General features: G+C 54.1%; 68 protein-coding genes and 1 riboswitch. Of the genes, 20 read left to right on the top strand and 48 right to left on the bottom strand.

Annotation, left to right across the window (positions count from 1 at the left end; genetic code table 11):
* Nucleotides 1-74 precede the first annotated feature (74 nt).
* From ACJ8IM_RS05165 to ACJ8IM_RS05150, 4 genes are all read left to right on the top strand, one after another.
* Nucleotides 75-1,142, top strand: a complete 1,068-nt coding sequence (locus tag ACJ8IM_RS05165) for a diguanylate cyclase (protein WP_033653211.1) — start codon at nucleotides 75-77, stop codon at nucleotides 1,140-1,142.
* A gap of 255 nt (nucleotides 1,143-1,397) precedes the next feature.
* Nucleotides 1,398-1,460, top strand: a riboswitch (Fluoride riboswitch).
* 79 nt (nucleotides 1,461-1,539) lie between these two features.
* Nucleotides 1,540-1,923 (top strand): fluoride efflux transporter CrcB, encoded by a 384-nt coding sequence (gene crcB / locus ACJ8IM_RS05160; protein ID WP_004940022.1) that lies wholly within the window; start codon nucleotides 1,540-1,542, stop codon nucleotides 1,921-1,923.
* A 288-nt stretch (nucleotides 1,924-2,211) separates the two neighbouring features.
* Nucleotides 2,212-2,808: a TetR/AcrR family transcriptional regulator gene (locus ACJ8IM_RS05155; RefSeq protein ID WP_033653212.1), complete on the top strand. Its 597-nt coding sequence runs from the start codon at nucleotides 2,212-2,214 to the stop codon at nucleotides 2,806-2,808.
* 6 nt (nucleotides 2,809-2,814) lie between these two features.
* Nucleotides 2,815-4,005, top strand: coding sequence for a multidrug effflux MFS transporter (locus tag ACJ8IM_RS05150; RefSeq protein WP_033653213.1), 1,191 nt, complete (start codon nucleotides 2,815-2,817; stop codon nucleotides 4,003-4,005).
* A gap of 57 nt (nucleotides 4,006-4,062) precedes the next feature.
* Here the strand turns inward: ACJ8IM_RS05150 and cspE are convergent, their stop codons facing one another.
* Complete coding sequence (cspE, locus tag ACJ8IM_RS05145) at nucleotides 4,063-4,272, bottom strand: transcription antiterminator/RNA stability regulator CspE (RefSeq protein ID WP_004940030.1); 210 nt, start codon at nucleotides 4,270-4,272, stop codon at nucleotides 4,063-4,065.
* Between the two features lie 346 nt (nucleotides 4,273-4,618).
* On the opposite strand from cspE, the gene ACJ8IM_RS05140 reads away from it, so the two are divergent.
* The 5 genes from ACJ8IM_RS05140 (at nucleotide 4,619) to ACJ8IM_RS05120 (ending at nucleotide 9,823) form a co-directional block, all read left to right on the top strand.
* Nucleotides 4,619-5,782, top strand: coding sequence for a M20 peptidase aminoacylase family protein (locus tag ACJ8IM_RS05140; RefSeq protein WP_033637419.1), 1,164 nt, complete (start codon nucleotides 4,619-4,621; stop codon nucleotides 5,780-5,782).
* Nucleotides 5,783-5,970: 188 nt separating this feature from the next.
* Entirely contained in the window at nucleotides 5,971-7,296 is a 1,326-nt protein-coding gene (locus ACJ8IM_RS05135) for an LLM class flavin-dependent oxidoreductase (protein ID WP_033653214.1), read from the top strand.
* Nucleotides 7,297-7,540: 244 nt separating this feature from the next.
* Nucleotides 7,541-8,068, top strand: a complete 528-nt coding sequence (locus ACJ8IM_RS05130) for a GNAT family N-acetyltransferase (RefSeq protein ID WP_033653215.1) — start codon at nucleotides 7,541-7,543, stop codon at nucleotides 8,066-8,068.
* Nucleotides 8,069-8,098: 30 nt separating this feature from the next.
* A complete protein-coding gene (locus tag ACJ8IM_RS05125) occupies nucleotides 8,099-8,986 on the top strand; it encodes an amino acid ABC transporter permease (RefSeq protein WP_033647216.1) in 888 nt (295 codons plus the stop codon).
* A 9-nt stretch (nucleotides 8,987-8,995) separates the two neighbouring features.
* Nucleotides 8,996-9,823, top strand: coding sequence for an amino acid ABC transporter ATP-binding protein (locus tag ACJ8IM_RS05120; RefSeq protein ID WP_033653216.1), 828 nt, complete (start codon nucleotides 8,996-8,998; stop codon nucleotides 9,821-9,823).
* 36 nt (nucleotides 9,824-9,859) lie between these two features.
* On the opposite strand, the gene ACJ8IM_RS05115 is transcribed toward ACJ8IM_RS05120, so the two are convergent.
* Nucleotides 9,860-10,369 (bottom strand): VOC family protein, encoded by a 510-nt coding sequence (locus ACJ8IM_RS05115; RefSeq protein ID WP_033637415.1) that lies wholly within the window; start codon nucleotides 10,367-10,369, stop codon nucleotides 9,860-9,862.
* A gap of 165 nt (nucleotides 10,370-10,534) precedes the next feature.
* Between ACJ8IM_RS05115 and ACJ8IM_RS05110 the strand changes: the two genes are divergently transcribed.
* On the top strand, nucleotides 10,535-11,014 hold the full coding sequence (locus ACJ8IM_RS05110; protein WP_033647218.1) for a cold-shock protein: 480 nt from the start codon (nucleotides 10,535-10,537) through the stop codon (nucleotides 11,012-11,014).
* A 24-nt stretch (nucleotides 11,015-11,038) separates the two neighbouring features.
* On the opposite strand, the gene ACJ8IM_RS05105 is transcribed toward ACJ8IM_RS05110, so the two are convergent.
* The 4 genes from ACJ8IM_RS05105 to ACJ8IM_RS05090 form a co-directional block, all read right to left on the bottom strand.
* The gene (locus tag ACJ8IM_RS05105; protein ID WP_033653356.1) at nucleotides 11,039-12,487 is read right to left on the bottom strand and encodes a GGDEF domain-containing protein; all 1,449 of its coding nucleotides are present in this window, start codon (nucleotides 12,485-12,487) and stop codon (nucleotides 11,039-11,041) included.
* Nucleotides 12,488-13,116: 629 nt separating this feature from the next.
* A complete protein-coding gene (locus ACJ8IM_RS05100) occupies nucleotides 13,117-13,668 on the bottom strand; it encodes a flavodoxin family protein (RefSeq protein ID WP_033653217.1) in 552 nt (183 codons plus the stop codon).
* A gap of 448 nt (nucleotides 13,669-14,116) precedes the next feature.
* Nucleotides 14,117-14,260, bottom strand: a complete 144-nt coding sequence (locus tag ACJ8IM_RS05095) for a hypothetical protein (RefSeq protein ID WP_162882640.1) — start codon at nucleotides 14,258-14,260, stop codon at nucleotides 14,117-14,119.
* A 109-nt stretch (nucleotides 14,261-14,369) separates the two neighbouring features.
* A complete protein-coding gene (locus ACJ8IM_RS05090; RefSeq protein ID WP_033647222.1) occupies nucleotides 14,370-14,696 on the bottom strand; it encodes a gamma-glutamylcyclotransferase family protein in 327 nt (108 codons plus the stop codon).
* Between the two features lie 367 nt (nucleotides 14,697-15,063).
* On the opposite strand from ACJ8IM_RS05090, the gene ACJ8IM_RS05085 reads away from it, so the two are divergent.
* The gene (locus ACJ8IM_RS05085; protein WP_308317417.1) at nucleotides 15,064-15,303 is read left to right on the top strand and encodes a hypothetical protein; all 240 of its coding nucleotides are present in this window, start codon (nucleotides 15,064-15,066) and stop codon (nucleotides 15,301-15,303) included.
* 21 nt (nucleotides 15,304-15,324) lie between these two features.
* Here ACJ8IM_RS05085 and ACJ8IM_RS05080 read toward each other — a convergent pair whose 3' ends face one another.
* The 42 genes from ACJ8IM_RS05080 to ACJ8IM_RS04875 all read right to left on the bottom strand — a co-directional run bounded on the left by ACJ8IM_RS05080 (nucleotide 15,325) and on the right by ACJ8IM_RS04875 (nucleotide 47,635).
* Complete coding sequence (locus ACJ8IM_RS05080; protein ID WP_442516233.1) at nucleotides 15,325-17,856, bottom strand: GDSL-type esterase/lipase family protein; 2,532 nt, start codon at nucleotides 17,854-17,856, stop codon at nucleotides 15,325-15,327.
* Nucleotides 17,857-20,349 carry a host specificity factor TipJ family phage tail protein gene (locus ACJ8IM_RS05075; protein ID WP_442516232.1) on the bottom strand — a complete coding sequence of 831 codons (2,493 nt, stop codon included), beginning with the start codon at nucleotides 20,347-20,349 and terminating at the stop codon, nucleotides 17,857-17,859.
* A complete protein-coding gene (locus ACJ8IM_RS05070) occupies nucleotides 20,297-20,728 on the bottom strand; it encodes an NlpC/P60 family protein (RefSeq protein WP_308317414.1) in 432 nt (143 codons plus the stop codon). Before ACJ8IM_RS05070 ends, ACJ8IM_RS05075 begins: the two co-directional genes overlap by 53 nt.
* Nucleotides 20,721-21,191 (bottom strand): DUF1833 family protein, encoded by a 471-nt coding sequence (locus ACJ8IM_RS05065; protein WP_060452314.1) that lies wholly within the window; start codon nucleotides 21,189-21,191, stop codon nucleotides 20,721-20,723. The genes ACJ8IM_RS05070 and ACJ8IM_RS05065 overlap by 8 nt, the downstream gene beginning before the upstream one ends.
* Nucleotides 21,192-21,659, bottom strand: a complete 468-nt coding sequence (locus tag ACJ8IM_RS05060; RefSeq protein WP_043147366.1) for a hypothetical protein — start codon at nucleotides 21,657-21,659, stop codon at nucleotides 21,192-21,194.
* Nucleotides 21,660-21,714: 55 nt separating this feature from the next.
* Nucleotides 21,715-24,435, bottom strand: coding sequence for a tape measure protein (locus tag ACJ8IM_RS05055; protein ID WP_308317413.1), 2,721 nt, complete (start codon nucleotides 24,433-24,435; stop codon nucleotides 21,715-21,717).
* A 64-nt stretch (nucleotides 24,436-24,499) separates the two neighbouring features.
* Nucleotides 24,500-24,832 carry a hypothetical protein gene (locus tag ACJ8IM_RS05050; protein WP_060447769.1) on the bottom strand — a complete coding sequence of 111 codons (333 nt, stop codon included), beginning with the start codon at nucleotides 24,830-24,832 and terminating at the stop codon, nucleotides 24,500-24,502.
* A gap of 12 nt (nucleotides 24,833-24,844) precedes the next feature.
* Entirely contained in the window at nucleotides 24,845-25,231 is a 387-nt protein-coding gene (locus ACJ8IM_RS05045) for a hypothetical protein (RefSeq protein ID WP_442516231.1), read from the bottom strand.
* 122 nt (nucleotides 25,232-25,353) lie between these two features.
* The gene (locus tag ACJ8IM_RS05040; RefSeq protein WP_072270860.1) at nucleotides 25,354-25,764 is read right to left on the bottom strand and encodes a hypothetical protein; all 411 of its coding nucleotides are present in this window, start codon (nucleotides 25,762-25,764) and stop codon (nucleotides 25,354-25,356) included.
* Nucleotides 25,755-26,498 (bottom strand): hypothetical protein, encoded by a 744-nt coding sequence (locus ACJ8IM_RS05035; RefSeq protein ID WP_308317411.1) that lies wholly within the window; start codon nucleotides 26,496-26,498, stop codon nucleotides 25,755-25,757. The genes ACJ8IM_RS05040 and ACJ8IM_RS05035 overlap by 10 nt, the downstream gene beginning before the upstream one ends.
* A 246-nt stretch (nucleotides 26,499-26,744) precedes the next feature.
* Nucleotides 26,745-27,425 carry a DUF6246 family protein gene (locus ACJ8IM_RS05030; protein WP_060452309.1) on the bottom strand — a complete coding sequence of 227 codons (681 nt, stop codon included), beginning with the start codon at nucleotides 27,423-27,425 and terminating at the stop codon, nucleotides 26,745-26,747.
* A gap of 38 nt (nucleotides 27,426-27,463) precedes the next feature.
* The gene (locus ACJ8IM_RS05025; protein ID WP_060452308.1) at nucleotides 27,464-27,973 is read right to left on the bottom strand and encodes a KilA-N domain-containing protein; all 510 of its coding nucleotides are present in this window, start codon (nucleotides 27,971-27,973) and stop codon (nucleotides 27,464-27,466) included.
* Between the two features lie 207 nt (nucleotides 27,974-28,180).
* Nucleotides 28,181-28,930 carry an Ig-like domain-containing protein gene (locus ACJ8IM_RS05020; protein WP_038876128.1) on the bottom strand — a complete coding sequence of 250 codons (750 nt, stop codon included), beginning with the start codon at nucleotides 28,928-28,930 and terminating at the stop codon, nucleotides 28,181-28,183.
* A 60-nt stretch (nucleotides 28,931-28,990) separates the two neighbouring features.
* A complete protein-coding gene (locus ACJ8IM_RS05015; protein WP_308317410.1) occupies nucleotides 28,991-29,374 on the bottom strand; it encodes a phage tail termination protein in 384 nt (127 codons plus the stop codon).
* Entirely contained in the window at nucleotides 29,371-29,769 is a 399-nt protein-coding gene (locus tag ACJ8IM_RS05010; protein WP_060660826.1) for an HK97 gp10 family phage protein, read from the bottom strand. The genes ACJ8IM_RS05015 and ACJ8IM_RS05010 overlap by 4 nt, the downstream gene beginning before the upstream one ends.
* Before the next feature lie 2 nt (nucleotides 29,770-29,771).
* The gene (locus ACJ8IM_RS05005; protein WP_147823658.1) at nucleotides 29,772-30,119 is read right to left on the bottom strand and encodes a hypothetical protein; all 348 of its coding nucleotides are present in this window, start codon (nucleotides 30,117-30,119) and stop codon (nucleotides 29,772-29,774) included.
* A 171-nt stretch (nucleotides 30,120-30,290) separates the two neighbouring features.
* Entirely contained in the window at nucleotides 30,291-30,689 is a 399-nt protein-coding gene (locus tag ACJ8IM_RS05000) for a DUF7370 family protein (protein WP_442516230.1), read from the bottom strand.
* Nucleotides 30,690-30,755: 66 nt separating this feature from the next.
* Nucleotides 30,756-31,049, bottom strand: a complete 294-nt coding sequence (locus ACJ8IM_RS04995) for a hypothetical protein (protein WP_060429454.1) — start codon at nucleotides 31,047-31,049, stop codon at nucleotides 30,756-30,758.
* A 9-nt stretch (nucleotides 31,050-31,058) separates the two neighbouring features.
* Nucleotides 31,059-32,135: a major capsid protein gene (locus ACJ8IM_RS04990; RefSeq protein WP_442516229.1), complete on the bottom strand. Its 1,077-nt coding sequence runs from the start codon at nucleotides 32,133-32,135 to the stop codon at nucleotides 31,059-31,061.
* 17 nt (nucleotides 32,136-32,152) lie between these two features.
* Complete coding sequence (locus tag ACJ8IM_RS04985) at nucleotides 32,153-32,599, bottom strand: gp53 minor capsid family protein (RefSeq protein ID WP_308317407.1); 447 nt, start codon at nucleotides 32,597-32,599, stop codon at nucleotides 32,153-32,155.
* A gap of 12 nt (nucleotides 32,600-32,611) precedes the next feature.
* The gene (locus ACJ8IM_RS04980) at nucleotides 32,612-33,877 is read right to left on the bottom strand and encodes a hypothetical protein (protein ID WP_308317406.1); all 1,266 of its coding nucleotides are present in this window, start codon (nucleotides 33,875-33,877) and stop codon (nucleotides 32,612-32,614) included.
* Between the two features lie 3 nt (nucleotides 33,878-33,880).
* Nucleotides 33,881-34,807 (bottom strand): phage minor head protein, encoded by a 927-nt coding sequence (locus ACJ8IM_RS04975; protein WP_308317405.1) that lies wholly within the window; start codon nucleotides 34,805-34,807, stop codon nucleotides 33,881-33,883.
* On the bottom strand, nucleotides 34,791-36,119 hold the full coding sequence (locus ACJ8IM_RS04970) for an anti-CBASS protein Acb1 family protein (protein ID WP_308317404.1): 1,329 nt from the start codon (nucleotides 36,117-36,119) through the stop codon (nucleotides 34,791-34,793). The genes ACJ8IM_RS04975 and ACJ8IM_RS04970 overlap by 17 nt, the downstream gene beginning before the upstream one ends.
* Nucleotides 36,120-36,140: 21 nt before the next feature.
* Nucleotides 36,141-37,619 carry a phage terminase large subunit family protein gene (locus ACJ8IM_RS04965; RefSeq protein WP_049188540.1) on the bottom strand — a complete coding sequence of 493 codons (1,479 nt, stop codon included), beginning with the start codon at nucleotides 37,617-37,619 and terminating at the stop codon, nucleotides 36,141-36,143.
* Nucleotides 37,606-38,085 carry a DUF2280 domain-containing protein gene (locus ACJ8IM_RS04960; RefSeq protein ID WP_060387661.1) on the bottom strand — a complete coding sequence of 160 codons (480 nt, stop codon included), beginning with the start codon at nucleotides 38,083-38,085 and terminating at the stop codon, nucleotides 37,606-37,608. Before ACJ8IM_RS04960 ends, ACJ8IM_RS04965 begins: the two co-directional genes overlap by 14 nt.
* Nucleotides 38,086-38,116: 31 nt before the next feature.
* Nucleotides 38,117-38,767: a putative metallopeptidase gene (locus ACJ8IM_RS04955; RefSeq protein ID WP_442516228.1), complete on the bottom strand. Its 651-nt coding sequence runs from the start codon at nucleotides 38,765-38,767 to the stop codon at nucleotides 38,117-38,119.
* Between the two features lie 53 nt (nucleotides 38,768-38,820).
* A complete protein-coding gene (locus tag ACJ8IM_RS04950) occupies nucleotides 38,821-39,180 on the bottom strand; it encodes a hypothetical protein (RefSeq protein ID WP_413712974.1) in 360 nt (119 codons plus the stop codon).
* A 97-nt stretch (nucleotides 39,181-39,277) separates the two neighbouring features.
* On the bottom strand, nucleotides 39,278-39,472 hold the full coding sequence (locus tag ACJ8IM_RS04945) for a hypothetical protein (protein WP_342144204.1): 195 nt from the start codon (nucleotides 39,470-39,472) through the stop codon (nucleotides 39,278-39,280).
* A complete protein-coding gene (locus tag ACJ8IM_RS04940) occupies nucleotides 39,469-40,005 on the bottom strand; it encodes a hypothetical protein (RefSeq protein ID WP_442516227.1) in 537 nt (178 codons plus the stop codon). The genes ACJ8IM_RS04945 and ACJ8IM_RS04940 overlap by 4 nt, the downstream gene beginning before the upstream one ends.
* Entirely contained in the window at nucleotides 40,002-40,442 is a 441-nt protein-coding gene (locus ACJ8IM_RS04935) for a lysozyme (protein WP_442516226.1), read from the bottom strand. The genes ACJ8IM_RS04940 and ACJ8IM_RS04935 overlap by 4 nt, the downstream gene beginning before the upstream one ends.
* Entirely contained in the window at nucleotides 40,429-40,776 is a 348-nt protein-coding gene (locus ACJ8IM_RS04930; protein WP_046898600.1) for a phage holin, lambda family, read from the bottom strand. Before ACJ8IM_RS04930 ends, ACJ8IM_RS04935 begins: the two co-directional genes overlap by 14 nt.
* Nucleotides 40,777-40,866: 90 nt before the next feature.
* Nucleotides 40,867-41,439 (bottom strand): hypothetical protein, encoded by a 573-nt coding sequence (locus ACJ8IM_RS04925; RefSeq protein ID WP_442516225.1) that lies wholly within the window; start codon nucleotides 41,437-41,439, stop codon nucleotides 40,867-40,869.
* A gap of 13 nt (nucleotides 41,440-41,452) precedes the next feature.
* Nucleotides 41,453-42,373, bottom strand: coding sequence for a hypothetical protein (locus ACJ8IM_RS04920; RefSeq protein WP_442516224.1), 921 nt, complete (start codon nucleotides 42,371-42,373; stop codon nucleotides 41,453-41,455).
* Between the two features lie 317 nt (nucleotides 42,374-42,690).
* Nucleotides 42,691-43,503, bottom strand: coding sequence for an antitermination protein Q (locus ACJ8IM_RS04915; RefSeq protein ID WP_442516223.1), 813 nt, complete (start codon nucleotides 43,501-43,503; stop codon nucleotides 42,691-42,693).
* The gene (locus ACJ8IM_RS04910; RefSeq protein WP_308317398.1) at nucleotides 43,500-43,856 is read right to left on the bottom strand and encodes a RusA family crossover junction endodeoxyribonuclease; all 357 of its coding nucleotides are present in this window, start codon (nucleotides 43,854-43,856) and stop codon (nucleotides 43,500-43,502) included. Before ACJ8IM_RS04910 ends, ACJ8IM_RS04915 begins: the two co-directional genes overlap by 4 nt.
* A complete protein-coding gene (locus tag ACJ8IM_RS04905) occupies nucleotides 43,853-44,827 on the bottom strand; it encodes a DUF968 domain-containing protein (protein WP_442516222.1) in 975 nt (324 codons plus the stop codon). Before ACJ8IM_RS04905 ends, ACJ8IM_RS04910 begins: the two co-directional genes overlap by 4 nt.
* Nucleotides 44,827-45,909, bottom strand: a complete 1,083-nt coding sequence (locus tag ACJ8IM_RS04900) for a hypothetical protein (RefSeq protein WP_442516221.1) — start codon at nucleotides 45,907-45,909, stop codon at nucleotides 44,827-44,829. Before ACJ8IM_RS04900 ends, ACJ8IM_RS04905 begins: the two co-directional genes overlap by 1 nt.
* A complete protein-coding gene (locus tag ACJ8IM_RS04895) occupies nucleotides 45,906-46,082 on the bottom strand; it encodes a DUF4222 domain-containing protein (protein ID WP_442516220.1) in 177 nt (58 codons plus the stop codon). Before ACJ8IM_RS04895 ends, ACJ8IM_RS04900 begins: the two co-directional genes overlap by 4 nt.
* A gap of 2 nt (nucleotides 46,083-46,084) precedes the next feature.
* Nucleotides 46,085-46,765, bottom strand: coding sequence for a phage antirepressor KilAC domain-containing protein (locus ACJ8IM_RS04890; RefSeq protein ID WP_433991169.1), 681 nt, complete (start codon nucleotides 46,763-46,765; stop codon nucleotides 46,085-46,087).
* Nucleotides 46,766-46,791: 26 nt separating this feature from the next.
* Entirely contained in the window at nucleotides 46,792-47,058 is a 267-nt protein-coding gene (locus tag ACJ8IM_RS04885) for a hypothetical protein (RefSeq protein WP_043147341.1), read from the bottom strand.
* Nucleotides 47,059-47,382: a CII family transcriptional regulator gene (locus tag ACJ8IM_RS04880; RefSeq protein WP_060421877.1), complete on the bottom strand. Its 324-nt coding sequence runs from the start codon at nucleotides 47,380-47,382 to the stop codon at nucleotides 47,059-47,061. It abuts the gene before it with no gap.
* A 22-nt stretch (nucleotides 47,383-47,404) separates the two neighbouring features.
* Nucleotides 47,405-47,635, bottom strand: coding sequence for a hypothetical protein (locus tag ACJ8IM_RS04875; protein ID WP_072269640.1), 231 nt, complete (start codon nucleotides 47,633-47,635; stop codon nucleotides 47,405-47,407).
* A gap of 85 nt (nucleotides 47,636-47,720) precedes the next feature.
* Here ACJ8IM_RS04875 and ACJ8IM_RS04870 point away from each other — a divergent pair, with 85 nt between their 5' ends.
* From ACJ8IM_RS04870 to ACJ8IM_RS04830, 9 genes are all read left to right on the top strand, one after another.
* A complete protein-coding gene (locus ACJ8IM_RS04870; protein WP_442516219.1) occupies nucleotides 47,721-48,467 on the top strand; it encodes a S24 family peptidase in 747 nt (248 codons plus the stop codon).
* 460 nt (nucleotides 48,468-48,927) lie between these two features.
* Nucleotides 48,928-49,551 (top strand): Nmad5 family putative nucleotide modification protein, encoded by a 624-nt coding sequence (locus ACJ8IM_RS04865; protein WP_442516218.1) that lies wholly within the window; start codon nucleotides 48,928-48,930, stop codon nucleotides 49,549-49,551.
* 35 nt (nucleotides 49,552-49,586) lie between these two features.
* Nucleotides 49,587-49,769 (top strand): hypothetical protein, encoded by a 183-nt coding sequence (locus tag ACJ8IM_RS04860; RefSeq protein ID WP_442516217.1) that lies wholly within the window; start codon nucleotides 49,587-49,589, stop codon nucleotides 49,767-49,769.
* Between the two features lie 377 nt (nucleotides 49,770-50,146).
* Nucleotides 50,147-50,359, top strand: a complete 213-nt coding sequence (locus ACJ8IM_RS04855) for a hypothetical protein (protein ID WP_089186342.1) — start codon at nucleotides 50,147-50,149, stop codon at nucleotides 50,357-50,359.
* Nucleotides 50,353-50,496 (top strand): hypothetical protein, encoded by a 144-nt coding sequence (locus ACJ8IM_RS04850; protein WP_154582428.1) that lies wholly within the window; start codon nucleotides 50,353-50,355, stop codon nucleotides 50,494-50,496. Before ACJ8IM_RS04855 ends, ACJ8IM_RS04850 begins: the two co-directional genes overlap by 7 nt.
* A gap of 3 nt (nucleotides 50,497-50,499) precedes the next feature.
* Nucleotides 50,500-51,339: a ParB/RepB/Spo0J family partition protein gene (locus ACJ8IM_RS04845; RefSeq protein ID WP_442516216.1), complete on the top strand. Its 840-nt coding sequence runs from the start codon at nucleotides 50,500-50,502 to the stop codon at nucleotides 51,337-51,339.
* The gene (locus ACJ8IM_RS04840; RefSeq protein WP_442516215.1) at nucleotides 51,323-51,763 is read left to right on the top strand and encodes a hypothetical protein; all 441 of its coding nucleotides are present in this window, start codon (nucleotides 51,323-51,325) and stop codon (nucleotides 51,761-51,763) included. The genes ACJ8IM_RS04845 and ACJ8IM_RS04840 overlap by 17 nt, the downstream gene beginning before the upstream one ends.
* Nucleotides 51,760-52,302 carry a hypothetical protein gene (locus tag ACJ8IM_RS04835; RefSeq protein WP_230116434.1) on the top strand — a complete coding sequence of 181 codons (543 nt, stop codon included), beginning with the start codon at nucleotides 51,760-51,762 and terminating at the stop codon, nucleotides 52,300-52,302. The genes ACJ8IM_RS04840 and ACJ8IM_RS04835 overlap by 4 nt, the downstream gene beginning before the upstream one ends.
* Nucleotides 52,299-53,192 carry a DNA cytosine methyltransferase gene (locus ACJ8IM_RS04830; RefSeq protein ID WP_101455762.1) on the top strand — a complete coding sequence of 298 codons (894 nt, stop codon included), beginning with the start codon at nucleotides 52,299-52,301 and terminating at the stop codon, nucleotides 53,190-53,192. Before ACJ8IM_RS04835 ends, ACJ8IM_RS04830 begins: the two co-directional genes overlap by 4 nt.
* The last annotated feature ends 83 nt before the right edge of the window (nucleotides 53,193-53,275 follow it).

The raw sequence follows: 53,275 nt of genomic DNA, 5'->3' as shown, positions 1-53,275 counted from the left end.
GCACGGATTCCAGACTATTCTTAGTTTATCGCCCGCATGATACGCTGCCGTGATACTTATCAGGGAGATGCCGGATGTATATTGCTCCACCCATTTTCGATGCCCGAAAATCCGGCCTCAGCTTCGCCAAACGCACCTATCTGCCCCGCGTCGCCGGCCTGGGACTCGGCTTTATCTGCGTCTGCGCCACGCTCTACCCCTTGGCTCCGCCCACGGCGGTCTGGCTATTGCTGGCCTTTCACGGCTTTCTCTGGCCGCATCTTGCCTACCACCTGGCCCGCCGCGCCAAAGATCCGTTCAAAGCCGAGATCCGCAACCTGCTGATCGACTCCGCCTTCGGTGGCTTCTGGGCCGCGATGATGGCGTTCAATGCGCTGCCGGCGATCGTCATCCTGTCGATGATGAGCATGAACAACATCGCTTCCGCCGGCAAAGCGCTGTTTGTCAAAGGGTTGGCGATTCAATTGGCCACGGCGGCGCTGACCGGCGCGCTGCTCGGCTTCCCGTTTCAACCGCACAGCACGCCGCTGCAAATCTATCTGTGCCTGCCGATGATCTACCTGTACCCGACGCTGCTCGGGCTGGTGACCTACCGCACCGCCAAGCGGCTGGCGGAAAAGAAACAGGAGCTGCAACGCATCAGCACCCGCGATGGGCTGACCGGCTTGTACAACCGCCGCCACTGGGAGCACCTGCTGCATCGCCAGTTCGACAGCTGCCGCCGCTACCAGGACAACGCCACGCTGATCCTGATGGATATCGATCGTTTCAAAACCATCAACGATACTTTCGGTCATGCGCTGGGGGATGAGGCCCTGGCGGCGCTGGCGGAAGAGCTGCTGATTGGCTTGCGCAACGTGGATATCGTCGGGCGCTACGGCGGCGACGAGTTTGGCGCGGTGCTGCCGAACACCAGCGCCGAACAGGCGGTAACCGTCCTGCGGCGCATCCAGCAGCGGCTGGACGCCGTCATCTTCAAAGAGGCGCCACAGCTGCGGCTGCAGATCAGCGCCGGCATCGCCAACTACCACCCCGCGCTGGGCGGTTATCTGGACTGGCTGAAAGCGGCCGACGGCGCGCTTTACCGGGCGAAGCAAAATGGCCGCAACCGGCTGGAAACGGCGGCGCCGACGGGCGACTAACTGACTGGTTTAATAACTTGGCAAAATACTTCGGCGCTTCGACAAAGCCTTCACGCCGGTAAAACGCATGCGCCCGCTCGCTTTCCACCGCCACCAGCAGCGCCTCGGTGCCGGGATAATCCAGCGCCGTCATTAATTCGGCGATCGCTCAGGCGCGCCGTTCTGATTTTCATGGGGTGACCTCGCAGATTGTCGATACTACAAAATAGGCGGCGTTAGGTGTAACATCCATCCGGTGCGGCGAAAAAGGCCGTGCGGCACGCTGGAGATGACATTCCTCCCTAACCGCCTTCACAGGCTGATGATGTCTACGTAACCTCTCGGAGAGAGGCGCGTAGCGTTACGCCTGTCCCTTTCCGAACCCCGTGAATTTCTCTGATTGAAAGGGAGTTGCCCCATGTTGAGCTCTTTACTGGCCGTATTTATCGGCGGCGGCGTCGGCAGCGTTTTGCGCTGGGCGGTAAGCATGAAAATGAACCCGCTGAACGCCCACATTCCGCTCGGTACGCTGATGGTCAATCTGATCGGCGGTTTTATCATCGGCCTGGCGATGGCGATTTTCACCCGCATGACGCATCTGGATCCCACCTGGAAATTGCTGATCACCACCGGGTTCTGCGGCGGCCTGACCACCTTCTCCACCTTTTCGCTGGAGGTGGTATACCTGATGCAGGATGGCCGCTTCGGCTGGGCGCTGGCCAACATGCTGCTCAACCTGGCCGGCTCGCTGGCGATGACGCTGCTGGCTTTCATGCTGGTGATGTGGGTCAACGGGCGCTAAGCCCTTAATGTTTCCTTAATCTTGCATGCGCATAATCTCATCCAGTACTCCTGACTGGATGAGAAACCGCTATGTTTAGCCTGCCGAAAACCGCCGCCGAAGCGATTGCCGTTGCGCTGTGCGTGCTGATCGTCGCCGCCTTTATCAAATCCTACCTGTTCGCTTAAGCGCTTTTTCCCGCAGCACGCGTTCATGTTGCGTCTTTCCCGCCGGTTACACTACAATTGAGAATGAACGTTCACACCCAGAAATGTGAACCCGGCTCACGCGTAGCAAAGGATCGGGCAGATGCTCTCCCCCAACGACAGTAAACAGGCCAAGGTGCAGGCCCGCCGCGATCAGATCGTCGAAGCGGCGAAAACCAGCTTCCGCCGCCACGGCTTCCACGCCGCCAGCATGGCGGAGATCGCCCAGGGCTCGCAGCTCAGCGTCGGGCAAATCTATCGCTATTTCGCCAATAAAGACGCGATTATCGAAGAGATCGTCAACCGCATCATCGCCAGCAAGATGCAGCGGCTGGAAAACCTTGGCGATCACATCAACCTGATCGCCGGCACGCTGGCGGCGCGCACGCTGTTTCAGCAGCCGGGCGAGAGCGAAACCGACCACATGCTGATGCTGGAAGTGACCGCCGAGGCCACGCGCAACCCGGTGGTGGCCAAAATGCTCAGCGATGCGGAAGCGCGGCTGTTTCGCCACGTGTGTCACAATCTGCAGCGGCTGTATCCCGATTTCAGCGCGGAAGAGATCGCCGCGCGGGTGGAATTTATCGCCGTCATGAGCGAAGGCACCGGTTACCGTATCCTTACCACGCAAAAAGCCGATGCGTCCCTGCTGCGCGATCTGTATCAGCAGGCCATTTCTCACCTGTTCAGGAAACGCTAATCTCCCATGACCAAACACATAGCCAGACAACGTCTGGTGTACGCCGTCGTGCTTGGCCTGTTGGCCGCGCTGGGGCCGCTGTGCACCGATCTCTATCTACCCGCCCTGCCGGAAATGGCGGGCGAACTGAATACCTCCACCGCCGCCGCACAGCTCAGCCTGACCGCCGGGCTGCTCGGCCTGGGCGTCGGCCAGCTGATTTTCGGCCCTTACAGCGACAAACTGGGCCGCATGCGCCCGCTGTTGCTGTCGCTGATCCTGCTGCTGGGCGCTTCGCTGTGGTGCGCCCTCGCACCCACCATCGACCAGTTGCTGATCGCCCGTCTGCTGCAGGGCATCGCCGGCGCCGGTGGCGCGGTGATTTCCCGCGCCATCGCCCGCGATCTGTACGCCGGCCATGAGCTGACCCGCTTCTTCGCCCTGCTGATGCTGGTCAACGGCCTGGCGCCGATCGTCGCGCCAGTGCTGGGCGGCGTGATGCTGCAGGTGATGAACTGGCGCGGCATCTTCGGCGTGCTGGCGGCCATCGCCGTGCTGCTGTTCAGCCTGTCGGCGGTGAAGCTGCGCGAATCCCTGCCGGTAGAACGCCGTAGCCAGGGCGGTATCCTGGCGATGCTGATGTCGCTGGGCGGGTTGCTGACCCAGCGCTATTTCATGGGCCTGTGCCTGACGCAAGGCTTCGTGATGGCCGGCATGTTCGCCTATATCGGCGCCTCGCCTTTCGTCTTGCAGCAGATCTACGGCCTCAGCCCGCAGATGTTCAGCCTGTGCTTCGCCATTAACGGCGTCGGGCTGATCATTGCGGCGCAGCTGGCCAGCCGCCTCAGTTCACGTTGGGGGGAGCGTCGGGTGTTGAGGGGCGGGCTAACGCTGGCGGCCGTCGCGTCGCTGTTGCTGCTGTTGGCCGCCGCGCTGCATGCGCCGCTGGTGTTGTTGCTGGTGCCGCTGTTCTTTTCGGTGGCGGTGATCGGCATCGTCGGCCCGACCGCCTCTTCGCTGGCCATGCAAAGCCAGGGGGACAAAGCGGGCAGCGCCTCGGCCTTGATCGGCGTGTGCATGTTCGCCCTCGGCGCCTGCGCCGTGCCGCTCACCGGGCTGGGCGGCACTTCAAGCCTGTCGATGGCGCTGACCATCGTCGGCTGTTACGCCATCGCTATCCTGCTGTTCAGCCTGTTAGCCCGCCGCAGCGAGGCATAACGCGCCCAATAAAAAACCCGCTCAATGAGCGGGTTTTAAGAAATTCAGCTACGCAGCTTAGATAGCAGTAACGTTAGCGGCAGATGGGCCTTTGGCACCGTTCGTGATTTCAAACTCTACACGCTGGCCTTCAGCAAGCGTTTTGAAACCGTTGCTAACGATGGCAGAGAAGTGAACGAAAACGTCCTTGCTACCATCTTCCGGAGTAATGAAACCGAAGCCTTTGGATTCATTAAACCACTTAACGCTACCTTTAATCTTAGACATCAAACTTACCTTTAACGTGAATGAAAGACACAAAACCTGTGTCGATTACAGTACAGCAAGCAGGCAGGATTTTGTCCACCACCGCGATCACAGAAATCCGATAAAGAGTGAAAAAATCCGTGTAGCCCGGTGTAAATGGATTGCACCGGTTGCGATAAGCTCCCGTTCCAGGTCAATCCTCTCCACCCACCGGCGAACAATGCGCGAACGGCCAAACCCGCCCGCTTACCCCAGCGTTGACGCCCCCATGCAGACGCAATCGCTATGAAATATAACCAGATGGTCTTTTTGCTTCGGCGGCCGCTGCACTAGGGTTAGGGTTTATTTCCCACTGTGAGCCAAGCCTATGACCAGCCAGTTGGCAGACAAAATCATCGCCTATCGGCGTGAGCTGCACCAAAACCCGGAGCTTTCCAATCACGAATTCGCCACCACCGCCCGGCTGACCCGCTGGCTGCAAGAGGCGGGCATTCGCCTGCTGCCGTTGGCGCTGAAAACCGGCGTCGTGGCGGAGATTGGCAGCGGCAAGGGGCCGATCATCGCGCTGCGCGGTGACATTGACGCCCTGCCGATCGACGAAATCGCCGACGTGCCCTTCAGCTCGCAAAACCGCGGCGTGATGCACGCCTGCGGCCACGACTTTCACACCTCGGTGATGCTCGGCGCCGCACACCTGCTCAAAGCGCGTGAGGCCGACCTGCCCGGCACGGTGCGCATCTTCTTCCAGCCGGCGGAAGAGACCTTCAACGGTGCCCGGCATCTGATCGACGCTGGCGCGCTGGATAACGTTGCGGCGGTATTTGGCCTGCATAACGCGCCGGAGCTGCCCACCGGCACCTTCGCCACCCGCGCCGGGCCGTTCTACGCCAACGTCGATCGCTTCCAGATCCTCATCACCGGCAAAGGCGCGCACGCCGCCAAACCGGAACAGGGCGTCGACACCATCGTCACCGCCAGCCAGATCGTCGGCGCACTGCAGACGCTGCCCAGCCGCAGCTTCAGCTCGCTGGAATCGCTGGTGGTGAGCGTAACGCGCATCGAAGGCGGCAATACCTGGAACGTGCTGCCGCAAACCGTGGAGCTGGAAGGCACGGTGCGCACCCACAGCGACGCGGTGCGCCGCCAGGTGCCGGACAAAATTCGCCAGGTGATCGACGGCGTTGCCGCCGCGCTGGGCGCGCAGGCCGAACTCCGCTGGCAGCCGGGGCCGCCGGCGGTAATCAATGATCCGCATTGGGCGGCGTTCAGCAAAACCGTCGCCGCCGAGGCCGGCTACCGGGTCGAAGAGGCGGAACTGCAGATGGGCGGTGAAGATTTCGCGCTGTATCTGCACCATGTGCCGGGCGTATTCGTCAGCATCGGCTCCGCCAGCGAATTCGGCCTGCATCATCCGCGTTTCAATCCCGATGAACGCGCCCTGTTCCCCGCCGCGCAATATTTCACGCTGCTGGCGGAACGCACGCTGCAACAATTAACCACCGCACCGGAAAAAGCCCTCAGCAACGCCTGAATAACGGTAAAGCGTATTTCCCCGACGCAGAGGATGCGGCGTCGGGGATTATTTTTTCGCTCGCCGTGATATTTGCAATTTTCAACATTTGAATATGCTGTTTTGTTGTTTTACATCCCGCCGCCGCTCATCAATAGTGGGCACATCAGACACCGCGCGCCTCTGCGGCGCATGACAGGATAATCACGATGAGCGACAACGCGACTAATCAACGGCAATTGCGGCTGGGCGCCATTCTGCATGGTGCATCGGGAAATATGTCCGCCTGGCGCCACCCGGACGCCACCGCCGACGCCAGCATCAACCTCGAATTTAATATCGTCACGGCGAAAAAAGCCGAACAGGGGAAATTCGATTTCGTCTTCGTCGCCGATGGGCTATATATCAACGAAAAGTCCATTCCGCATTTTCTTAATCGTTTCGAACCGCTCACCCTGCTGGCCGCGTTGTCCGCCGCCACCGATAAAATCGGCCTGGTGGGCACCCTCTCCACCTCCTACAGCGATCCGTTCACCGTCGCCCGCCAGTTCGCCAGCCTCGATCACCTGAGCAACGGCCGCGCCGGCTGGAACGTGGTGACCTCGCCGCTGGAAGGCTCGGCCAAAAATTTCTCGCGCAAAGAACACCCGGAGCACAGCCTGCGTTATCGCATCGCCGGCGAGTTTCTCGACGTTGCCAAAGGGCTGTGGGACTCCTGGGAAGACGACGCCTTCGTGCGTAATAAGGCCAGCGGCGAATTTTTCCGCGCCGGCAAACTGCACACTCTCAATCACCAGGGGGAATTCTTCTCGGTACAGGGGCCGCTGAACATCGGCCGCACGCCACAGGGGCGCCCGATCCTGTTCCAGGCCGGCGCCTCCGAAGACGGCAAACGGCTGGCGGCCCAACACGCCGATGCGATCTTCACCCATCACGACACGTTGGAGCAGGCGCAGGATTTCTACCAGGACGTGAAGCGGCAGCTGGTGGAACAGGGGCGCGAACCGGACGACCTGCGCATCTTCCAGGGCGTCAGCGTGATCGTCGGCGACGACGACGCGGACGTCGAGCGCCAGTATCAGGAGACCGCCCGCCTGGTCAGCATCGAGAACGCCCTCAACTACCTCGGCCGCTACTTTGAGCATTACGACTTCGCCCGTCATCCGCTGGACGCCCCCTTCCCGGACATCGGCGATCTGGGGCAAAACAGTTTCCGCAGCACCACCGACGCCATCAAGCGCAGCGCCCGCGAGCGCCACCTCACGCTGCGCCAGGTGGCGCTCGAAGCCGCCTCGCCGCGCCCGGTGTTCAGCGGCACGCCGGAAGCGGTGGCGGATGGCCTGCAACGCTGGTTCGACGGCGAGGCCGCCGACGGTTTCATCATCAGCGGCGGTACGCCCAACGCCTTCGGCCACTTCGTCGATCGGGTGGTGCCCATCCTGCAGCAACGTGGCCTGTTCCGCCAGGCGTACCACGGCGACACGCTGCGTGAACATCTAGGCCTGAAGCGCCCGTTGAACAGATTCACCCAATAACAAGATCGCTGCCAGGGATACCCGCTATGCAGAAAACCGTTACCGCCGCCCTCGTGGCGGCCTTGCCGAGCCTGACCGGCGCCGCACAGGCGGGCACCGGCATCGATTTGCAGGCCTATCAACCCCTATTCACGCGCCGAAGAACCCGCAGGCGAACGCCATGGTCAACCGCTGGGGCGAGAGCGCCGAACGCCTTGCGCAGTAGGAAATCAACCCGCCCGGCCAGGGCGATTAGGAGCGCGCGATGACGCAAGACACCTTCATTCAGACGCTGCCGACCGACCCGCTGATCGCCCCGGTGATCGAAGGGCTGTTCGGCGAATATCGTCAGCGCTACGGCGACTATTTTGGTGACCAGGAACCGGAAGCGCTGGATCTGTACGCGCCACCGCAAGGAGCCTTCATCGTGCTGCTGCGCGCCGGTGCGCCGATCGCCATGGGCGCCTTCAAACGCTATGACGCGCTAACCGCCGAGCTGAAGCGCATCTGGACGCGGGGCGACCTGCGCCGCCAAGGCCTGGCGCAGCGGGTGCTGCAGCAGCTGGAAACGCTGGCGCTGGCGCAGGGATATCGCCGGCTCTATCTAACCACCGGCTTTCGCCAGCCCGAAGCGGTGGGCCTGTATCTGAGCAACGGGTATCAGCCGCAGTTCGATCCCACCGTCGACAGCGAGATATACAGTCGCCCACCCTACGATGGCCGCCTGCCGTTCCGCAAAAGCCTGATTGCAGAGGACGCGTGTTGTTGCGCGTCGGAAAGGAAAATCGCCTAAGGCCCCTTAATCTGTATCAGGAGACATGACATGTCCAAACAAGAAGTCTTGAAAGTGGTGCCCGCCCGCTATCCGCTGCGGCTGATCGGCGCGCTGTTTTCGCTGTTTATTCTGGCCGCCATCGTGCAATCGGTGGCGGGCAACGCGCGCTGGGAATGGGGCGTGTTCGCCGAGTGGTTCTTCGCGCCGGCGGTGCTGGCAGGGCTGGGGCAAACCCTGCTGCTGACGCTGCTCGGCACGCTGTTCAGCATCCTGTTCGGCACCCTGCTGGCGCTGGCGCGGCTGTCGCGCTCTTACCTGCTGGCGTCGCTGGCCTGGGGTTATATCTGGCTGTTTCGCTCGCTGCCGCTGATTCTGGTGCTGATCATCCTGTACAACTTTTCCTATCTGTATGACGCCATCTCGCTGGGCATTCCCTTCACCTCCGTGGTGTTCGCCAGCTACCCGACCATCGACATTCTCGGCCAGTTCGCCGTGGCGGTGCTGGGCCTGACGCTGGTGCAGTCCGCCTACACCGCCGAGATCATCCGCGGCGGCATCCTGGGCGTGGATTACGGCCAGCACGAAGCGGCGGCGGCGCTGGGGTTGCCGGGCTATCGCCGCACCTTCCGCATCATTCTGCCGCAGGCGCTGCGCTCCATTATTCCGACCGGCTTCAACGAGATCATCAGCCTGGCGAAAGGCACCTCGATCGTTTACGTGCTGGCGCTGCCGGAGCTGTTTTACACCATTCAGGTTATCTATAACCGCACCCAGCAGGTAATACCGCTGCTGATGGTCGCCACCGTCTGGTATCTGTTCATCACCACCGCGCTGTCGGTGATCCAATACTACATCGAGCGCTATTTCGCCCGGGGCGCGGTGCGCGAACTGCCGCCGACGCCCTGGCAGCAACTGGCCGGCTGGCTAAAACGTTAGGAGACCCGCATGTCTGAAGCCATTGATTATTACGCCTTGCCCGAACAGCCGGCGCGCAATCTCACCCCGGTGCCGGCACGCGGCCTGATCGAAATCAGCAACGTCAGCAAGTTCTTCGGCAAGCACAAGGCGCTGGACGACGTCAGCCTGACGCTGCAGCCGGGCACCGTCACCGTGATCCTCGGCCCTTCCGGCTCCGGTAAATCGACGCTGCTGCGGGCGATCAACCACCTGGAACGCGTGGACCAAGGCTTTATCCGCATCGACGGCGACTACGTCGGCTACCGCCGCAAAGGCAACCGGCTGTATGAGCTGAAGGAAAAGGCCATCCTCCGGCAGCGCATCAACGTCGGCTACGTATTCCAAAATTTCAACCTGTTCCCGCACCTGACGGTGCTGGAAAACATCATCGAAGCGCCGGTAGTGCACAAGATCCACTCCCGCGAACGGGCAAAAGCGGTGGCCTATGCACTACTGGATACCGTCGGGTTGCGCCACAAGGCGGACGCCTACCCGCGCCACCTCTCCGGCGGCCAACAGCAGCGTATCGCCATCGCGCGCGCGCTGGCGCTGAACCCGAAGGTGATCCTGTTCGATGAACCGACCTCCGCGCTCGATCCTGAGCTGGTCGGCGAAGTGCTGGATGTGATAAAGGGGTTGGCGGATCTGGGCGTCACGCTGGTGGTGGTCACGCATGAAATCGGCTTTGCGCGCGAAGCGGCGGATCGGGTGGTGTTTATGGTCGATGGGCAGATCGTCGAGCAGGGCGACGCCAGGCAAGTGCTGGCTCAGCCGCAGCATCCGCGCACCGTCAACTTCCTCAACAAAGTGCTGTGATCGTCGGGGCGCCGCGGCGCCCCGTACCCGAGCTGCTTACCGGCCGGCGAAGCGCCGCTTCTCGGCGGCGAAATCCAGCGGCCGGATCCCCTGCTGGTTTTTGTCCTCTTCGGTCAGCAACGCCGGCGGAATAAACCACGTCACCTCGAACAGCAGCCCGTCCGGATCGTGGCCATAAATGCTTTTGTGCACGCCGTGATCCTCTTCCAGCCCGAGAATGCCGCGTTCGGCCAGCTGGTGACGAATGCGCTCCAGCTCTTCCAGGCTGTCCACTTCCCAGGCCAGATGGTACAGCCCGGCCGCTGGCTCATGCTCCGCCGGCGGCTCGTTGTTGGCGCGAAACACCCCGGCGCGCTGCTGGCCCAGGTTCTTGCTGAACAGCGCCAAATCGTGATCGTTGTCCGAATCGGCGGCCTGGGTAAACACCGCCCGATCGGGGCTGTCGGACGGCTTGAGCTTGAACCCCAACACCTGATGATAGAAGTCGGCGCTCTGCCGCACGTCGCTGACATACAGCACGGCGTGATTGAGACGTTTGATGCCCATCGCTATTCCTTTACGCATTGAATGAAGTCAGCATGAACATAGCATGTGGGGGGAAAGCCGCTAAATGCCGTTATCGCATGACGAAATGCCGCCCGCGCAATCTGTCGCTGCAAGGCATTCCGCGCTATCATAAGCGCTGTATTGAACCCTTTTGTGAGAATAGCGATGAACGGCAAGATAACGACTTTTTTTGAAGACAAAGGCTTCGGCTTTATTACCGACGAGAACGGAGAAAATCGTTATTTTCACGTGATTAAAGTGCAAAACCCGGAGCTGATTAAGAAAAACGCGGCGGTGACCTTCGAACCGACCAACAACACCAAAGGCCCGTCGGCTTATGCGGTCAAAGTGTTGGCGCCCAGCAAATACATCATCATCGCCAATGAAAGAATCAAGATCGCCAGCATCAAGTCTTTCAATACCTTCACCAAGGAAGTGCCGGCCAAAGCCGACGTGGATAAAGAGAACACCGTGCTGTCGGTCGGCCTGCTGATGAACCGCATTCGCCCGCAGTCAGAAGATCAGGCGCAGACCATGCAAACGCTGCGCATGCTGACCATTACCACCTTCCAGAACACCACCCATACCTTCTCCGAGCACGAGATCGATATGGATGAGACCATTAAGGCGCTGAAAAGCCTGTAAGCGCCGGCTGCCCAGCGTCGAGCCCTAGCGGAACAGGATATGCTCGACGCTGTTGCCGCTCACCACGTTGAACGACTCCACCCGATTACGCCCCTGCGATTTGGCGCGATACAGCGCGATATCCGCCATATTCATCAGTTGCTCCAGCGATTTCACCTCATTCATCGCCAGGCTGGCGACGCCGACGCTGATGGTGATTTTCAGCGTCTGTTTGCCTTCCGCCTGCAGTTCCGCCTGCTCCACCAGCCGGCGCAGATGTTCCCCCAGCGCCACGCCCTGCGCCGCCAGCGCGCGCGGCAGCATGATGGCGAACTCTTCTCCGCCCAGGCGGCCGAACAGCTGATCGTGCCGCAGCTCGCGCCGCACGATGTGCGCGAACGACGCCAAAACCTGATCGCCGGCGCTGTGGCCGTGCGTATCGTTGATCTGCTTAAAATGGTCGATGTCGATCAGCAGTAGCGACACCGCCTCTTTCGAGCGGTGCTTGTGTTCCAGCAGCTCGCCCGCTTTGCGCGTCATCGCGCTGCGCGCCAGCACCCCGGTCAGAAAATCGTGGTTGGCGCTGTGCTCCAGACGCCGCATCAGTTTGCGGTTGGCGGCGATAGAGCTGGCGAGGATCAGCGGCCCCATCACCAGCATGGCGATGCCCAAGCGGGCGGACATCAGCGTGTCGAGGAAGGCGTTGTGGTTGTTCGGCGTTTCGTACAGCACCAGGTTGGCGGAAATGCTGCTGATCTCGGTCATGCCGGTCAACAGCGTCAGCAACGTCACGGGGAACAGCGGGTAGCGCACCGCGCACCACAGCAGCGCCGGGATCGGGAAGGCGATAGCGCCCGGCCCGCCGATATAGACGCTGAATATCAGCGACAGCAGCAGCGCCAGCAGCGGCAGGCAGCCCTTCAGGCGCCAACGCACCTGCATGCGCAGCAGCTGCTTCAACCGCGGCGCCGCCATCAGCACCGGCAACAGCAGCAAGGTCGTCGAGAACTGCTCGCTGAACCAGGCCAGCCAGGCGACCACCACCGTGTTGTTGTACAGGCTGTCGTTGCGCAGCACCGACAGCGTCGACGCCACCGCCGCGCCGGCCAGGCTGGCGCTGAACATATAGAGTATCGCCTGGGGTTTGCCCATGCGCCGTTGAGATTGGGGCAGCATCAGCATGATGCCGTAACCGACGGCGATCAGCGACATGTTGCAGGCGTTCAGCCACAGCGCCAGAGACCAGCCTTCGCCGGTGCTGAGATCGGCGGCGACCATGCCCAGATAGGTGGTAAGCCAGCCGAGCGGCGTGGCGTAAACGGGTTTTCGCAGCAGCAGGCCGAGCAGAATCGCATTCACCGGCCAAAATAAGGAAAGCGAGCCAATCGGCCGGCTAAGAATACCCACCAGGGAAAGTAAAAAGGCCAGCATGAAAAGATTGATCAGCTGAACCGTTAGCGGCAGGCCATGCCTGGCGTTTATTCTGGCGTTCATCGCCTCGCCCATATTTTGCTAATAACCAGAATAATAATGTGCATACTCTCTCGCCCGGCCAGTGAGGGATAGTCAATCCGAATTTCAACCAAAAAAGCCAGACAAATCAATAATAAAAAGCATTAACATTTAATTAACAGACTTTTCTTAGCCTGATGCGCCTGCGGCGGACTCCCCCGCATAGCGTCAGCAAATAATGCCCACTCTGCTGTCAGCATAGCGCATAGCGTAATAGGCCGCCGAGGGCGTTAATTACATTAATAAGTTTATGGTTATTGGTCGTTGAATGCTGTTTGAATAACTGCGCGATTATTTTCCTGCAACTGGGCCGCCCGTGCAATAACAACCCCAAAAAAGCCCGCATAGCGCGGGCTTGCCTGAACAACAGCAAATCGACAATTACAACACGGCCATGCCTTGCATGCCCGTGCTGCCGCGCAGTATAGCGGTGCAAGCTTAAGCAGACCTTAGCAACAAAAAACCCGGCCTAGGAACCGGGAATATTTGTACGAAATGCAGTGTTAGCCCAAGCAGGCTAATAACATTTCGCAGCTTACACGCCAATTGTGCAGAGAAAATGAACGCGGCATCCGCTCAACCGCACCGCCGCCCTCTCTGCACGGAAGGGCTTACGCCAGTTTGGCGGCAAAGCCCGCTACGCGCTGGCCATAGAGCTTGGCGGTCGCCAGATCGCCCGACAGCATCTCATCCACGCCGGCATCCGCCGGGGTCTGCACCAGCAGCCCCACCGAACCGCCCAGGTTATTGACGTCGGTGCGCTGCGCCGATTTGGTGTTGGCCGGCATCAGCCCCAGGCTGACCCACAGGCCGCCATGTTGTGAAGCCAGCGTCTGCAGCGCGATCAACGTCACCTGCTTGTCGCCGTTCAGGCTGGCGCTGTTGGTAAAGCCGCCGAACACTTTGTCTTGCCACTTGCGGCCGAACCAGGCCTTGGAGCTGGCGTCGGCGAATTTCTTGAACTGCCACGACGGGCCGCCCATATAGGTCGGCGAACCAAAGATGATGGCGTCCGCCTCATCCAGCGTCTGCCAGGCTTCGTCGCTGATATCGCCGTTCTGATCGATGGCGATCAGTTCGGCCCCGGCTCCTTCCGCCACGACTTTCGCCAAACGCTCGGTATGGCCGTAGCCGGAATGAAACACCACTACTGTCTTCGCCATAGAAATTCTCCACTCATTGCACAAAGACGCCGACGGCGCCCCTTCGCGTTCAATCTAATCAAGCGCGCAGCGGCTGAATACCGAATAAAACTGACGGTGTTATTCAAAAAAATCGCGTTCCTCCGCCAGGCATGCGCAGATAAAAAAAATCCCGCGCAAGGCGGGATAAACTTAACAGGGATGGGGTAATACACTACAGGGAATGGATAACACACAACATCATCGGGTAGAGCTACAGTACCAATCCCAATGTATAGAACTGTCATCCCCGCGTAAGTTTGCTCGGCCAGATGTAACGCCGAATGGGAAATATGACATTTTTCTCAACGCACCACGAACAGGCGCGACTCAAACCGCCGCTCTTGAAGATGCCGGTATTGCCCGCCCCCCGGCGACGAACGGCCGAAGTTCGAAAAATCGGCGCAATCAGCGCACCGCCGCACGGCCCTCAGCGGATTTCAACAGTGATATCCGGGTAAGCTTGCTCACCGTCGCTGAGGTAATGCCCCAACGCCCGGTAAGCCATAACGTACAGCACGGCGGCGGCGCACAGGCACAGCAAGGTCACGAGCAGGAATCTGGATTTGCGCACGATAGGCTCCGTGGAGAAATTTTCGCCTATTGTAGCGCGGCAAAATAAACGAAGGTTCAATTGCCGGCGGGTCAAGCGCCTCACCCTCACTCGGCGAGGCGGCTTCATATCATTTCTTCAGCATGTAGATAAACGAATCGACGGTTTCGCCGCCGGCGGTGGTGACGCTGACCGCCACTCGTTCATAGCCCTCACCTTCAAACGCATCGAGAGTCGGCCAGTGGTTGACGAGGTTAGCTGAACGGAACAGAAACCCGTTCACCCGATTGCCACTGTTATCCAGCACGATGCCCGGGTAGCCCATCTCGGCGCCCCAGCCTTCGTTAAGCAGCGAGCCGCCGACGCTACCCTCTTCCCAGCTGCCGCCGATGGCTTCCATAATGTGCGCGTTGGGCCTGCCCGGCCCCAGGGTGCCGTAAACGAATAAGCTTTGCATTTTTCTCTCTACTACTCACTGAAAGTTAACGCATGAACATAGCATGACGTTCAGCGGCGAGCCAACGGGAGTACGGGTAGCGCAGTCGAGTTTTCAAGGGAACAAGTAGGGGGAAGAAAATCAAGGGAGTAATGGCACGCCCTATAGGATTCGAACCTATGACCTACGGCTTAGAAGAAAGTGACATAAAGTTTAACCTATTGTAATTAAAGGCCGTTCTGCATTCACAGTGACATAAATCGGCAAGTGATGACATATTAGTGACGCCTTAATGGCACCGTAGTGACGTCACCAATATGACACCATCCCTACCCATCAACCCCACCACCAGCTACCATTACTGCACACCCACCAGCGGAGCAGTCAAATGGGCAGTATCACCCTCGCCGGCCGGCAGATCTTCATTCTCAACGAAAACGACAGATACCCAGAACCACAGCAGAACAGCCCTCCGATGTTCGCGATACGCGAAGACGAGGAGAGCCGGCACTGGCTTTATGTTTGGCATAAAGGGCGCTGGCCGCTCGTCTCAGAAACGCCATTCGAAACAGAGGGCAAAGCCGTTGATGCGGCGCTCGCATTCGACTTTGCCACGCTTTACAAATAGCTTTTTTTGTGAACAACCTAATCAATCCAATAAATAAGGTGCGTCAGCCAAAACCTGTGAAAATAACTTTGCCTCTCCTTCGACTGTTAAATGAACCTTATCTTGTTGATAATATACTGGATCATACTCAACTCCTGCATTGTTGAGTGATACAGCTAATGCTAGATCTATGTAGTCATAATCACCAAAAAATCGAGATCTAATATCAGAATTTTGAGCGGTGATTTGTGCCTGCTTAGCTGGTCTTGGCACTTGTGTGCATAGGATTGGTGTGGCTCCTCTTGCTACTATTGCATTTATCACTGACTGAGTATTAACTCGCCATTCGGCCTGATTAGCATCATTAGTTCCAATTTCATAAATTACATACTTTGGAGAAAACTGATTTAAATCCATGTCAAGCCGTGGCAGTAAGTTAGGCGTTTCATCTCCGCCACGTGCAGCAATTAGTGTGTCTCCTTTTCCTCTAGCACTTTCAAGTAAGTAACCCCACATCTTAGACCAATCTGAAGAGTTATTGCTGCCTTCTACAATGCTATCACCGAGGATAATCCACGCTGGATTTTGCTGAACTCCGGATACAAACTCAAATCTAGAAACGGAAATACTTCCAGAAATAAACATAACCCCAGGCTTACCATGTTGCGCGCCGGCATCTACGCCGCCATCACCCTGGGATTGATTAATAGTTGTCGTCGCCCCTGTTACCGTATCTCTAAATGTCGCAATAGTGCTTATCCCTACTTTTCTAACTTCGATTAAATATTCCCTACCAGCCACTATTGATGAGGGCAAAGGTGTTGTTCTCGATAAGGTTAATGCAGTTCCTGTGTATGAATTAAGCTCAAAAACACCAGAACTACCATTTATCAAAACAGCGGTGCCTCTATTAGACTCTTGCGGTAAAAAGCTTATTCCAGCTCTAGACGAAGAGTCTATCATCTTAATTCTTGCACGCGTAATCTTCCTGGCCATTGACGAGTACTTATCAAAACTTGCTACGGTGGTCGCGCCCCCCACTCCAGATGCTAATAGAGCATCACTTATAGACCATACAGCGCCACTCGTTACCCAGTTTGGTGGGATTGATGTCCCTGTAAATTTCTGCACTTCGGTGGTTATTGACTTTCGCAATGCATCTGAAATGGATGTTGGAAGCGAGGTAATCTTATTTTCTACGTCCTTACTTGTCGCATATGCATCAGTAGCGATGTCAACAAGCTGATCATATGAAACCCCAATACTAAAATCAGCCTTTAGTTGCATGTAATTTGTAGTAGAAACAACAGTTACATTGCTTCCTGTTAGATCACCATTGTAAATTAGCGTCACTCCATCAGGTCCAGACCCAGTTGGTGATGCTTCTATTCTTGCTGTACCGCCATAAAACGCAATGCTATCCCCGTTTGTTACAGCTACATTTTCAAAATGCGTTCCGCTAACAAACTCATTAATACCAGAAACACAGGTAACACTGAACTCACTAATTAAGCTAAATATTTTATCGCTAACTTTCTTTACTACTTTAATCTTTGCTGTTCCTGCCGTATGAGCATAAACTGTTATTTTACTCAAATAACCAGCAGAGGTTATAATATCCCCTAGTATTCTGGTTCTAGTTGTTGATTCTACAGTTCCTGTTGCAGACGGAGAGTTAACACCTATCGAGAGTGTTTGACCGTTTATTTTATTGCTAATCTCTACAACTTTCTGAGAAATATCCTCATAGGTTTCTCCAGTCCCAGTAACAACAACCGCCTTTAGCTGCATTTCATTTGTTGTAGTTGTCACGGCCACGTTGTTACCTGTTAGGTTTCCGTTAAAAATATAACTAGAGCCCTCTTGTCCAACACCATTTGCAGATGATGACATTCGACCTACTTTACTATAAACCGCTATTGTTTGAGATGTATTTACTGATATCGGTAAGAAATCAACTCCTGAAGTGAATTTATTCTCACCAACTGAAAGTGTTATCGGGAATTCTGTAACGAGAGAATAAGTGCCGCTGGCAGATCCATTGGTTACAATTTTAACTATTGCAGCACCAGAGACCTCGGCAAAAACAGTGACGGACTCTAGCAAACCGCTTACTGAGAAGTTTGATCCTTCGACTCGAGTTCTCGCCACTGATTCTCCAATTCCGGTTTTTGTTGCAGATTGCAAGAACTGATCTACATTACCCCCTGCCAGCCTGTTGTTAATTTCTGAAACTGCATTACCATTGTACATGCTCTCGCCGGTAGGAACCGCATTACTTCCAACGCGTTGATATTCATAAGCCAGAGATGCATCACCACTAGATCTTACAAAGAAATAGGCCCCATCTTGGATTTCAGAGTCAAATGCATCAATTGCTTGCTGAAGTGAATCATATCGCTTACCTAAAGGAGCAATATTTTTCCTAATGCCTTCAATAGTAAATCTTTTGACGCCAAATCTATCCGTATAATTTTCGTTATTAGAGTTTACAACCTCATCAACTTTTTCTGCGTTAAACCTGAAGTCATTGAGGTCATTACTAGGAATTGGCTTGTTAGTTGGTGTTGTCATTTACTCTGTAACCTCATAATTATACATTTCATCGTTGTATTCAGACATGGTTAACGAGGTAGTCCCGTCGCCATTAGGTTTCTTTTCTGTAATCGTCCATTTCGTCGCATCCATCTCCATTTGCGTAGCAATAACGTAGCGAGACGGCGACTGGACGTTGTAGCCGTCAAATATATTGAGGTTTATTGCTGGTACTGCAGCGGTAAAACCGAATGTCGTATCGCTGCGGGGATATGCCTGAACGCGCGCTGATGGGGTGCCATTCGCATCAGTGATGACGACAAACATATCCCCAGCCCATTCGATGCGTTCGCTTGTGTCGAAGTTGTTGCCGTTGCGCGCGACGATATAACCATCTTGCTGGTTAGCGTCGTAGATATCGGCTACCTGCACCATCTGCCCGACGCTCACCCATTCACCATCGGCCAGCGCACGAATAGACATCGTTTGCCGCGAGTACAGAAGTCGGCGGATTTCTTTCAATGCCCGATCCCGCGCTTGGTACGAATTGCGGATAAACAGCATGTCGAATTTCTTCGCCTTTACCGGCTCCCCCTCTTCAATCGAGTTGCCGACGATCCGGTAGCGGATGAATGCCTGTTTATTCGTGATCGGGTTTCGATACTTGACCTCTACCCCATCAAAACCACCGGGGAGAGTCATGTCGTAGGAAAGGCTGTAATCCTCCGCTTTCATGTTGGCGCGGTTGAACACCGTCGTTGCGCTTGGCTTCCGTTCATCGCGAGTGAAAGACAACACCCCTCCATCCCAGAACGCCGTAACGGTGGCCGCATCGCAGATCGTCTGAATCCGAGAGCCTAGCGAGATATCTTCGTCATCGAAGGTGTAATCGAAATAACCCAGGCGCTGATCTGGTAACGATGCTGCGATAGAGTAAAGCTCGTAGATGTCGATGCTCGATTCTGGTTGGCCGCCCATCTTTAGCCAGGTATGCAATACAGCGTCTGCAAAAGATCGTGAAGGCCTTTCTGTGTAATCGACTGTCTGCGTAGCCAGGTTGTAGCTGATTACATGACGAGTGATTAGAGCGTTATATTTGCGTTCCCTCGCACTGGTTGCGCGCTCCGTCGCAGTGACAGTGACAGTTACGAGTGTGTCATTCGGGTAAGCTACGTTGGTGCGTGTCCTGACGATGTGAACAGCTTCGACCTTCAGGATTGAGTGATCGTTACTGTTATTGGTGCGGATGAACGTTACCGCATAGCGGCCATTGCCAGACACTGGCGTGAATTTGAACGTCCTATACTTTGTATCCGCGTTCTCGTCATCGTTATTCAACCCGACGTTGTAGCTTTCCAGCGTGCCGGGTATCTGGTTGTTATCATCATCAACCTTCCAGAATGTGACGCTGGTTCTGGCGTAGTCACCATGTCCTAACTGCGCCTGCAGATGAACCCAAAGCTGAGTCCCATCAACCGGAGAGAACGATGGGCCGATTACCAGCGGTTCATTGTCGTTAAGCGTGAATATCGACGTGTTGATTACCGCGTCGTCGGGGATCTGGCTGATATCGTTGCCGCCCAGATTTACAAACGTGAACTCGTAGAAATACTGTGGGTTCACTGGGGCGCCATCGTCTGTTGTCGTCGCGCTGAAGAGATCGGCAAATACCGTGATATCGCGAGTTACTGGCCCCGACACCGTGTTGTAGGTGACATTGACTACGAACGATACAGAATGAGGCTTAGGCAGGTCATAGAAGTAATCAAAGTCGCTGTTCTGCTTGATTTTCACCTTTGCCTGTCCGGCGATGAACTCCCCAGACACCATATCGGTAGTTGTCGTCGCCGTTTCTGCTGGAAAATCTCCGCTCTCGTTCGGCCCCGGCAGCTCCTGGCCGTCGATGTCGTCAAAAGCGAACCCCTCGTTGATCAGCGGGATGTTATCGCCTGGCTGGTAGATGCGGTATGAGGCGCCAGCCAGCGCGCCGAGGTTCGATTCTGAGTACCTTACTGACGTGACGTCATACCGGCCCAGCCCGAAGTTCATCCACTCTGTGACTTTCTTGATGTTGTTGTCGTACTCGAACAGCGACTCCTGAATCAGGTCAGGGTACGCGCGCACCTGGCCGTAGTTGTCAGGCTTTGCCTCACCGTTTCGCGCAATGTTGGTTTGCCCTTTCAGGCTGTTATTCGGGGAGGTCTTTGCGTTGCTGCTTGTCGCCACGCCCGCGCTTGGCTGTCCGAGCAATGACGTCAGGATTTTTTGGACAAACTTGATCGGAGCGAAAATAGGACTTAGCACTTTGCCAATGGTGCCGCTTTTCGGCTGGTCGAACACGCTGATCACGTCGCCATCGTTGAGCGGGAAATTCAACTCATCATCGGGCTGCAGCTTTACGCCGTTACGCAGAATTTCAACATCACAGTGAAGGTTGGCCGATTTAAGCCAGGGATAGAACATGCTGCCGGCGGGAAGATTATGCCGTTCTTTCGGCAACCCCGGCACGCGCTGTACTTCGATCAACGGCATAGTCGTAAAACTCCAATTTGGTGAAAACTCGCTCCAGCGTCCGCAGCTTGTCAAAGCGCACATGCCCCGCTTCGCCGCGGCTGTGAAATGCTTGCCCATCGATGACCAAACCGACGTGAGCTGGCTGACCGCCGTAATACGCGATAAAAATGCTACCGTCGGCCGCTTTCTCGGCCTGATGCCAGAACACAACATCACCGGAAAAACACGTCAGGAAGTCGCTGCCGGCTTCGTAGTCCGGCGTTTGGTGTATCTCTATGCCGAGCACATGCCGGTAATACAGCACCACCAACCCCCAGCAATCAGCCGTGTCGAACGAGCACGCCCGATCGCGCCACGGCTTACCCTCCATGGCGTGAATGAAGTCAGATTTATGCATTGGCGAGTCCTGGGAATTCCGTGGTGTTGTAGAGAAAGCCGATGTTGTTGTTTAGCGGGTTCTGCAGCGTGAGCGAGCACGTTACGTCAGCCTCATCGAGAGAGGCATCTTTCACATATAGCGTCCACGACTTCAGCGGCGTGTTCATGTCCGCCGCATCGAAACGCTGATATGTGGCAGAGATCGGCGTTATGCGTGAGTGCGCGCGCCACAACTTCAACTGCTGCTTGAAGTCCTGCGCAAGGCGGCCGAATTTGACTGTTGAGTTGATCACCGGCGTGCTGCTCTGCTGGCTCTCTGCGACCTCCATCCGACACGGTGAAAACACCTGGCCGGCGAACGTCTTTGGGTATATCTGGTTTGCCACCAGCCGCAGAACGCCAAATGACGGATGGCTAAACGTCATCGTGTCGTAGATGATCCTGTTAGGCCGCTGTGACTGAAATTCTCGTAATGTAGGCATTTAAAACTCCGGCATGTCGCGGTTGACCACTTCATCAATGATCCCCCACTGATATGGCGGCAGCTCAACAATGACGTCTGAGAACTCGTCATCCGGGTTGTAGACCTTCCGGGTGATTACGCTCGCCGTCCATGTGGTCGTGTTGCCGTTGATGCTCGTTTGCACCGGCGGTGCCACAAAATGCAGTTCCTGCAGTTGCAGGCCAGATCCACCCAGATTGCAAAGCATCGTGAACCACTGATTGCCGTTATCCAGGTAACGAGGGCTGCGATACCACTGCTCGAATGCCCGATCTTCTTGCAGCGTGAAAATCCACGTCAGCGACCAGGTAGTTTTGAGGTCATCTGTCAGGCGCTGAAAGATAGGCGCGCCCACTGCCGGCTGATCGGTGCGGAACCCGGCATCAATCGTGCGACTCTTGTTGGCCTTCTGGGGAAGTGATAGCCAGTCGGGATAAGGTATTGCCACGGTTTTCTCCCGGTTAAAAAACCCGCCGAAGCGGGTTATGGAGGTTTGAGTGCTGCTATTCAGTGGCTTTGCGAGGCGCCTGGTGATACTGGGATATACCCTGGCTGATTTGGCCGCCCTGCTGCAGATCAGCCAGCACAATGCGCACCACATCGCTACCATCAGCACCTTTGCTGGCCTGGGTATCCATTACACCAGCACCGGATGAGTAGTTTTCGATAATGATGGTTGGCGCCGCACTGCCGCCGCCGGTCATCTGCTTGTTGCTAATCACCTTGCCGTTGTCACCGGGGATCATGTACTGCTTACCAGTGCTCGCCTGGTAAATCTCTGGCTTGCCTCGCTCACCTACCTGGTACATCGCGCCTGCGCTCACAGGGCCGCCGTTATAACGCGCGCCGGCCAAAGCCATGCCCTTAGCCACCCCAACAGTAGAGATTATCCCTGCAGATGCAGGTGCAGAGTTGGCCCCCAGCGTCGCCAGAGATGCCATTGCGGCCGCCGGCGCCCAGGCAGAAGCTGTTGTTGCAGCCATACCCACAGATGATGCCACGGAGGCGGCACCAAGCGTCTGGCCGAGGATGTAGTTTTTCAACGCCTCCACACCCACCTGAACGATGCTGTTAATCACGCTGTTCAGGATGGTGTTGCCAAGCGACCTCATCGCCTCTTGTGCCGACATGGTGCCGGTAAGCAGCCCTGTAATAGCGTTCGAGGCATTACCAGAGAAAGCATCAACAGCACTCGTCAACATGTTGTAACCAAGGCTCTGCTGGCTCAAGAGCTGCCACTGCGCCGCCGTCTGCTGCTCCTGGTATTGCTTCTCCTGGGCAGTGCGCAAAGCCAGGTACTGATCATCCGTGGCCTGTTTAGCCAAGATGAATTGGTCATAGCTGATTTTTCCCTGCTGGTAACTCTGTAGCAGTATCGCCTGCTCCTGCTGTTGATACTGCTGCATCAGCGCCAGCTTCTGAGCATTCTCATTCGCCAACTGCTGAACCGGATCAACTTCAGCACGTGCAGATGCGACAGGGTTAACTACAGCCTGAGCGTTAATCTTCGCTAAGTTGTTCTGATGCTCCAGCGCCATTTTCTCAGTGGCGGTGTTGTACTCCTGAAGATCAATCTTCCCTGCATCCAGCGCAGCTTTCAGGTTCTGCATGGACTCGGCGTATGCTTTATTCTCTGCCTTCTCAGGCATAGCCTTGATCGCCTCAGTGACGCCTTTAGCTGCGGCGGCCGCATCCCATGCTTTTGCGGCATATTCCCCGGCCAGGGCTACCTGTGCTTGCGTCGCGCCTTTACCGAGTGATTGCTGTGCGGTAAGAATCGCCTGCTCTCGGCTAAGCTCGCTTGTTGAGTCCGCCGCAAGCTCTGACTGCTGCTTTAGGTTTGCCAGCTTCTGGGCAACGCTTTCTGCTTGGCTGGCTGACTTCTTGCCCTCCGCATTGCTTTCTTTCTGGGCTTTGGTATTCCGCTCTATCTCGGCATACTGATCTTGGAGTTTCTTCACTCGCGGATCATTCTTAGATATGCCAGCATCTTCAGCGTCATATACTGCCTGTAGCCTGGCCCTTGCTTCCCCCTCAAGTTTCGATAGCTCTATGCGTCGCTGAGAACGTTTTACCAACGCATCTTGCTTAGGGTTTACGGTGCCCGAGTTGTTAAAGTTGATCGTGCCATTGGCAGCGCTTTCAGAAGCTTTTGCCACTGAATTCATGTCGCCGATCAGTGTGGCCGCTTTGTTGCTGAGTGCAGCTAACGCCTGATTTTGTTCTGACCAGCCATCAAGTCCAAGCCATGACCACGTTCTTGCTCTTCGTGCATACATTTCTCCAGTTGACGTGAGATCTGCAATCTTCTGTGATGCCGTCTCTGTTTTGCCACTTAGCCTATCTATTGCTGCGCTGATGGAGTCAATAACCTTCACCATGGTTGCGCTAGCGCCCATAGCTTCGTTCATTTTCCCAATTAGGTTTTGAAGGGAAATCGTAAGGGAGTTGCTCGCCTGATCCATCGTCCTCGGGAGCTTCGAGAATTCATCGTTAACTGCCGATGACTGCTTCATGATTGCATTAAGCGCATCCTGAGCACTCAATTTCCCCTCGAGCATTGCTTGTCGCAACTGCACCATTGATAGCCCCATACCTGCGCCTATCTGCCTAACAAGTTCAGGCATTTGTTCAAGGATGGAGTTAAATTCTTCGGCTCTTACCGTGCCGGAGGAAATAGACTGGCCAAATTGTCTTAATGCATTTGCCATCTCTTCTGTAGAAGAGCCGCCAACTCGCCCTATTTTCTGAAGCGTATCGGTCAATGCAAGTATTTGGGTGTTGGTTGCTCCAGTCCCTTTTAGCGCAGAGGTCATCGCCTCCCACAGCTTGGCCGTATCCCTGAGGCTAGCGCCAGTAGTCGATGCTATGGCCGTCAACGTTTCAAACGTAGACATTGCTGTTGCGGCATCAGTTGATAGCCTGAGGATCCGTGACTGCAGTTGTGTAATGTTATCGGCGACTGTCAAAAAAGCCTTGCCGTAATCGATAATCAAAGCAACTGATATTGCGCTTGCAACACCGCTCAACACTGATTTAAACCCAGACATAGACCTACCAGCACTATCGGCAGAGGATGTCAGTCCATCAACGGCTTTAGATGAACGATTGGCTTGTTTTTCCATCTCCCCTAACACGACAGCTGCTTGACGGCTACCTGTGACCATCTTTGCAGTTTCAATATCAACTTGGTAAACCAAGCTCCCACCGTCCTGCTCCGCCATTTACTGATCTCCGGGCATAAAAAAACCCCGGTTGAACGGGGTTTATTTTCTAATGGTTAATATTTTACTTGCAGGCTTCATTACCTACATAATCAGCGATTGATTGGGGAACTATATCGCTCATGTTCGGGTCAGCGCGGGATAACTTCATTTGCTCTAGGGTCTCGCCATCACCCAGGTACTTTACTGTGCGATTAACGCAGTCGTAAGCACGCTCAGAGTATGACACTCCGGAACTCCCCTCTCGCTTAGTAATAATGGTTTTCAGACCATCACGCTCCCCCTTACCTAACACTGTATACACAGCCTTGGAATCGGTAGGTATTGAAATTTTATACTCTGCCGACATGACAAATGGAGAAACAAACAATGCAAGTAAAAATAAAGTCTTTTTCATAGATACCCCATATTAACCAGCCCAACCTTCCAATTTTCTCTTCGCTTCTATCTTCGCAAGCTTATCAAAGTCTTTTTGTCTGCGAAGTATAACTGCGTACTGGCGATAGCCATGATGGGCAGGTAAGACGAAAGGCCATGTTCGCTCGCTAAGTCCATGCCGCCGCTTTAGAGCGTTTAGTTCTTCCCACTGATCTTCATGCTTCTTTCTCATGGCTTCTGCTGTCAGCGGAGCTAATGCAATTTGCTGGATGCATAACTGAATAGCTTTTTCCAGATTTTTACCCGTATTCCTAAGTTTATAATGCTTTTTTATTTTTTCCTGAAGCGCGAAATGGGTCTTTATGATCATACCTCGGCTTAAATGACGCAAACCATCCAACAACTCCTCTTCGGTCATATCCCTATCCCCATCAATCAAAGATAGGGGAATCGTAGCAGATGGCGCGCTGCTGGCAACGAAAACGAGAGACCAGAAAGCAAAAACCCACCTCTTGGGTGGGTTTTGTTAAACACGTCTACTTAGTCTTCTTCGATCAAGGAAGAAACTAATTTTTCTACCTCTTCTGCATCCTGAATGCAGACCACAGCAGCAACGCGATTAATTTTTTGTGAAAGCTTGTAATCCGCAGAAACTCTGTGGAAATGCTGAGTTTTGAGCTTTAACCCTATTTTTTTAACCAGCACAGGGTCGAAACCATGATCTTGAGCCGCCTCACCACTACAAAGATAGGTGTAGAACCTTGCATGCGTCCCACCAGGTATCTTCACACCCTGCTTGTCGACTGTGGGAACTGAGCCACCAACCACTCGTAGTGCAGAATGATACATGCAATAGTAGGCTCGACTTACGGCATTGCGAGTCCATTGCTCACCGGAGTTAGCAATGGAAGCCTTCGCCAATTCCATAAAACAATCGTGATTTACAGGCATTCTTTACCACCTGGTTCAAAGAAGCCAACGCAGCAACCTGTCTCCAACCCAGCATCGATCATTTCGTCTAACAATTCATTGTTCAAAGCTTGAATGTAGTCTGCATCGTCTGTATTTACAAACAAACAGAACCCCATCAAACCTTCATCATCATCATCTACTCGACTGATATCTGACGGCAGACGATGGCGCTCGGCGACTGACATAACAACTTTCGCTACAGCACTTACCTGTTTTGCCTTGTCTCCATACCCAAGCATGCGCTCATACATAGCTATTGCCTGCGTGGCTGGTTCGCTCAGTTGTATTTCCATAGCTCTTACCATGGGAACCACCTTATCCAGCAACTCCATATCAGCCCAAAAGGCTCCGATTATCAATGCTTCAACCAGCAATGCTGGTTCCCTGACAACCAAAGAGCGCTTGAGAATCTCCAACTGCTTGCTGTGTAAGGCTTTATTTCCAACAACTCGGGAAAAATTCCCCCACGATACAGCATCATAAGGAGCCAGAGCCAGCGCCTTCTCAAGCAGTGAGTACCCTTCTTCAAGATCGTCACCCACGATCCTAACCAAACCTTCAATAGAGAGCCCCTGATAGCGATCTGGCAACTTTCTTGCCTCTACGATAACCCTTCTAACCTCGATTTCACTGAGCAAGTTCTCCCCTTTGATCAGAGATGGTGTCAGTATGTCGAGCAGTTCGCCAGATTTTGGTTGTGGGACTCTCATCATTCTTCTTATGTGCTGTTTTTAGTGACAAAAAATGCAACGCCTAAGACATTGCATCAAAACTGGACCTTACGTACGCTTCGAAGCGTATTACCTTAGTCATATTCTTTCAATGTCGACAGCACGTTTCTTACTGTCTATTGCCCTCTATTGCTGTCTATTCGCCCTGTAGTGAACCCATAAAATCCATCGCACATCCCCATGCATGCAAAACTCGCTGCTGTAGTTTGGTTCTGCTGCGATTTTGGGCTATCGATTTTTTTGCGTTTTCATCATCGCCTGCCAGCGCTTCTCATCTTCTTCCATCACCTGATCGTACTCTTCGCGCGTGAAGCCTTTCTGCTCTGGGTACTTTGCCGCCAGCAGCAACTGAAACTCGGTCATCGAAAGGCGCTCTGCTTCAGCGCGGGGCATGTTGAAGTGATTCCGTGCTGCGCTGATGTACTCGAAGGCGTTGAACTCGTTCACGTAGCTGTTCGACTCGTGTCGCTGCAGCTTGCGTATCTTTGCCTTGCCGATGATGCCGTGAGTGATCAGCGACTGGCCGATTACGATGATATCACTCGCCTGCATCTTGCCGCGGCGAAACACGAAAGCCCTCTTCCCTCGTTTGCTTGGCCGCAACTCTCCCACCAATGCGCTAAGGTCATCATCACAGCATGCCTGCATGACGATCATCCCGGCGAATATTGCTGAGCTACTGAATGACGGCGCGTTGATGTATGCCAGCAACCACCCAGGAACCTCACCGTATGCCTCAACAGCGGCTTCAATTAACCGTGGCGCCTCACTGGTATGGAGTTCAGCAAATCGCTCTACAATCTCCGCTGGCGAGCCTATTCGGGTCATGTTTGCGAACGAAGGTTGAAGGAAGTAATCGCGATCGGCATCGGTGATGACCATCTCGCCTAATTCAGTGATTGGTGTCATTTAAACCTCAAAACGATGGCATCCCTGCCAATCTTCAGTCAAAAGCCAGGAAGGTACATCTGCACTTCATCAGCAATACGTTCTCGGGCAGTGTGTAGAAGGCGTTTTCGACCGCCGACACCCCACTTCGCCATTTGGCTGGCGCACTGGCTTATTTCCTTAGATTCGGTCTTGATGATGTGGTCTATTTTGTTCAGACGCGACATGGCATCAAAACCTTTTCTGACCAATGCTTGAAAAGTCTGGTAAACACGAATCTCAAATTCGGCACTGAGCCACGCCGCATAGCGGATTGCCACAAGCTCTAGCGCCCATACACCATGATGTAGCCCGCCATTAATCGTTTGCACCGCCGTGCATTTTTGCACTCTGCTCAAAGTATCGACAAAGTTACGAACCTGCCGGCTTCGCATAAACTGGCTTGGTCTCTGGTTTTCCGTTGCATCTCCATTGGAGACAGCAGCGGCATGCAGGTCATTAAGGTTATAGCGACCTTCTTCATCAACACGAACGGAGACGCCATTTACTGCTACGGTTGGATAGTTCATTCGGATTACCTTTTAGTGATGAACCTTGTCGCACAGGAAACGGCCCCAAGAAGGCTCCGACAGCCAGCCGGTTCCTCAAGGGTCATCCTGAAAGGTTCTTGGTTTGATTACTGCGCGTGCGGTGCGCGATGAATTTCAGGTACAAAAAAGCCCCGCATGAGCAGGGCTAGTCTTTGTCAGATCGACGGTCAGTTTCCCGACCATTTGCTATGCGGTAACGGTGATCGCGCTGGTTGACGTTTTGGCGCCATCGTTGGTGGTAAACGTGATTGTGGCCGCGCCGGCAGAAACGCCAGTAACGAGACCTGACTGATTGACGGTGGCCTTACCGGTTGCCGAGGATGACCAGGTGCCGGTTTTGTCGCTGGCATCAGCCGGCGCCACGGTAGCGGTAAGCTGTTGAGTAGCCCCTACAGCAATGCTTGCTGTTGATGGCGCCACTGTCACACCGGTAACCGGTACATCCGCGGCGACTTCAAATACGACAGTATCGGCATCAGCAACTTTCCACTCGCCGGAGAAAGTGGAGATGTCGCTCGTGCCAAAATCACCAGACCACGATGTGGTGTTGAAGTAGCCCATGATGTAGGTGCCGGAATCTTCGCCGACGAAATCGAATCGAACCCAAATCGACGGCTGCCGGCCAGCCTGCACTTCATCGAAAATGTACTTGGAGATGTTGAGAGCGCCGATCTCAGTGGTTTTGTCTTTGCGGCGGAATTCACCTTCACCGGAAATGGTGAAATCCATGTTAGTTACCAGGTTCTCCACCAGCCCTTTCGCGTCGTCCGCTTCAGACGTCACGGAGTTTGGCGAGAAGTCGAAGCCCTTTGTGGTCAGCGCGCCGAGGCGCTTCCAATCACTCAGTGCTGGCAGCGTGTCAGCACAGCCGAAAGCCATACGCAGCACCGCGACTTTACCGATCAGCTTGCCGGTATCATTTGCACAACCTTGCATGTGTTACCTCTTCAAATAAAAAAGGCCGCCCAGAGGCAGCCTGATGGATAGATATGTGCGTTATTCGCCGTAGGTGCAGCAGACTAAAAGTCGGTAGATTAATCGCCCCTCTGCTGATGGGATTGGCGTTGGAGAGCCTCCAAGCAGACGCATAGCGCCAACACAGCTATCAGCGCCCTGCTGGCTGCTGATGTAGTCGGCGATTTTGTTCGCCGCGGCATCTGCTTCTGCGTTCTTCCCTTTGGCCCCGACAACATCGACCATTACGAAGAAATCTCCGCCGCGGTCGTATTGAATATCTGAACCACCGCCAGGCCGGAACACGATGAAGGCGTCAGATAACTTACCCGTGTCGTTCCACATCAGCGTTTGGATGGTGAACCCTGTGGTTAGGCCTGCACTCTCGAAAAGATTTCGCAGGCGGAGATACATTGGAGGTGTCACAGCATCATCTCCTTCCTGATTATCTCTCCCACCTGCCGGCGGGTTTTCTCTGCGGCCTTGGTGAGGAATTTAGGTTCACCAGCAGGATCCCAGTAGTTGCCGCGGTTGTTTGGCCGCGGTAACCCCTTCATGATGCCACTGGCGTTATGGACATAGACCGCATAATTCGCTGAGTAACCGATACGGCCAGTAATCCGAGTACCGTTGATCATTGTCTCCTGGTACTGCGAATTTATCAGGGTACTGGTGTCAACCGGGGTCATCAGCGCTGCTTCATTAGCGATTATCATCACGGCCGATTTGATAGCCCTGACTGCCTTTCTCGTCCTGACATCCTCAACCACGGCATCAAGGCGCCGCTGGGCCTCTTTGATACCCTTTATCTTTACGCCCATCGCTACGCTCCCGTCAGAATGGCTATATCCTCTGCCAGGCGCTCAAACGTGTCGGCATAGCGGATCACTTGTACCACCTCATCGGCACCCGCGGCGATCGGGTCTACCATGGTAGACACGCCGATAAGCAGATAGTCGCCTTTCTTTGCTTCGGTGAATTCAGTCCACACAGTGTTTTTTACAGTGATTTCCGAACCGATATTGTTCAGCTTCGCCGAGAGTCCGCCCTGGTAATCGCACATGATAATTTCAGGCGGAGCCCAACCCAGAGGATCGCCCGCTTCACTATTGCCGAGATTGCGCCATATCGTGGCCTCAGCCGTATATGACCAAATGGCTAATGATGACATGTCACTCTCTCCAGCTAATCACCGCAGGCCGTTCTGCCGCGATTTTCGGGCAATTAAATTTCCACTCACCGCGGTCGTTAACGAATCCCGTGGTTTGCCTGTCCGTATCAGTCTTCACCCAGACGCGCTCAAAAGGCTTTGGTAATCGTTCGGTGACAGGTATCCATGCCATCAACCACCACCGCACATGCAGCCACCCTTGCCGATCCAGACACCAGCAAAAGCCTTGTTTGTCGGGTTAGGTGGAATCAGGCCTGTAGCGCACCCTTTTTTGTCCAACCCGCGCAGCAGGTTCAGCGCCCCTTTCCAGCGATCGCTGAATGATTGATAGCGGAACGAACGCGATGCCCCGCTTGGCGCCGTTTGAGAGCTGATGTATTTATCGCCCTGGCCTAATCCCATAAGCCCGAGAAGATAGAGTTGGATGAGTAACGCTGTGGATGCTGGGTAATTCGCATCCAGACATTCCTGAATGCTGTTCACCTGCTCCACCAGCGCATCCAGGACGAAATCAGGCAAGGTGATACCCTGTGAATCCAGATATTCCTTGGCCTTTTCTTTAGTCACCATGGCTAATTCCTGTAAGAAGAAGCCCCGCCGAAACGGGGCATAAAAAAACCGCCCTGGCGGCGGCTGTTATTCAGCAGGGAACAGATTTTCGAGCTCGCCTTCCGGCAACAGTTCAGCGAGCTTTTCTTCGCCGAGGTTGCCTTTGAACTCAATCCCCAGATCAGTGAGCCGCGCCTTGATAGCATCCTTGCGCGACTTGGTTTCGTTGCCGGCATCCGGGGTGGCCGGGGTCAGTTCACCGCCGGCCGCGCCACGCATCAACCGAACGTTAGATTTCAGCGCTGGGTGAAGCTTTTCCAGTTCCAACACATCCCCGATCTCTACGCCATTCCAGGGGCGAATAACTTCGTATTTAGCCATGTTTCCCCCTTACGCCAGATTGGCGCCGTAGACAACGCCGGAAAGCCCCTGATCGTCCGCAGTGATTTGCAGACCTTCAGCAGACATGATCTGGAAGTTGTAGTTAACGTTAGGCAGAGGGCGCGGCAGCGGAATAACACCCACAGCCATGCCGACCAGCGGAGAGATCACATCACGGCGACGGACGTAAGCGACGAACTCATTACCCTTCAGTGCAAAGGTCATGCGAATTTCTTTAACCGGTGCAAATGGCAGTACCGCCTGCAATACAGTGCCACTCACAACGCCGTTGACCACGTATGGCTGCGCCAGGTTTGCCCAGATTTCTGGGGATACCCACATCACGTCGTACTGAGCGACTTTGTTGGCGCGCGCCAGCGCACCGAATGCACCTTTGCCGAAGAACTCGAACAACTGAGTCATCGTTGCTGCAGTCAGATCGATGTTTGCGCCGCCGGCACCAGCCCCCAGATTGAGCTTTTTGGTGTTGCGGTGGTTTTTAATGCCCTGCGCAGGATAGGACTGAACCTGGATGTTAGGATCACCGTTGAGGTAATAGTTGACGCGCTTCTGGTTGAACTTACGCATCTTAGCCATTTGCGAGTCCAACACCAGATCGATACCCACGGAGTTCAGCCCGGCAGCATGACGCCAGTTCACACCATAGCCGGCAGTGAATACCGGAATTGGGTCGCCATCGCTGGCGTATTCTGTGTGGTCAAAGGAGAACGGCGCCTGGCCATCAATGCTTACCGACACATCATCAGCAATATCACCAACCACGCTATAAAGCTTGGCAGTTTTGCCGACGGACAGAACCGTTTGTACGCCGACCAGATCGTTGATGATTTCCATGCCAACTTCCTGATCGCGCAGTTGCAGTACCTGGCGATCAATTTCAGCCCAGAAATCACGAGTAAAGCCACCAGCAGCGTTTACTGCCAACCACTCCTGTGTCATGTGGGCGCGGTTGGCAGCGATCATGGCGTTATGATTGGCGTTCCACATATTGCGGTTCGCCCACAGCTCATTCCAGTGACCGCCGAGGCGGCTATTAGCAGCCAATGTCTCTTTGGAGAAATACATGTGCGTTTATCCTTCTTTTAAGCGCCAGCGGCGACAGTGCCAACGCGCATACGCACGCGGATGAAATCGGAAGCGCCGGCGGCGATGGTGGCTTCGTCCTGGCTGTAACCGATCACTGAATCAGTGTCAGCAGTTGCCAGGGTGAATTGGCCGTCAGCGCCAAGCTTGATCGGGCTGTCTTTCTTGTACGCGCCAGGTACGCAGAGCAGCGCCAATTCACGGCCTTCTTCCACGTAGTTGCCTACAGCAGAGTCTCCAGCAGGAACCGCCTCGGTGATTTTCAGCCCTTGATGGTAGGCAACGTCGATGATGTAGATCCGGCCATTTAGCGCGGTAGCCTGAGCGAATTCATCGCTGGCGTTGATGACTGCAGCAGTGCCCGGCAGAAGTGCCGCGGCAGTGGTGCGGGTTTCGGTCTTATACAGCGACTTTCCGTCGATGTTTACGCGACGATAACGTGGCATTGGATAGCCCCCTTATTTGAAGTGTTCTTCGGCGGCAGGTGCGCCATTTTCTTGCTGATGCTGACCGGAGTTACCGCCCAACTGAGCTGAACTCCCCAAGCGCTTGAAAGCGTCATCCAACGCTTCGCCTGTCAGGGCATTGGCCGCCAGTTCACCAAGAACGGCCGCAACGGCTTCACGCTTGGTTTTCTCTTCCGCGCGAGAGTTGGCCGTCAGGGTTTCGGCTAGTTGGGTATGGTTGGCCTGCAGCGCTTCAACTTTCTCGGTAATAGGCTTGAGCGCCTCGGCGAAGTTGGCGGCCAGGCCTTTGCCGATTTCGGTGATCAGCTCTTGTTTCTCTTCAGTGGTTAAAGGCATGTCGCCCTCCGTTTTGTGGTTGGTTGCAGGTTGTCCCTGCGGATTGAAAAGGGATTTAACTTTGTTGGCGACGACCGTCACCCAGGATTCCTGACGCGCAACCGGTGTGCCGGTTTCATCAAAGGTGATTTTTCCGCCCTCCGATGTGTAGCCATAAACCTGGGCAGCGCCGCCGTTGCGGATGATCACTACCTGTGAGTCGGTGAAGTCTGCCACCCAGGCATATTCATTTTCGCCGGGAGCGAATTTATCTTTTGCTGCGCGGTCGAGACGTTGCTCACGATCCCGGTAGGATTCGCCAATAAGCGCGCCAGAGTTGGCCTTTAACGGCGTGGCAAGGTCAGCGTTAACCATCAGACCAACGCCCTGCTCAGGTGTCGCTGCGCCTACTTCATGCAGCAAGATTGCGTCATGATCCATGCCGTGAATCTTCGCCACCCACTTGGCACCCGTGGCCTTCTGTTGCTCATTGGGCTCAAGCTGGTCGAGAAACACCGCAACGCTGGTGTGAATAGGTGGAACATCTTCACCGCGCTCAATGGCTTCTACGCGGGAGATGAGCTCCCTGCCTCCCTCGCTCTGGTTGGCGATCTGGGTATCAACCCACTTCTCCAGGTAAATCCGGTTGCCAGATTTCTTCACATTGCGATTCCAGGCGCCGATATGGCCCTGGTTGATACCTTCAGGAGAAAAGGCAGAGATGAATGCGCCATTTAGCTGAGGATGCCCCAGCGGCGCCAGCGTGCCTTCAAGCCCTTGATAGTGAGCATCGATTTCACTGGCGGTATACAGCCCTTCATTCATGACCACGTTTGCCGGCAATGTGTAGCTCGGCAAAACAAGATGTTCGCGGCCGTTGTATGACTCGCGGCGAATTGCCTGGCTGTTTACCTTCGTAGTGACGTTAACTTGAACTTTCATGGATTAACCCTCTGCCCATTTGTAGCCTCTCTCCTTCATGTCGTTGAACGTCTGCTTGGCCTTGTCGATAACCGAAGGAGTGAGAGGGTTCCCCTTGTCATCCACCAGCACGGAAAGCTGCGAGCATTTGCAGTTGATGGCGTTTCCGTTCTTCGTGTACCACTCCCTAACTTCATCCTGCGTGTACAGGTGAGCATGCCTGACGGCGTGCGTTGCTCGGGTGGTAGGGCTTAACGCAGAGATGTGAAGCAGCTTTGTTTTGATGCCGTAGCGGTCTTGCGCATCCTGAGCTTCATCCCACCGCGCGCGCCGCAGTGCGGTCGTGATTTCCGTCCTGGCAATGCGATTCGCGCGTCGGGTTTCAATGCCAGTTTGCTCGTTGAGGTTTTTGGCTACGTCCCGCGGGTTTAGTCCTCTGGCAATGCCATCAGTCAGAATTCGCGCCATATCGCTCTTAACCTGAGCGCTGAGCCCTTTCATCTCTTCGAATTCACGCGCTCTGACCAGAATCAGCCGCAGCTGATAGGGCTCACTCAACAAGATGTTGGGAACATCCTGCTGGCCAGCAGCGTAAGCGGAGGATTGCTGAGAGAGGTTGTAATACTCCTGCGCCGTTCCTCGCTGGTAAGCCACGGACACATAGCGGCCAAAGAACCACAGATTGAACTCCCCACCCTCCAGCAGAATTTCGTCCACCAGCGCTTCACCGTTCTGAAGCAGCATCGACAGAAGCCCCTGATCAAGACGGAAGGTGTAGCGCTCGTTTACGACTGGTTCGGCGGGGATGCGGTGGAGGATGTCGATATAGCCTTTCGTTATCAGCTTCATGCGCTTTGCAAACTCACGCATGGCGCCACGCTCTAACTTATCTACTCCTGTGGGATCTTTAATGTTGCTCGGCAGGATTGGAGGCTTAGGTTTCGTCGTCATCCCCTGTCTCTCCAAGAGGCTCGCCGCCTTCAGTTTCGAATCCTGCAGCAGTGCGAATTTCCTCACCGCTGAACGGCGCCGTATCACCGCTTTCAACCATAGCCTTGTTCACCTCTGCCATGGTCTTAGAGTCCGCCAAGCGCTCAGCGCGAGTCTGTTGATTGAGATCGTCCCAGATAACCGTTTTCTGGCCGACAGAATCGATAATTCTCAGGTCGATCAGCTTGTCGCAGAAGTCCTCTATTTCGAACGACAGATCACCGCGGCGACTCTGGCAGCGCCCGTTCATGTACTTTTGGTCTTCGGTGCTTGAGCGTTCAGCCTGTTGGTTGCCTACCAGTATCCGCGAAGGAATATCAACGCCGGCAGAAGCCGTCTGCAGGTTCACGGCATAGGTTGGGCTTGGGTCAGACACAGGGGAAACTAGGGAGGTAACAGCGGCGCCCTGCAGGCTCATAAGCACATCGTTGCCGCGGTTCATCTCTCGCGCGGCTTCGTTGAACTTGTCCTGCAATTCGTCAACGCTGACACCATACATAGACGCCAGACTGCCGAAGTCGATCTCTTTGTCGAAGCTTAGCGCCAGCTGCCTAGCTGCGTTCTTCAGGAATGACTCACCGGAACCGCCCTCCACCTTCTCCAGGCTGACGAATGCGTTGTATGCTGGCTCAAGAAACCCGATAGCGTCGTCGGTGTAGTCGCCAAGGATGAAGATCCGGTCTGGATGGATTTCGACACGGCGCGTGGTGCCATTTGAAAGCCGCTCCGTGTATTGCCACATCTTCGGCTGGCCGTATGTTTGCGAGTTAAGCCCGATATCCCACTCGCTCACGTTTAGTGAACCAGCCCAGGCTACCGTGACTTTTTCGAGCCCTCGGCCTCTGGTTACTTCGGTATTCCATGGTTTGTTGTCGCGAACGTGCAGCAAAATACCAGAGTAACGCCCGACAAGCCGCCGGCGGTCAGCCTCTGCAAAAGCGCGCCATAACCGGTTCGTAAATACCGGTTTGAGTTTTTTCTCCCAGGCAGTTTCCGCGCGCTTCTCGTCGGCCTTATCACCCTCGATGATCTCCGGGTTGGTCTGCCAGCATTTGCCCACCAGCTTTTCCACGGCGCCATGCGCAATACCACCGCGGCGATACAGTGAATAAAGGTTGTCGTAAGTGATCTGCTCAGGAAAGCCGTATTCGCACCATGCGGAGCCGCGTTTATTATCCAGGCCCATAGATGGCCCAAGCATCGCCATACGAGCACGCTCAATCCTGGCGTCGTTCAACGCGTGGTTGACGGCCAGTTGGAGATTTTTGTTCATGTGGTTTCCGTTTGGAGTGGTTTACTGTAGCCGCTTAGGGAGCATCATCCCTCTCGGTTGAGAGCCGTTAAGTTCAGTCAGCGCATAAACCATGGCATCAAGGCGGTCTGGTGACTTTTTGGCAGTGGTCGGTATGTACTCCATCAGCTGATTTTCCAGCACGTAGAGATTTCCCTGATTCAACACCCTGCCTTGCTCGTACAGGGCTGATATTGGTTCCGCTCGGGCATACTTCCCCTTACTGGCGTGAACTCGAATAATCCGCCCTTTAAAGCCTGCATTGCGTAATGTCTCCTCCGCCATATCACCACCCTGGTTTGTCTCTATGACGATCGCATCTGCCTGATGATGTTCATACGCCCATATCGCTTTTTTAGCCCATCCAGCTGGGGAATATTTACCGCTGTAATCCCCATCAACCGAGAATTGCTTCTTGTCTCCAGCGCCATAGGAACTTGCAGCAACTATCCCTGTTTCATCACTCTCATCGCTGTTGGTTGCCTGTGGGTCAATCGCCACGACTGTGCGAACCTTGTCATGCTTGATTTGTAGTTCATGAGCAGCGCTTATCATCTGCTCGTTCCACAGCGCCCCCTCAGCATTGAAGCGGCGAGGTTTCTGCATGTACTGAGCTTCCGCAGTGCGGCGATGAGAAAACAGAGAAGTTCGATGCGATTCGTTGTGTTTGAATGGCCACAGCCAACCATCAGGCAATCCGTGGTCAATCGGTATAGCGTGGGTGTTTTCTGGATACTGCGCAGCGTATGACTGACTGTTGTCGATAATCACCGGCAAGTTCAGATGATGCCATTTCTCACCACTGCCTCCGCGCAGAAGATAACCGCTAAGATCGTGGTAGTGGATGCGCTGCATAATGACAATCATCGGCGTCGTCTCGATCGCCAGTCGTGATTTGATTGTCTCGTTAAAGCGGTTATTTACTCCATCGCGGACGATCTCAGAGTAAGCGTCGTCAGGTTTTACTGGGTCATCTATAACCAGAGCGCCTTGCCAGCCTGGCTCCATGTGCCCGGCTCGAAATCCAGTTACCTGGCCTGCTGCTGATGACGCATACACGCCGCCGCCAAACTCATTCCACCACATCGCCTTGCTATCAGCATCATCGCGAAGCTCCATAGGCCACATGGATTGATAAGTACGAGACTTTATTATTCCTCGCGCTGTAGATGAGTTAAGAAGAGCAAGGTTGTGCGAATACGACAGATGCATGAACCTGGCACGCCTATTTAGCGCCAGTCCTCTCCCCATCATATTGATGGTCGCCAGTTCTGTTTTTGTATAGCCGGGAGGGACGTTAATAATCAGACGCTGAATCTCGCCATCGATCACACGATCCAGTGTCTCTTGGATTACCTTGTGATGTGGTGCGACGATCATCTTGCCGCCGGTTCTCTGCTTGAAGAAGTAGCGGGAGAAATACATCCCATCCTCTTCACACTCTATCTTGCGGGCATAATTCCGCTGCTCAACAGTCGTCATCCTCCAACATCTCCCGCCGAGCCTGCTTGTATTCGTCTTTCGTCAACGTGGCCGACTCGATGGGGCCGCCGTCTTTTCCTGTGTGCTCTACCTTCTGTCGATTCGTATACGCATCGCCGCACTCTTTCGCGGCCTGCTCGACGATCTGAGCGGCCAATGCGTAGTTCTTCATGGTTTCGGTTCGCGTCGCCATGCGATCAAGAACGCGCAGCCGGTAGGCCTTGTTGGCGATCGGAATATCTGAGATTTCCGTCTTGAATCGCTCCCGCGTCGTGTGGAACAGGTCTACCCACTTCTTAGCCAGCGACTTGCCGCTAACCTTTGTCGGGTCGTGAGATTCAACCTGCTGACGCGTGATTTTTAGCCCAAACTCTTTTTGGACGGACTCCACGACCAACGTAGGGGTATCAAAGCACGCAAGCGACTGAATGATGAAGGCTTTTACATCTGGTTTTAATGCAGCCATAAATCACCATCCGTCCAATACAGTCCAATATTTACGCCAGCCTCAGCATGCAGTTACCGCACGCCCTGGCAATGTTTAGTTGTGTCACCTCCGCAGGCTTGTTAGCCGCATCAACCAGTTCCTGAACTTCCACGCTGGCGCCATACCGACGAACTACGCCAACAAACTCTTCAACGTCGTGTCCGCGCAGCTTCAGCACCGGCTGGCCTTCCTTGTTGAATTTTGGTGCGCCGAAATCGTCTGTCGCCTGTGCGATGTGGTAAAGCTCATGCTCGACCAGGGCGCAGAACTCGGCATCTGAACACTGAGAGCAGTAGTCGGCAGCGAGCGTGATGATGAATTTCGGCACCTCACCGAACCATTCATGCATCTGCTGTTCCATCCTGGCCTTCTGCCATCCGCCAGCGCGCATCGCTACCTCTTCAGCTTGGCCTAGCACATGGCGCCCTTTCTTCTCAAACGCGGACGATGCCCACATGAAACGCAGATCAGCGTCTGCAAGGTGTCCGTGGTCTGGGTTAAACAAGCTGCCGGAATCGTCGATGATTTGACGCTGCATCCACTCCTGCACCTCGTTCGCAGGAACCAGGCCGATATAAGGCGTTAGCTGATGGTCTTCGATAAACCGTAGCGGTGGGTATGGCCGCCTATCATGGCTCTCATCCTGTGCTGTTTTAGCCATGATTATCTCCCAATAAAAAACCCGCCGGAGCGGGTTATAATCTATTGCCATGCTTATTTCTGTTGGCGTCGCTTCAATTTCAATGTGCCCGGCCCTACTTCAATCTCTTCGTAGTCTTTAAAAACGCCAACAATCAAAGCAATGCCTATTGATGCAGCGGCAATAATTGCGGCAACCTCCATACCGGAAAGAGCTGCGGCAGGGGCAACGCCCACCATCGTAGATACACCTCCTGTAAAAGGTGCAGCTGCAATGGCCGCCGTTATGACAGCGATTGTAACGCCGCTAGCCCTAGCTATTTTTTTCCCTTTTTGGAGTTTATCTGCTAATTTGCCCTCAACAACAATAAAATCGGACTTTGCTTTCCGGGCTTGCTCTAACTCTTCTTTTGTTCTAACAACGACTTGACTCACAATTATCCCTCCAACTATTTAAGGATAATAATAGTCGCATTGTCATTTCGTATGAAGCATTATCGGTAGCTCTCAGTGAATGCCACCTGTAATGCCGTCAGCCCAACTGCAGAACACCGTGCGCTTCCGAGTCCGAGTAGGCGATCGGGCCGTTGTACTCAGGAACCTCGCCATCCTCAGACTCAAACGCTGGAATAGTGCCGGTGGTAATGGTGTAGGACGGCTGGCCTTCATCTTCTGCGAAACGCGCCAACTCTTTAATCTGTTCCAGGGTCAGTACAATCTTGCTCATCGTTTTCTCTCTTCGTCGAGCCGGCGTATCGCCAGCAGTTGGTTGTTCGCTTTGTCGAGCGCCGCCAGCAGCGGATCAATCCACAGCGCCGCCTGACAGTATGTCAGGGTGCCGGAGGCAGTGGTGCCAGTACCGGTTGCGTCAGCGACGATGGTATCGGCTGACATTGCGCGGGAACGTAGACGGTGCGCGTAGTCGAGCAGCCCACCAGCAATAGCGGCAGGCACAGCCAGATCACACGTCGGCTGTTTCTTGAGGATCGTCCGGTATTCAATTTCTTTCCCCTGGGTGGCCGCGTCGGTGTTGATGCCATACTGAATCGCCGCGTTGCTGATTTCGTTGGCGCGCTGGAACTGAAACGCCTGTGTGGCGATTGTATTCGCCTGCAGGGTGTTATCGCTCTGAAGCTGCTTAACCTGTTCACCGGCCTTTACTGCATTGCCGTGGAAGTAAAACGCCAGCCTGCCCGCGACAATCAGCGCCACCAGCAACAGGCCGATCGCCATAGTGCGGAAGCTGAATGAGGTGTTCATGACAAAAACATCTCGCGCTCAGCTGCACGCCGTGCAACCAGACCATCAAGCCTTTTACCGCCAGCATTTACCCACCGGCCGAACTGGTCTGCTGCGCCTTGCTTATTGCCAGCGTTCAGTTTTTGCAGAAGCGTGGATGTGCTCAGCGAGCGCAGGCCGAGGTTATACGCAAAGCTCACCAGCGCGTCGAATTGGCCCTGTGTGATGCGCACCTTCACCAGCTGATTAACGCCCTGCTCATACTGCACAACGCCGCATTTCAGCAACCGATCGGCAGTCGCCTGATCAATCTGCATTCCGGGCCCGACTTTCTTACCGTCTACCGGTTGCGTCCATCCGTAACCAATCGTCCAGACGCCCACCGCATCCTGATAGGCTTTCAGACGCAGGCCTTCAAAGCGCTTGATCAGCTCAATGCCGCTTTTACTTATCTGCATTCTGATTGCCCCCGCCAAAGCGATTACCAACGTAACCAGACAAAAACGAGCTGAGTTTCTTCACACCGACAAAGCCGATGAATCCGCCGATACCAACCGTTAAAGCTTTCGGCACATCGAAGTAATCCAGGGCTGAGTAAGTGGTCAGCGCTAAGGCACCACACATCAAGCCTTCGAATATGGTTTCCTTCCAGCCGCTGCCGGCATACGCCATTCGCAGGACGGCCATTACAACAGCCATGACGACGCCACCAATCGGCACGTCACCGCGCCACCAGGCCGCAAGAATGTCGCTGAGCTCTGCCCAGTTGTGAGGATTGTTTGGCATCTTCATGACTCCACCTCCCGGTTATCGGGCTGTGCTGTAGTAAAAGAAAAGGCCCGCACTATGCGGGCCTAATGTTCTGGATATATAAACTGCAGACTATAGAGATGATTGATGGAATCGAACGGAGAGGAAATACAACCCCAGTAAAGTTGTTGTTATAACGTTAAGCAAAATCAAAGAGTAAAAGAAGAAGAACACTGTTTTTAGCACTATCAACACTTTAATTGATGTTGTGGCAAGCAACCATATTGAGAGCGTTTTCCCTATAAGTAAGGAAATCAGGCCGATGCAAAAAAGCACAAAGCTGGTTAATGCCAAATATCCAAATAGATAGCAAACAAACCTTCTTCTTGTAAGAGTAACCTTTAACTTTCTCCCCCTGAACTTCTCTATCAAAGTTGGAGGGTCTCCAGACATCACTTCATCTATTGTCGCATTGGAAAAGGTAGATACGGCGGCTAATGCAGCTATATAAAAACCGATCAACACTTGTAAAAGCCCGTTGACCTGAGATAGTAGGCCACCATTGCCTATTAGAGGAATTTTATTGCTAGAAAAATAATAAACAAAAGTTACTATCACACTACCAATAAGTGGAATTATAAAATCGTACCATTTCTTCTCTTCATGTTTGATACGCAAATAACCCAATGGTGAAAACAGTTTCATTCCGAAACCTCATCTATAAAAGCCCTACCATGCTTGCAGAAAGCTGCTGATGTATGGCGCTCTCGCATTGATTTATCCCACCAGCAAGAATGACCTTCTCGCTCTTGGTGAAGAGCTTGGTAGCAGCATCCTCATTCCGGTCAAGATCAAGGCTGGCCTGCTTACCATCCTTAGAATAACTGATTGATACCTTCGTGTACCCAGACTGTTGGCCTTTCTTTCTGAGGATTCTCAGCAGTTTTTCTTTGTACTTTAGCGGCGGCTGTTTCACGATTTTGTATCTCACAGACCTTTCCGCTAGTTCGGTATAGGATGTCTTATCCAACCCGCCCATCTTCTTAGTGCTAACCAGCTTGACGTTGTGAAGTTTGGCCCCCTGAAGAGCGTCCATTAAAGTCTGGGACCCATGGGAAAAAATAGCCAATTTAGGACGGTGCTTACATTTGGCTTTTGTTGCCGGATTGTGAAATTCCTGCCCATCAAAAGCGTCCTTAAGAACAGCGTTTAGGAACGGTTCTAGTATCGACTTACTGATACCCGGAACTGACTCAACCAGTGTCTTAAAATGGTCTGCTGTGAAAGGAACCACCGAGGTTGATATGACTATATGGCTAGATACGGCTATCCCCTCACCTGCTAGCTTTGGCTCGAGCCTTAACGCCCCTGTTGCCAGCTCCCCAAAAACAGGATCCGACCCATTCTGATCACAGAGTTGAACTAACATTACAGCATGAGGATCGCCATCAGCATAGGTCATTTCTGAAATGCGGACAGCTCTTGTTTTGTTATTGTACAGCTTCACTGCATCGCCCTGATCTACAAGATTCTTTAATCTTAGTAACACTTCATTTATGGGTATATCAGGTGCTGCTGGGTGAGTGGGTGAAAAAGAAAAATCAAAAAATGAAACCCATCTTTCAAGATTCGATAACACGTTATGCCCTTAATTTATCAATTTCCTTTAGAGAAAATTAACACAAAATTGGCATAAATAAAGTGAGTGTAAGAAAATATTTCCTATAAAACCAACTAACAAAGATCAGCCACCAGCCGTAAACGCTGCCGGTAAGAGGGTGCCGTGTGTGTCGTCCGTTGGCTGGGGCTGAAATGCAAAAAGCCCGCACAGAGGCGGGCCTTAATTGATTGGTCATGTGACAAGCGGAAATATCACATCATGGATATAAAGCTAGTCCATTTTCGCCAAACTGTCAACACTTTGCTTTTAACGTGACGCTATTTTTCTTGATTCTGTTAAACCGTGACCGCAGCCAGCATAGAATCCGCGATGCTTTCCTCTTTGTGACACTGCGTGACAAGCTGCTCATAGAAAGGTTTGTAGTCCCGACGCCAGGTGGTTTCCGCTATCTCTAAACCCTCCAGCGCCAACGCCTTTCTAACCTGCTCAGCCGGGAGGCGCGCATACCCTCTGCCGCTGCACTTGTCGCAATCCTTCATTACCGGGATCCCTGTCTTGTCGCTCAGCTTCTTATCCAGCACCTTGCCGCGTCCGTGGCATCTGCAGGCGTTGCTGATCACCTTCTTCCCCTTGCAGGTCGGGCAAAGCACCTTCACAACCTCTCTCACTGATTTCACTTCCTCCCAGTACGACGGAAATACACCCTTAGTGATTTTCGCCCACTTCGGCGGCTTACCGTCTGGGTACTGGACTTTGTTGGTGAAGACCTCAGCGTCAATAAAGCCCTCCCCCTTGCAGCATTCGCACGTCCTGACGCTGGCCGCGCTGCGGGAGTAATCCTGGAATGCAAACGCCACCATGACGCCGATCGCTCTGTGCTGAATCTCTTCACTGTGTTTGCGGATGGCCTTGTGTGCGCTGGCGGCTTTTATCGCGTATTCCTTCAACCGTTCCAGCGCACGCTCAGGTGAGCTGATGCCCTGTTTTGCCAAGAACAAATCCAGACCGAACTCTGCCTGAGCCTGGCACATCCCGAATGCCGCCATCACGTCAGTACCGGTCAAAGAGTCCGAAGCAGTCGCGCGTGGTGAGTCGCTAAAGGTCGGTGATTTCGGTGCAAAGTATTTCGGAATCGACTCTAATCTCATGCTATTTCCCCTATAATTATTTGGCCTACTTCGCCCCAAATCTTTGTTACTCGACCGTCCCAGATGCGGCAGTCGTCCTCAAAAATGGCATCCAGCAACGCCTTCTCCAGATTGTCCTTGTCCGGCTTCTGCTGATGCGGTTTCCCGGCCATCTCAGCTCGTTTCTTCTGGCTCCAGCTATCTGGCATGGGTAAAACAAACGTCACGTGATAGCCGCTCTCAGGCAGCGAGATTCGATTTAATTTCACCTCGTCGCAGAATGCCCGGTAGCGGAGAACTGGCGGGCGCTTGGCCCACCGATCTTTTTGTGTCATGCGTGGTTTAGGGATTGGCGTGATCTGATACGTCTTCATGTGATCGCCCCGATGCCAAAGGAGTAATCCAGGAACTCAAACAGCAGTTCAACCTGGCTACCATGTTCCGCTTCCCAGGCCGCTACATCCTCGTGCAATGCGTCGTGACATTTACGGCACAACGGGATAGTGAAGAAGTCGTGGGCCTTGGTTCCCATGCCGCCCTGCCCGTGACCGATGATGTGGTGAGGGTCGTCTGAGCGCGCTCCGCAACCGCAGCAGGGGCGAGTCTTAACCCAGCGGGTATATTTGCTGTCTTCGGCGCGAGTTTTCTTCGGACGCAACACAAAGGCGCCAGGGACTTCAGGATCGACCTTGAAACACTTCTGGGCCTGCTTGGAAATAATCGCAGTTGCCGCCGGCGTGCATTCCATCTCGGATTCCTTGCGGGTGCCTGTGATTACCTTCGGCTCCGGCAGGTCGGTTACTGTGCGGGAGACTTCATCCGGGATCAGGTCGAATACACCGGACAGCATGGCCCACAGCATCAGTTCAGGGATTGTCAGCTGTCCTTCAGACTTCAGGCGGTGTTTTGCCGTTGCCACAACCCAGCGCGCCGTGTTGCGGGCGGCGATTTTTTCCAGCTTCGGCGACACACCCAGGCTTTTTTTGTAGCAACCGGGGCAGATGCGAACGGCTGAATTACCAACACGCTCGGTGTCCAGAATTGTCTCTGGCAGTTCGTGCTTGCTGTACTGACATTTCGTGAACTGCGTCGCCCAGGCTTCAATCGCATTAACGCCGCCGCAGGCGTTGATAACGCGTTCATCTGTGAAGAAACCCTGTAACCGCGGGTCGTTGGCGATCTCATGCTCCACCGCCGGCAGGATGCCTTCAGGTGCGTCCTTGAACTCTTTCGGAAGCGTGGAAACCATCACGCGTCCTGTCATGTGAAACGCCAGCTTTTCGTCCACAGGGATCAAGGCAATACCCAGATCACGCTGTACCGCTGCTTTGACTATCGCTCTCATCAGGCAATCCTCGCTAAATCGTTCTCGCTGGCTTTGGCTACTGCCTGAGCCCAAATCCCCGTCCATGCTCGGCGGGCGTCGTAATCGGTCATGCGACCAAGGGATCCGGCCATCTCCTTCGCAAGCTTCTCAACCTCGTTCCGTGGCTGCTGGCGCTGGGATACCAGACGGACATAGGCCTCTTCGCGGGCGGAGCTATCCTGGCGCTGTACTTTCGGGAGATCATCAGCCCGCTCTTCCTTGACCTTCAGGTAGCATTTCTCAGTGATCAGGTAGTCGAAGTCCTTTTTGCGCCAGGTCTTGCCGCTGTTCGTGTCTGGGCGATCTTCCAACATCCAGCGGCATTTCTTCGAGATGTACCGCAGGTAAGCGCCCCAGCGCTCCATGTCCATCTCGTAGTCCTTCCAGAGCTTGCGCAGTGCCTTGCGGCGCCCGTCGGTCATCTTCAAGACGTCAGGCAGTTCTGGCAGCGTGGTGCGGAAGATGCGAAGTACTTCGTCGTAATCGATTTTCAAAGAATCCTCTTGCGGCTGGTCTGTCGGCGCAGCCGGCGGACGTACAGGTTTTTTCTCTGCTGTAGTCTCTGACGTAATCTCTGTGTAATCTCCTGTATGAATGTTTGCGGGATCCCCGCAATCTGGCGCGCTGCTTTCCCGCAAACTTGTCTGAGGGTTTTCCGCATTCTTGCCTGCGGCATTGCCGCACTCTTGAATGCGGGATTCCCGCATACTGGAATGAGGGATTCCCGCATTCTGGGTTTTCTCTTTGATTTTCTTCAGAAGAAGCAACTCAAGAGCATCGGCTTTAACCCGAAAATAGAGCTTTGCTGGTACACCACGGCGATCCTCTTCAAGTACCCCGGCGGAGATAAGGCGACGGCGTGCCGTTTCCTGTTCCTCACGCGTTAGGCCTGTTTCATCGCGGATCTCTTTCTGGGTTTTGTAGAACCAGCCGGCATCCATTCGGTTATGCCAGTAAACCAACTGCGATAGCAGAACAGCGCCAGTCACCCCAACCCCCAGGCCGACGAAAGACGGCTGGTAAGCTATGGGCCGATCAAGAAGCTGCATTAAGGCGCTCATATGTCCACTCGCTTAAATTTCTCTTTAAATCTTTCAAGAGGTTGCATGCATTCATGCGGATAGCCCTCTCTCATAAAAATCACCTGACGCTCTGCACGTTCCCACCGGATGACCTTCACGGGGTTGCCGTGGTCATCGACATATTTCCTATCAAGCGGGGTTGATCGGATCATGGTTAGCTCGCCATCAGTTCAGAGGCGTAACGCTCAGCAATCCACTGGATGCCACGCGGCGTTACCCTGGTTTGCGTGAAGGCGTGACCAAAATCAGACGTGCCAGTTTTGACGGTGAATAACCCGTCCCGCTGGCGGAGTGCATGGGGAAGCAGATTCCCTGACTGGCGGAAAAGAACCTTGTCGCGGATCAGCGCATCAATCATCGCTTTCTCAGGCATGTTCAAAACCTTGGCCGTGGCACGCAGGCTTTTTGAACCTGAGGCGTCTACGTAGTGATCGACAAAGGCCACCTTTGGAGCGTCGGCCTGAACCTTCTGCTCCAAAATCGCTTTCTGTTCGGCCATATCAGCAGCCAGGCGCAGCGCTTCAGGCAGCGTCTGCGGGACTGGGGAGTTTTGCTCTTCTAGTTCGTGCAGGCGCTTAATCACCCTCATGCGCAGGCTGGCGCTGTATCCGGTAACCAAACATTCGGTATGTTCCCTGTCGAGCGCGTATTCCCGGTATTGCTGGCCGTTCTGGGGGTGTCTCCAAATCTGGATATACCCATCCAGGCCTTCGCCCAGCTGTTCCAGCATGATTTCTATGTCGCGCATGACGTGGCCGTGTTGCTTGCCAGTCAGCTCGGCAATTTCACGGCTCGTCATTTTCGGGCTGTTGCCACCGATCGCTACGTTTGCCATAATGAATCGACCTCTCAGGTTAGGTTTTAGAAAAGTGATGGCCGAGCAGTTGCAGCTGTTCGGCTTTTCTTCTTCCCTGATTCCGGCTTCTCTTCCTTGGTGCAGCTCGCAAGTACGTACTGGCGCGCAAGCGTGAGACAGTCGTCATAAATCATCCCCTTCCTGCTCGCCTGCGACTTCCGCCGGTAAAGGTCGGCTCCGTGTGATGCCCCCCCCTGAGCCAGCGCTTCGCTGAATCCCTCTTTCACCAGCTGCTTCTTGATGTTGTCGTAAACAAACGTGTCCCAGGCCATTTAGTCCCACCCCAGCGGCCCCGGTCGGCTGCGCTCTGCTTTCAATCCGATATCAGCCAATGTTTCGACTGACGCCAAATAATCACGGGACACCAGTACCGCTTCGGGAGGAGCGGCCTGAATACCAAGAAACGCCAACTCCTTTGCCATCGCTGCAAAATGCCCCTCACCTTTGCGTCGGCTGGCCGTGGATTCACTGATGCCAAGATGCTCGGCATAGGCTTTCTGCCCTACTGACGCAAGCCGGTTGAGCAGAACGCACTCAATCTCAACGGGGTTGATGATCGGTGGCTCTAACTTTCGTGCTATTGCGTTGTTTTCCATAAATAATCTCCTTATAAATTAGTCAGCATGACACCCGGTCAGGGTTTGCTTTTTCCAAAAGCTCCGAGGCAATTACTTCACCATTGGAATGACTTGCCAGGATCTCTGCGTATTTGGTTTTACCCGTGTATTCAGTGCGAGGAAGGCACCCTTTGCTTTGCCACTTTTGGATAGCCGTTACGGACCGATCACAGATTTCTGCTGCTCTTGCAGGGCCGCCAACAGCTTTAATGGCCTTTTTTACTTCATTCATGGTTCATCTCCACAACCAAAAAATAACTATTGGTTGATGTTATAGCACAACTGATAGTTGAGTCAATCTATAAGAGAATCAACCAATGGTTACTAAAAACGAATTACGCGAAAAGTTTGCAGAGCGGCTCAAGCTGGCCTGCGATGAGGCTGGCGTAAGGCTTCATGGGCGAGCGGTAGACATTAAAGCGGCTCTTAAAAAACGCGGCATTAGCGTTACTACTACTGCCGTTGGGAAATGGCTTAATGCTGAATCCAGCCCTGAGGGTGATCGTATCGTTGCTCTTTCCGAATGGCTCGGTGTTAGGGCTGAGTGGCTTGAGTATGGGCGCGGGAACAGCAGGGATAGTGCCGTTATTTCGCTTGACGATGACGGCGATGATGGGTCATATGCAGAGCCCGTAGATGATGATGAGCTCGTAGAGCTTCCTCTTTTAGACGTGCGATTCTCTGCTGGTGATGGCACATATGACATGGTCGAAAAGGCTGCGTCCACCTTCACATTTAGGCGCCAATTTCTTCATGAAATGGGTGTATCTACTTCTGCCGCAAAGTTAGTGAAAATTTCAGGATCCAGTATGGAGCCTCGCCTGCAAGATGGCGATATCGTTGGTATCAACACTGACGACACCCGCATCAGAGAAGGTAAGACCTATGCTATTCGTCATGGTAATTTGCTGCGTGTAAAGGTGTTGATAGAGCACCCTGATGGAGGTGTAACCATTCGCTCACTCAATAAGGACGAGTACGGTGATGAACATCTAAGCTATCAGCAACGTAAGGAGCAATTGGTAGTTCTCGGACGAGTATTCTGGTCTTCATCTGCATGGTAAGCCTCCCATAAACCTACAAGCCGGCCAATTTGGCCGGTTTTTTTTCGCCCAAAAATCCCCTCACAGAATCCGCTCAATTTTTTTTCAATAAATAACAAACCAAACATCAACCACATAAGTAAAAATCAACCACAAAATCAACCAATGGTATTGACTAAAAATAACCAATGGTTGATTATTGGTTCATCGACAGCAACAACGTCACCCCAAACCACCGGGACGCTCTTTAACAATCAGAACCGCATGACAGGCTGACCGCAGCGCCCTGGCAAATTGAAATGGCGCCGGTACGGATACCAGGCAGGTAGGTGAAGCGCCCGCGGGCGATAGCTTACGCAGAGGATTACGCAGAGGATTACGCAGCGAGAGGCTGATAAGTCATGCACAGAAGTGGATTTACCCTGCCGCTGCCAGTGTGGGGCGGACAGGACTAAAACCACTGAAACCAATGAGGTGAAGCATGTCATCAATACGATTGACCACTGCGCTGCGCGATGCCATCGCTGCCAACGCGATAAAGAAGTCTGGCGTTTTGGCCGCAGAGGCCGAGAACGAAAAAGCATTTTGTGACCTTGCCGAGAAAGTCCGCGTTAAGGTCTTGGGCGGGAAAAAGAAAGCAGCTGAGGGTGACGCCAAACTTGCCGAAGCGATGAAAATCGAGAAGGAACTGCATGAAATTGGTGCGACAAGCTTCTGCATCAGTCGAGGCCTTAGAAAAGAAATTTACCCATCATTCGGCGGTGCTCGGACGCGGCTCGAATACAGCGCTGGCGATAGTGTTTACCGATTAACTCCATGCAGAGAGATTTGCCTTCTCGCAGCTGATGATCCCCTTACCATTGAATTCCACCGACTGGATGATGAAAAACGTACGCTTATCCAGCAGCGGGAAGAAGTGAAAGTCAACGTGTATGCCGCGCTCAACTCGGTTTCAACCGTAAAGCGCTTACTGGAAGCGTGGCCGGAAAGCAAAGAGTTGTTGCCCGCCAATCTTGATGCCGCAAGAGCGGCGCTGCCAGCGCTCAGGGTTGGAGACCTCAACAAGCTCATCGGCCTGCCGACCGAAGAAAAAGTCGAAACATAAACCCACCGCGCCCTACGGGGCGCACTGAGGCAATCATGTCCCTGAAACTTCAAAACGACCAGGCCCAGCTTCAGTTCTGGTCGCTGGTAAATCTGCACGCCCTCTTCCCGGAATGGGAAATTAACATCGACGCTGACAATGGCACCGTTGCCCTTGAATGTGACGATCTTCCCCAGTTCGAAGGCTGGGATCCTTACGCACAGGACAATCAATCATGAGCTTAAACGGATGGAAGGCGCTGGTTTACAGCGTCGCTGTTGGCCTTTGCCTATGGGCTGTAACCATAGCGGGCTGCGTATACTTCGCCGGTTAACGCCGGCGTCTCACTTATCTGGTGGCGTATCGTTCAGGTTCTCATTTAAACCTACACAGTATAAATCCCCTGTTCGATGCGCCACCAGGTGCGTGAGAAATCACAAGCCTGCTCAGTACCACTTCCCTTGTCACATCCTTTGCCCCGCTAGCCGGGGCTCTTTTTTTCACATCAACAAAGGCGCTGCCCTGCTCCAGTGTGCTGGAACCGTAGGGAAACCGAGCGCGTGCATCAACTCAGGCAGCGCCTTTACCCATGTGAATTTCATTGAGAGGACATGTTATGCAAACCAATACCCAACGCTGCGAACACTGCGGCCAAACGCGCGACGTAGAGAAAAAAGCAGTGAGCATTCAGCGCTACGAAGACGGCAGATATAAGGCCGTCCGAATCCTCGTCTGCGCCGATACCTGCGCGCCAGTGTACGTCGTCCGCCAAAACATCAGAACACTGCAGCGCCGCCTGCACACCCAGCAGCGGAGGCCAACATGGTAAGCCTCAACGCCCGTATTCAGCACAAGTACGACCTGACCGGGGGCGATTTCGCCCCTAAGCGCCACCACGGCAAACACCTCTTCTACCTTCTCATTTTTACCCTGTGCCTGCTGACTGCCGGCGCGGTCTGGAGTTAATGCATGGCGAACTCATTCAAGCAGATGGCTAAGGACGGAACCATAAAGCGCCCTGACGGCCGCATGACAATGCGAATTGACGATATTCACGTCGAGGAAGGGTTTAACAAGCGCATTGAAAGCGAACAGACCAAGGATGACGATGAAAGGCTCTTTCAGCACCTGATGAAGGGCAGACCTGTACCGCCGCTTGAAGTGCGGGTTCGTGATGAGGGTGGTGTTTGGATAGTTGAGGGGCATCGTCGTCACCGAGCTTATGTTCGCTGCCGTGAAGCCGGTAAGCCTGTTGACCGCATACAGATAATTCCTTTCACCGGGAATGATGTTGAGCGAATCGCCCGCATCATGAACAGCAACACACAGTTGCCGTTATCTCCTTACGAGCAATCTCTCGTTGTAAAAGAGCTGGCTGGCTTCAATCTTACGCCAGACGAGATCGCCTCGTTGGTCGGCAAGAGCCGCGCCACGGTCGATAAGCTGCTTGCCCTCACCCAAGCAAATCACGATGTTCAGACGCTGGTCAAAGATGGCGCCGTTGCCGTCGATGCTGCTGTTGAGCGCGTAAAAGAGCATGGCGAGCAAGCCGGCAAGGTACTGGCTGGCGACGTCGAAAAGGCCAAAGCCGCGGGCAAGAAAAAGGTCACAAAATCATTTATCGCTCCAAAATTCAGCGCGCCAAAGTCCCGCAAGCTCGTCACGCTCTTAGCACAGGCTGAAGTCCGGGAAATTGACGGCCAGACCGCTTACATCCTTCCCGCCGGCACTCAGCTTGATGTGCTCGCCATTCTCGATGAATACCGCTCCACCAGCGGCAAGGAGAATCCAGATGGTTCAGAGATATAACCCTGACTACGTCATGCACGCGGCGCGCTTTGCGCCGTTTGCCCGCGAAAATGAGCACGGTGAGTTCGTTAAATTCTCCGACTATGAAGTTTTGAAGGCTGAGCGCGATGCGCTGGCAGATCGAGCCGATGCGCTGGCTGTGGAGAATCAGGCGCTGAATGAATTGCTTGACTCAATTTGCAATGCATACAACGAGGAGCTGACAGACCTACTCGATATCGCAGTAAAAATGGCAGTCAAACTTCAAACCCCGGCCACTGACGCAGCACTGGCAGCTATCCAGGCGCAGGGAGTGGAGAAGTACGCAGCAGACCTTGACCAAATTGCCTCAGAATCCAATCCAGCAGAACCAAAGCATACTGTCGCATCAAGCTATGCAGATGACGCTCGCTCGTTCGCTAAGAAGCTGCGGGAGGCCAAATGAAAGAGCGCCCAGTGATGCCAGCCCTGACACACAGCGAGCTTTGCCTGATTGCCGAACGGTTCCTGCGCAATAACGGTTTCTCGGTCGCTTTCCATGATCGCTTTGTTGCCGCTGTATCCACCGGCGAACAGCCTGACGCAATTGGATTCCGTAATCTAGCCTCCTGCCTGATCGAAGCGAAGTGTTCTCGAGGTGACTTCCTTGCCGACCGGAAAAAGCGATTCCGGATTCAGCCTGAGCTTGGCATGGGGGATTGGCGCTTCTTCATCTGCGAGCCTGGACTGATCCGCATCGATGAGCTGCCAGAGGGCTGGGGGTTGCTGAACGTAAAAGGTGGGCGCGTTTTTAAGGTTCACGGCTGGCCGGGTAACGCGATGTGGTGCACCAACAAGAACAAGCCATTCCGCGCCAACAAGCAGGCTGAGTGCGATTACATGTATAGCGCTCTGCGCCGCATGCAGATTCGCGGGCATCTGTCAGAGGTTTATGACGGACTCCCTAAACAGGCTGGTGACAGCGCTGGGGAGGTGGAGCAATGAACGTAACCGTCAATTCTTACTTCTGCGGCGCCGGCCTAATGGATATCGGCCTAATGGATGCCGGCATCAAGGTTAACCAGGCGTTTGAACTGGACGCTGACGCATGCAAAACCTACCGGCACAACCTTGGCGACCACGTTAAGCAGTGCGATATCAGCCAGGAATTGGTTTTCGAGCAGGATACCTGCGACGGCATGGTTTTCACGTACCCATGCACGAAATACTCGACGATCGGGGATATCCACGGCGTGCGCACCGGCGATGATTTGTTCCTGCATGCTCTCCGTCACTTCGCGCTGGCAAAGCCCGAATTTTACGTGATCGAGAACGTGCCGGGGATGCGTGCGTTTCCTGTCGTGATGGAGGCCATGACTCGCATGCCTGACTACTTCATTCAGGTGTTCTGCCCGATCAAGTCTGAAACTTGGCTACCACAGAAGAGAAGCCGTCTGATCATCATCGGCACCCGACGCACCTTTGCCGTGCGTCCGCCGGAAAATTCAGCGCGCATCCCGCTGTCGGCGATTCTGGAAGATGACCCGCAAGTTACGCTGCCGTCCGCCATCGCCAAGCGCATGAGCGGCGCTTACCGAGATTTGCCCATCATCAGCGACCCGGCAGCTGGCGATCTTGCGCCGACATGTGTCGCCCACTACGCGAAAGACAAGAGCACTAGGCTCGTCGTCGATAAACGCTTCCCACTTGGCGTGCGCCCGTATTCGAAACGAGAGTATGCACGCCTGCAGGGTGTTCCTGATTGGTTCGATTTCCCGGTATCCGACACTGCCGCTTACAAGCAGATCGGCAACGGCGTGAGCGTTCAGGTTGGCATGTGGGTTGGTGCGGAGATGATCCGCTATATGGGGCAAGTGAGAGGTATTGCAGCATGATGGACAATAAGCTGAGCGAACTGAGCAAGCCTGTATTTGAAATCGAAGTTTCCGGCGGTCATTGGCTGAACTGTACATCAGGG

The sequence above is a fragment of the Serratia sp. CY33525 genome, from assembly GCF_052169115.1.
Taxonomy (GTDB): Bacteria; Pseudomonadota; Gammaproteobacteria; order Enterobacterales; family Enterobacteriaceae; genus Serratia; species Serratia sarumanii.
The sequence above is the reverse complement of the archived record's forward strand: the minus strand, read 5'-3'. Positions and strand labels throughout refer to the sequence as shown.

Coding starts and splice junctions, on each gene's coding strand:
- ACJ8IM_RS05165 (WP_033653211.1), top strand. CDS start 75: ATGTATATTGCTCCACCCATTTTCGATGCCCGAAAATCCGGCCTCAGC.
- ACJ8IM_RS04970 (WP_308317404.1), bottom strand. CDS start 36,119: ATGAACAAAAATCTCCAACTGGCCGTCAACCACGCGTTGAACGACGCC.
- ACJ8IM_RS05045 (WP_442516231.1), bottom strand. CDS start 25,231: ATGACCGAAGAGGAGTTGTTGGATGGTTTGCGTCATTTAAGCCGAGGT.
- ACJ8IM_RS04860 (WP_442516217.1), top strand. CDS start 49,587: ATGTCCCTGAAACTTCAAAACGACCAGGCCCAGCTTCAGTTCTGGTCG.
- ACJ8IM_RS04985 (WP_308317407.1), bottom strand. CDS start 32,599: ATGCCACGTTATCGTCGCGTAAACATCGACGGAAAGTCGCTGTATAAG.
- ACJ8IM_RS05030 (WP_060452309.1), bottom strand. CDS start 27,425: ATGACACCAATCACTGAATTAGGCGAGATGGTCATCACCGATGCCGAT.
- ACJ8IM_RS04885 (WP_043147341.1), bottom strand. CDS start 47,058: ATGGCCTGGGACACGTTTGTTTACGACAACATCAAGAAGCAGCTGGTG.
- ACJ8IM_RS05035 (WP_308317411.1), bottom strand. CDS start 26,498: ATGATGAGAGTCCCACAACCAAAATCTGGCGAACTGCTCGACATACTG.
- ACJ8IM_RS04995 (WP_060429454.1), bottom strand. CDS start 31,049: ATGGCTAAATACGAAGTTATTCGCCCCTGGAATGGCGTAGAGATCGGG.
- cspE (WP_004940030.1), bottom strand. CDS start 4,272: ATGTCTAAGATTAAAGGTAGCGTTAAGTGGTTTAATGAATCCAAAGGC.
- ACJ8IM_RS04865 (WP_442516218.1), top strand. CDS start 48,928: ATGTCATCAATACGATTGACCACTGCGCTGCGCGATGCCATCGCTGCC.
- ACJ8IM_RS05120 (WP_033653216.1), top strand. CDS start 8,996: ATGTCTGAAGCCATTGATTATTACGCCTTGCCCGAACAGCCGGCGCGC.
- ACJ8IM_RS05080 (WP_442516233.1), bottom strand. CDS start 17,856: ATGACAACACCAACTAACAAGCCAATTCCTAGTAATGACCTCAATGAC.
- ACJ8IM_RS04915 (WP_442516223.1), bottom strand. CDS start 43,503: ATGAGATTAGAGTCGATTCCGAAATACTTTGCACCGAAATCACCGACC.
- ACJ8IM_RS05110 (WP_033647218.1), top strand. CDS start 10,535: ATGAACGGCAAGATAACGACTTTTTTTGAAGACAAAGGCTTCGGCTTT.
- ACJ8IM_RS05100 (WP_033653217.1), bottom strand. CDS start 13,668: ATGGCGAAGACAGTAGTGGTGTTTCATTCCGGCTACGGCCATACCGAG.
- ACJ8IM_RS04940 (WP_442516227.1), bottom strand. CDS start 40,005: ATGAACACCTCATTCAGCTTCCGCACTATGGCGATCGGCCTGTTGCTG.
- ACJ8IM_RS05005 (WP_147823658.1), bottom strand. CDS start 30,119: ATGTCATCATTAGCCATTTGGTCATATACGGCTGAGGCCACGATATGG.
- ACJ8IM_RS04980 (WP_308317406.1), bottom strand. CDS start 33,877: ATGAAAGTTCAAGTTAACGTCACTACGAAGGTAAACAGCCAGGCAATT.
- ACJ8IM_RS05085 (WP_308317417.1), top strand. CDS start 15,064: ATGGGCAGTATCACCCTCGCCGGCCGGCAGATCTTCATTCTCAACGAA.
- ACJ8IM_RS04955 (WP_442516228.1), bottom strand. CDS start 38,767: ATGGCTAAAACAGCACAGGATGAGAGCCATGATAGGCGGCCATACCCA.
- ACJ8IM_RS04855 (WP_089186342.1), top strand. CDS start 50,147: ATGCAAACCAATACCCAACGCTGCGAACACTGCGGCCAAACGCGCGAC.
- ACJ8IM_RS04990 (WP_442516229.1), bottom strand. CDS start 32,135: ATGTATTTCTCCAAAGAGACATTGGCTGCTAATAGCCGCCTCGGCGGT.
- ACJ8IM_RS05065 (WP_060452314.1), bottom strand. CDS start 21,191: ATGCCTACATTACGAGAATTTCAGTCACAGCGGCCTAACAGGATCATC.
- ACJ8IM_RS05130 (WP_033653215.1), top strand. CDS start 7,541: ATGACGCAAGACACCTTCATTCAGACGCTGCCGACCGACCCGCTGATC.
- ACJ8IM_RS05125 (WP_033647216.1), top strand. CDS start 8,099: ATGTCCAAACAAGAAGTCTTGAAAGTGGTGCCCGCCCGCTATCCGCTG.
- ACJ8IM_RS04880 (WP_060421877.1), bottom strand. CDS start 47,382: ATGGAAAACAACGCAATAGCACGAAAGTTAGAGCCACCGATCATCAAC.
- ACJ8IM_RS05075 (WP_442516232.1), bottom strand. CDS start 20,349: ATGCCGTTGATCGAAGTACAGCGCGTGCCGGGGTTGCCGAAAGAACGG.
- ACJ8IM_RS04830 (WP_101455762.1), top strand. CDS start 52,299: ATGAACGTAACCGTCAATTCTTACTTCTGCGGCGCCGGCCTAATGGAT.
- ACJ8IM_RS05050 (WP_060447769.1), bottom strand. CDS start 24,832: ATGAAAAAGACTTTATTTTTACTTGCATTGTTTGTTTCTCCATTTGTC.
- ACJ8IM_RS04900 (WP_442516221.1), bottom strand. CDS start 45,909: ATGAGCGCCTTAATGCAGCTTCTTGATCGGCCCATAGCTTACCAGCCG.
- ACJ8IM_RS04895 (WP_442516220.1), bottom strand. CDS start 46,082: ATGATCCGATCAACCCCGCTTGATAGGAAATATGTCGATGACCACGGC.
- ACJ8IM_RS05025 (WP_060452308.1), bottom strand. CDS start 27,973: ATGAACTATCCAACCGTAGCAGTAAATGGCGTCTCCGTTCGTGTTGAT.
- ACJ8IM_RS04925 (WP_442516225.1), bottom strand. CDS start 41,439: ATGAAACTGTTTTCACCATTGGGTTATTTGCGTATCAAACATGAAGAG.
- ACJ8IM_RS05155 (WP_033653212.1), top strand. CDS start 2,212: ATGCTCTCCCCCAACGACAGTAAACAGGCCAAGGTGCAGGCCCGCCGC.
- ACJ8IM_RS05105 (WP_033653356.1), bottom strand. CDS start 12,487: ATGAACGCCAGAATAAACGCCAGGCATGGCCTGCCGCTAACGGTTCAG.
- ACJ8IM_RS04870 (WP_442516219.1), top strand. CDS start 47,721: ATGGTTACTAAAAACGAATTACGCGAAAAGTTTGCAGAGCGGCTCAAG.
- ACJ8IM_RS05115 (WP_033637415.1), bottom strand. CDS start 10,369: ATGGGCATCAAACGTCTCAATCACGCCGTGCTGTATGTCAGCGACGTG.
- ACJ8IM_RS05020 (WP_038876128.1), bottom strand. CDS start 28,930: ATGCAAGGTTGTGCAAATGATACCGGCAAGCTGATCGGTAAAGTCGCG.
- ACJ8IM_RS04845 (WP_442516216.1), top strand. CDS start 50,500: ATGGCGAACTCATTCAAGCAGATGGCTAAGGACGGAACCATAAAGCGC.
- crcB (WP_004940022.1), top strand. CDS start 1,540: ATGTTGAGCTCTTTACTGGCCGTATTTATCGGCGGCGGCGTCGGCAGC.
- ACJ8IM_RS05055 (WP_308317413.1), bottom strand. CDS start 24,435: ATGGCGGAGCAGGACGGTGGGAGCTTGGTTTACCAAGTTGATATTGAA.
- ACJ8IM_RS05150 (WP_033653213.1), top strand. CDS start 2,815: ATGACCAAACACATAGCCAGACAACGTCTGGTGTACGCCGTCGTGCTT.
- ACJ8IM_RS04890 (WP_433991169.1), bottom strand. CDS start 46,765: ATGGCAAACGTAGCGATCGGTGGCAACAGCCCGAAAATGACGAGCCGT.
- ACJ8IM_RS05070 (WP_308317414.1), bottom strand. CDS start 20,728: ATGCATAAATCTGACTTCATTCACGCCATGGAGGGTAAGCCGTGGCGC.
- ACJ8IM_RS04840 (WP_442516215.1), top strand. CDS start 51,323: ATGGTTCAGAGATATAACCCTGACTACGTCATGCACGCGGCGCGCTTT.
- ACJ8IM_RS04945 (WP_342144204.1), bottom strand. CDS start 39,472: ATGAGCAAGATTGTACTGACCCTGGAACAGATTAAAGAGTTGGCGCGT.
- ACJ8IM_RS04875 (WP_072269640.1), bottom strand. CDS start 47,635: ATGAATGAAGTAAAAAAGGCCATTAAAGCTGTTGGCGGCCCTGCAAGA.
- ACJ8IM_RS04975 (WP_308317405.1), bottom strand. CDS start 34,807: ATGACGACGAAACCTAAGCCTCCAATCCTGCCGAGCAACATTAAAGAT.
- ACJ8IM_RS04960 (WP_060387661.1), bottom strand. CDS start 38,085: ATGGCTGCATTAAAACCAGATGTAAAAGCCTTCATCATTCAGTCGCTT.
- ACJ8IM_RS05000 (WP_442516230.1), bottom strand. CDS start 30,689: ATGGTGACTAAAGAAAAGGCCAAGGAATATCTGGATTCACAGGGTATC.
- ACJ8IM_RS04930 (WP_046898600.1), bottom strand. CDS start 40,776: ATGAAGATGCCAAACAATCCTCACAACTGGGCAGAGCTCAGCGACATT.
- ACJ8IM_RS04905 (WP_442516222.1), bottom strand. CDS start 44,827: ATGAGAGCGATAGTCAAAGCAGCGGTACAGCGTGATCTGGGTATTGCC.
- ACJ8IM_RS04965 (WP_049188540.1), bottom strand. CDS start 37,619: ATGACGACTGTTGAGCAGCGGAATTATGCCCGCAAGATAGAGTGTGAA.
- ACJ8IM_RS04835 (WP_230116434.1), top strand. CDS start 51,760: ATGAAAGAGCGCCCAGTGATGCCAGCCCTGACACACAGCGAGCTTTGC.
- ACJ8IM_RS05010 (WP_060660826.1), bottom strand. CDS start 29,769: ATGGGCGTAAAGATAAAGGGTATCAAAGAGGCCCAGCGGCGCCTTGAT.
- ACJ8IM_RS05090 (WP_033647222.1), bottom strand. CDS start 14,696: ATGCAAAGCTTATTCGTTTACGGCACCCTGGGGCCGGGCAGGCCCAAC.
- ACJ8IM_RS04910 (WP_308317398.1), bottom strand. CDS start 43,856: ATGAAGACGTATCAGATCACGCCAATCCCTAAACCACGCATGACACAA.
- ACJ8IM_RS05135 (WP_033653214.1), top strand. CDS start 5,971: ATGAGCGACAACGCGACTAATCAACGGCAATTGCGGCTGGGCGCCATT.
- ACJ8IM_RS05140 (WP_033637419.1), top strand. CDS start 4,619: ATGACCAGCCAGTTGGCAGACAAAATCATCGCCTATCGGCGTGAGCTG.
- ACJ8IM_RS04850 (WP_154582428.1), top strand. CDS start 50,353: ATGGTAAGCCTCAACGCCCGTATTCAGCACAAGTACGACCTGACCGGG.
- ACJ8IM_RS05040 (WP_072270860.1), bottom strand. CDS start 25,764: ATGCCTGTAAATCACGATTGTTTTATGGAATTGGCGAAGGCTTCCATT.
- ACJ8IM_RS04935 (WP_442516226.1), bottom strand. CDS start 40,442: ATGCAGATAAGTAAAAGCGGCATTGAGCTGATCAAGCGCTTTGAAGGC.